The sequence below is a fragment of the Micromonospora sp. RB23 genome, from assembly GCF_053585025.1.
This window is the reverse complement of record NZ_CM132111.1, coordinates 4,098,242-4,155,383: the sequence shown is the minus strand read 5'-3', so window position 1 is coordinate 4,155,383 and position 57,142 is coordinate 4,098,242. Positions and strand designations below refer to the sequence as shown.

51 protein-coding genes (1 of these 51 only partly in view) are annotated in these 57,142 nt (G+C 71.3%); 21 read left to right on the top strand and 30 right to left on the bottom strand.

Translation table 11 applies throughout. From position 1 onward, the window contains the following. From ACTFTM_RS19180 to ACTFTM_RS19170, 3 genes are all read left to right on the top strand, one after another. Positions 1–736 carry the 3' portion of a LacI family DNA-binding transcriptional regulator gene (locus tag ACTFTM_RS19180; protein ID WP_449566674.1) on the top strand. Its footprint begins 245 nt before the window's first position, so 736 of the gene's 981 nt are visible here — the last part of the coding sequence; its start codon lies off the left edge, out of view; it ends in the stop codon at positions 734–736. Positions 737–899: 163 nt separating this feature from the next. Then, positions 900–3,440, top strand: coding sequence for a GmrSD restriction endonuclease domain-containing protein (locus tag ACTFTM_RS19175; protein ID WP_449561848.1), 2,541 nt, complete (start codon positions 900–902; stop codon positions 3,438–3,440). A 150-nt stretch (positions 3,441–3,590) separates the two neighbouring features. Further along, a complete protein-coding gene (locus ACTFTM_RS19170) occupies positions 3,591–4,412 on the top strand; it encodes a hypothetical protein (RefSeq protein WP_449561847.1) in 822 nt (273 codons plus the stop codon). Positions 4,413–4,463: 51 nt separating this feature from the next. Here the strand turns inward: ACTFTM_RS19170 and ACTFTM_RS19165 are convergent, their stop codons facing one another. From ACTFTM_RS19165 to ACTFTM_RS19140, 6 genes are all read right to left on the bottom strand, one after another. Then, positions 4,464–5,018: a Uma2 family endonuclease gene (locus tag ACTFTM_RS19165; RefSeq protein WP_449561846.1), complete on the bottom strand. Its 555-nt coding sequence runs from the start codon at positions 5,016–5,018 to the stop codon at positions 4,464–4,466. A gap of 119 nt (positions 5,019–5,137) precedes the next feature. Further along, positions 5,138–5,743 (bottom strand): response regulator, encoded by a 606-nt coding sequence (locus ACTFTM_RS19160; protein ID WP_449566673.1) that lies wholly within the window; start codon positions 5,741–5,743, stop codon positions 5,138–5,140. After that, a complete protein-coding gene (locus ACTFTM_RS19155; protein WP_449561845.1) occupies positions 5,740–6,906 on the bottom strand; it encodes a sensor histidine kinase in 1,167 nt (388 codons plus the stop codon). Before ACTFTM_RS19155 ends, ACTFTM_RS19160 begins: the two co-directional genes overlap by 4 nt. Further along, positions 6,903–7,634, bottom strand: coding sequence for an ABC transporter permease (locus tag ACTFTM_RS19150; protein ID WP_449561844.1), 732 nt, complete (start codon positions 7,632–7,634; stop codon positions 6,903–6,905). The genes ACTFTM_RS19155 and ACTFTM_RS19150 overlap by 4 nt, the downstream gene beginning before the upstream one ends. A gap of 1 nt (position 7,635) precedes the next feature. Beyond that, positions 7,636–8,550, bottom strand: coding sequence for an ABC transporter ATP-binding protein (locus ACTFTM_RS19145; RefSeq protein ID WP_449561843.1), 915 nt, complete (start codon positions 8,548–8,550; stop codon positions 7,636–7,638). 93 nt (positions 8,551–8,643) lie between these two features. Further along, positions 8,644–9,375, bottom strand: a complete 732-nt coding sequence (locus tag ACTFTM_RS19140) for an SDR family NAD(P)-dependent oxidoreductase (protein WP_449561842.1) — start codon at positions 9,373–9,375, stop codon at positions 8,644–8,646. A gap of 56 nt (positions 9,376–9,431) precedes the next feature. On the opposite strand from ACTFTM_RS19140, the gene ACTFTM_RS19135 reads away from it, so the two are divergent. Together ACTFTM_RS19135 and ACTFTM_RS19130 are read left to right on the top strand one after the other, a co-directional pair. Continuing rightward, on the top strand, positions 9,432–9,863 hold the full coding sequence (locus ACTFTM_RS19135; protein ID WP_449561841.1) for a MarR family winged helix-turn-helix transcriptional regulator: 432 nt from the start codon (positions 9,432–9,434) through the stop codon (positions 9,861–9,863). A 90-nt stretch (positions 9,864–9,953) separates the two neighbouring features. Beyond that, the gene (locus tag ACTFTM_RS19130; RefSeq protein ID WP_449561840.1) at positions 9,954–10,754 is read left to right on the top strand and encodes an SAM-dependent methyltransferase; all 801 of its coding nucleotides are present in this window, start codon (positions 9,954–9,956) and stop codon (positions 10,752–10,754) included. A gap of 42 nt (positions 10,755–10,796) precedes the next feature. Here the strand turns inward: ACTFTM_RS19130 and ACTFTM_RS19125 are convergent, their stop codons facing one another. From ACTFTM_RS19125 to ACTFTM_RS19110, 4 genes are read right to left on the bottom strand one after another with little or no spacing between them, the layout of a single operon-like run. After that, positions 10,797–11,261, bottom strand: coding sequence for a hypothetical protein (locus ACTFTM_RS19125; RefSeq protein ID WP_449561839.1), 465 nt, complete (start codon positions 11,259–11,261; stop codon positions 10,797–10,799). Further along, positions 11,258–12,349, bottom strand: a complete 1,092-nt coding sequence (locus ACTFTM_RS19120; RefSeq protein WP_449561838.1) for a hypothetical protein — start codon at positions 12,347–12,349, stop codon at positions 11,258–11,260. The genes ACTFTM_RS19125 and ACTFTM_RS19120 overlap by 4 nt, the downstream gene beginning before the upstream one ends. Before the next feature lie 12 nt (positions 12,350–12,361). Then, positions 12,362–12,658 carry a WXG100 family type VII secretion target gene (locus tag ACTFTM_RS19115; protein WP_449561837.1) on the bottom strand — a complete coding sequence of 99 codons (297 nt, stop codon included), beginning with the start codon at positions 12,656–12,658 and terminating at the stop codon, positions 12,362–12,364. Further along, entirely contained in the window at positions 12,651–12,962 is a 312-nt protein-coding gene (locus tag ACTFTM_RS19110) for a hypothetical protein (RefSeq protein WP_449561836.1), read from the bottom strand. Before ACTFTM_RS19110 ends, ACTFTM_RS19115 begins: the two co-directional genes overlap by 8 nt. 171 nt (positions 12,963–13,133) lie before the next feature. Between ACTFTM_RS19110 and ACTFTM_RS19105 the strand changes: the two genes are divergently transcribed. Together ACTFTM_RS19105 and ACTFTM_RS19100 are read left to right on the top strand one after the other, a co-directional pair. Continuing rightward, positions 13,134–15,680, top strand: a complete 2,547-nt coding sequence (locus ACTFTM_RS19105) for a WD40 repeat domain-containing serine/threonine protein kinase (protein ID WP_449561835.1) — start codon at positions 13,134–13,136, stop codon at positions 15,678–15,680. 22 nt (positions 15,681–15,702) lie between these two features. Next, the gene (locus ACTFTM_RS19100) at positions 15,703–19,956 is read left to right on the top strand and encodes an FtsK/SpoIIIE domain-containing protein (RefSeq protein WP_449561834.1); all 4,254 of its coding nucleotides are present in this window, start codon (positions 15,703–15,705) and stop codon (positions 19,954–19,956) included. A 16-nt stretch (positions 19,957–19,972) separates the two neighbouring features. Here ACTFTM_RS19100 and ACTFTM_RS19095 read toward each other — a convergent pair whose 3' ends face one another. After that, positions 19,973–20,107, bottom strand: coding sequence for a hypothetical protein (locus ACTFTM_RS19095; protein ID WP_449561833.1), 135 nt, complete (start codon positions 20,105–20,107; stop codon positions 19,973–19,975). A 158-nt stretch (positions 20,108–20,265) separates the two neighbouring features. Between ACTFTM_RS19095 and ACTFTM_RS19090 the strand changes: the two genes are divergently transcribed. Further along, positions 20,266–20,856, top strand: a complete 591-nt coding sequence (locus ACTFTM_RS19090; protein ID WP_449561832.1) for a DUF5753 domain-containing protein — start codon at positions 20,266–20,268, stop codon at positions 20,854–20,856. Further along, on the top strand, positions 20,847–21,038 hold the full coding sequence (locus ACTFTM_RS19085) for a DUF397 domain-containing protein (protein WP_449561831.1): 192 nt from the start codon (positions 20,847–20,849) through the stop codon (positions 21,036–21,038). The genes ACTFTM_RS19090 and ACTFTM_RS19085 overlap by 10 nt, the downstream gene beginning before the upstream one ends. Before the next feature lie 213 nt (positions 21,039–21,251). Here ACTFTM_RS19085 and ACTFTM_RS19080 read toward each other — a convergent pair whose 3' ends face one another. Both ACTFTM_RS19080 and ACTFTM_RS19075 read right to left on the bottom strand, forming a co-directional pair. Continuing rightward, positions 21,252–21,566: a hypothetical protein gene (locus ACTFTM_RS19080; protein ID WP_449561830.1), complete on the bottom strand. Its 315-nt coding sequence runs from the start codon at positions 21,564–21,566 to the stop codon at positions 21,252–21,254. Between the two features lie 54 nt (positions 21,567–21,620). Further along, positions 21,621–24,422 (bottom strand): M14 family zinc carboxypeptidase, encoded by a 2,802-nt coding sequence (locus ACTFTM_RS19075; protein ID WP_449561829.1) that lies wholly within the window; start codon positions 24,420–24,422, stop codon positions 21,621–21,623. A 168-nt stretch (positions 24,423–24,590) separates the two neighbouring features. Between ACTFTM_RS19075 and ACTFTM_RS19070 the strand changes: the two genes are divergently transcribed. Further along, positions 24,591–24,962: an effector-associated constant component EACC1 gene (locus tag ACTFTM_RS19070; RefSeq protein ID WP_449561828.1), complete on the top strand. Its 372-nt coding sequence runs from the start codon at positions 24,591–24,593 to the stop codon at positions 24,960–24,962. 45 nt (positions 24,963–25,007) lie between these two features. On the opposite strand, the gene ACTFTM_RS19065 is transcribed toward ACTFTM_RS19070, so the two are convergent. The 3 genes from ACTFTM_RS19065 to ACTFTM_RS19055 form a co-directional block, all read right to left on the bottom strand. After that, a complete protein-coding gene (locus tag ACTFTM_RS19065) occupies positions 25,008–26,333 on the bottom strand; it encodes a glycoside hydrolase family 18 protein (RefSeq protein ID WP_449561827.1) in 1,326 nt (441 codons plus the stop codon). 148 nt (positions 26,334–26,481) lie between these two features. Then, positions 26,482–26,901: a PPOX class F420-dependent oxidoreductase gene (locus ACTFTM_RS19060; RefSeq protein WP_449561826.1), complete on the bottom strand. Its 420-nt coding sequence runs from the start codon at positions 26,899–26,901 to the stop codon at positions 26,482–26,484. A gap of 296 nt (positions 26,902–27,197) precedes the next feature. After that, entirely contained in the window at positions 27,198–27,608 is a 411-nt protein-coding gene (locus ACTFTM_RS19055; RefSeq protein ID WP_449561825.1) for a VOC family protein, read from the bottom strand. 120 nt (positions 27,609–27,728) lie between these two features. Between ACTFTM_RS19055 and ACTFTM_RS19050 the strand changes: the two genes are divergently transcribed. The 5 genes from ACTFTM_RS19050 (at position 27,729) to ACTFTM_RS19030 (ending at position 33,494) form a co-directional block, all read left to right on the top strand. Then, the gene (locus tag ACTFTM_RS19050; protein ID WP_449561824.1) at positions 27,729–28,622 is read left to right on the top strand and encodes an NAD-dependent epimerase/dehydratase family protein; all 894 of its coding nucleotides are present in this window, start codon (positions 27,729–27,731) and stop codon (positions 28,620–28,622) included. 48 nt (positions 28,623–28,670) lie between these two features. Continuing rightward, on the top strand, positions 28,671–30,086 hold the full coding sequence (locus ACTFTM_RS19045) for a hypothetical protein (protein WP_449561823.1): 1,416 nt from the start codon (positions 28,671–28,673) through the stop codon (positions 30,084–30,086). A gap of 73 nt (positions 30,087–30,159) precedes the next feature. Continuing rightward, positions 30,160–31,359: a low temperature requirement protein A gene (locus ACTFTM_RS19040; protein ID WP_449561822.1), complete on the top strand. Its 1,200-nt coding sequence runs from the start codon at positions 30,160–30,162 to the stop codon at positions 31,357–31,359. A 157-nt stretch (positions 31,360–31,516) separates the two neighbouring features. Further along, positions 31,517–32,422 (top strand): acetyltransferase, encoded by a 906-nt coding sequence (locus tag ACTFTM_RS19035; protein ID WP_449561821.1) that lies wholly within the window; start codon positions 31,517–31,519, stop codon positions 32,420–32,422. Positions 32,423–32,501: 79 nt separating this feature from the next. After that, complete coding sequence (locus ACTFTM_RS19030) at positions 32,502–33,494, top strand: alpha/beta hydrolase (RefSeq protein WP_449561820.1); 993 nt, start codon at positions 32,502–32,504, stop codon at positions 33,492–33,494. A gap of 60 nt (positions 33,495–33,554) precedes the next feature. Here ACTFTM_RS19030 and ACTFTM_RS19025 read toward each other — a convergent pair whose 3' ends face one another. Then, a complete protein-coding gene (locus ACTFTM_RS19025; protein WP_449561819.1) occupies positions 33,555–34,658 on the bottom strand; it encodes an aldo/keto reductase in 1,104 nt (367 codons plus the stop codon). A gap of 108 nt (positions 34,659–34,766) precedes the next feature. On the opposite strand from ACTFTM_RS19025, the gene ACTFTM_RS19020 reads away from it, so the two are divergent. Both ACTFTM_RS19020 and ACTFTM_RS19015 read left to right on the top strand, forming a co-directional pair. After that, positions 34,767–35,396 carry a TetR/AcrR family transcriptional regulator gene (locus ACTFTM_RS19020; protein WP_449561818.1) on the top strand — a complete coding sequence of 210 codons (630 nt, stop codon included), beginning with the start codon at positions 34,767–34,769 and terminating at the stop codon, positions 35,394–35,396. After that, positions 35,393–36,130, top strand: coding sequence for an alpha/beta fold hydrolase (locus ACTFTM_RS19015; RefSeq protein WP_449561817.1), 738 nt, complete (start codon positions 35,393–35,395; stop codon positions 36,128–36,130). The genes ACTFTM_RS19020 and ACTFTM_RS19015 overlap by 4 nt, the downstream gene beginning before the upstream one ends. 22 nt (positions 36,131–36,152) lie before the next feature. Here ACTFTM_RS19015 and ACTFTM_RS19010 read toward each other — a convergent pair whose 3' ends face one another. The 3 genes from ACTFTM_RS19010 to ACTFTM_RS19000 form a co-directional block, all read right to left on the bottom strand. Continuing rightward, positions 36,153–36,752: a DUF305 domain-containing protein gene (locus ACTFTM_RS19010; RefSeq protein ID WP_449561816.1), complete on the bottom strand. Its 600-nt coding sequence runs from the start codon at positions 36,750–36,752 to the stop codon at positions 36,153–36,155. 72 nt (positions 36,753–36,824) lie between these two features. Continuing rightward, positions 36,825–37,712 carry a DUF1996 domain-containing protein gene (locus ACTFTM_RS19005; RefSeq protein WP_449561815.1) on the bottom strand — a complete coding sequence of 296 codons (888 nt, stop codon included), beginning with the start codon at positions 37,710–37,712 and terminating at the stop codon, positions 36,825–36,827. 295 nt (positions 37,713–38,007) lie between these two features. Beyond that, positions 38,008–38,769, bottom strand: coding sequence for an SDR family oxidoreductase (locus tag ACTFTM_RS19000; protein WP_449561814.1), 762 nt, complete (start codon positions 38,767–38,769; stop codon positions 38,008–38,010). A gap of 177 nt (positions 38,770–38,946) precedes the next feature. Between ACTFTM_RS19000 and ACTFTM_RS18995 the strand changes: the two genes are divergently transcribed. After that, positions 38,947–39,828, top strand: coding sequence for a helix-turn-helix transcriptional regulator (locus ACTFTM_RS18995; RefSeq protein ID WP_449561813.1), 882 nt, complete (start codon positions 38,947–38,949; stop codon positions 39,826–39,828). 9 nt (positions 39,829–39,837) lie between these two features. Here the strand turns inward: ACTFTM_RS18995 and ACTFTM_RS18990 are convergent, their stop codons facing one another. After that, positions 39,838–41,721 (bottom strand): Xaa-Pro dipeptidyl-peptidase, encoded by a 1,884-nt coding sequence (locus tag ACTFTM_RS18990; RefSeq protein ID WP_449561812.1) that lies wholly within the window; start codon positions 41,719–41,721, stop codon positions 39,838–39,840. A gap of 318 nt (positions 41,722–42,039) precedes the next feature. On the opposite strand from ACTFTM_RS18990, the gene ACTFTM_RS18985 reads away from it, so the two are divergent. Continuing rightward, the gene (locus ACTFTM_RS18985; protein ID WP_449561811.1) at positions 42,040–45,390 is read left to right on the top strand and encodes a S8 family peptidase; all 3,351 of its coding nucleotides are present in this window, start codon (positions 42,040–42,042) and stop codon (positions 45,388–45,390) included. A 49-nt stretch (positions 45,391–45,439) separates the two neighbouring features. Here the strand turns inward: ACTFTM_RS18985 and ACTFTM_RS18980 are convergent, their stop codons facing one another. Then, complete coding sequence (locus ACTFTM_RS18980; protein WP_449561810.1) at positions 45,440–45,925, bottom strand: DUF2231 domain-containing protein; 486 nt, start codon at positions 45,923–45,925, stop codon at positions 45,440–45,442. A 99-nt stretch (positions 45,926–46,024) separates the two neighbouring features. Next, positions 46,025–47,038, bottom strand: a complete 1,014-nt coding sequence (locus ACTFTM_RS18975; protein WP_449561809.1) for an SEC-C metal-binding domain-containing protein — start codon at positions 47,036–47,038, stop codon at positions 46,025–46,027. 117 nt (positions 47,039–47,155) lie between these two features. Here ACTFTM_RS18975 and ACTFTM_RS18970 point away from each other — a divergent pair, with 117 nt between their 5' ends. Next, complete coding sequence (locus ACTFTM_RS18970) at positions 47,156–49,225, top strand: phosphocholine-specific phospholipase C (protein WP_449561808.1); 2,070 nt, start codon at positions 47,156–47,158, stop codon at positions 49,223–49,225. 105 nt (positions 49,226–49,330) lie between these two features. On the opposite strand, the gene ACTFTM_RS18965 is transcribed toward ACTFTM_RS18970, so the two are convergent. The 7 genes from ACTFTM_RS18965 to ACTFTM_RS18935 form a co-directional block, all read right to left on the bottom strand. After that, positions 49,331–50,566, bottom strand: a complete 1,236-nt coding sequence (locus tag ACTFTM_RS18965; protein WP_449561807.1) for a HEAT repeat domain-containing protein — start codon at positions 50,564–50,566, stop codon at positions 49,331–49,333. Between the two features lie 47 nt (positions 50,567–50,613). Continuing rightward, positions 50,614–51,450 (bottom strand): aldo/keto reductase, encoded by an 837-nt coding sequence (locus ACTFTM_RS18960; RefSeq protein ID WP_449561806.1) that lies wholly within the window; start codon positions 51,448–51,450, stop codon positions 50,614–50,616. Positions 51,451–51,516: 66 nt separating this feature from the next. Then, entirely contained in the window at positions 51,517–52,011 is a 495-nt protein-coding gene (locus ACTFTM_RS18955; protein WP_449561805.1) for a DUF2231 domain-containing protein, read from the bottom strand. A gap of 92 nt (positions 52,012–52,103) precedes the next feature. Beyond that, the gene (locus tag ACTFTM_RS18950; protein ID WP_449561804.1) at positions 52,104–53,294 is read right to left on the bottom strand and encodes a sensor histidine kinase; all 1,191 of its coding nucleotides are present in this window, start codon (positions 53,292–53,294) and stop codon (positions 52,104–52,106) included. 4 nt (positions 53,295–53,298) lie between these two features. Beyond that, a complete protein-coding gene (locus ACTFTM_RS18945) occupies positions 53,299–53,967 on the bottom strand; it encodes a response regulator transcription factor (RefSeq protein ID WP_449561803.1) in 669 nt (222 codons plus the stop codon). A 47-nt stretch (positions 53,968–54,014) separates the two neighbouring features. Beyond that, a complete protein-coding gene (locus ACTFTM_RS18940) occupies positions 54,015–55,817 on the bottom strand; it encodes a glycoside hydrolase family 15 protein (protein WP_449561802.1) in 1,803 nt (600 codons plus the stop codon). A gap of 27 nt (positions 55,818–55,844) precedes the next feature. After that, positions 55,845–56,321 (bottom strand): hypothetical protein, encoded by a 477-nt coding sequence (locus tag ACTFTM_RS18935; RefSeq protein WP_449561801.1) that lies wholly within the window; start codon positions 56,319–56,321, stop codon positions 55,845–55,847. 327 nt (positions 56,322–56,648) lie between these two features. Here ACTFTM_RS18935 and ACTFTM_RS18930 point away from each other — a divergent pair, with 327 nt between their 5' ends. Then, positions 56,649–57,119, top strand: a complete 471-nt coding sequence (locus ACTFTM_RS18930; RefSeq protein WP_449561800.1) for a hypothetical protein — start codon at positions 56,649–56,651, stop codon at positions 57,117–57,119. The last annotated feature ends 23 nt before the right edge of the window (positions 57,120–57,142 follow it).

Genomic DNA, 57,142 nt, shown 5'->3' with positions numbered 1-57,142 from the left:
CGGCACCGTCGTCTCCGCCATCCACTGGCGCATCTCCTCGGCCAAGCAGTGGCTCGACAACATGCGTACCCGCTCCACCGAGGGCGTCATCTTCGTGACCTCGATGGTGAACCCTCCACTACAGGCGGAGCTGCGCCGACTGCACCTGCCCGTCGTCATCATCGACCCCGCCGGCGTCGACCCGCAGGAGTCACCCACCATCGGCGCGACCAACTGGGCGGGCAGCCTCAGCGCCAACCAGTACCTGATCGGCCTCGGTCACCGCCGCATCGGCTTCATCGCCGGCCCGCCACACCTGATGTGCAGCCGGGCCCGGATGGACGGCTACCGCGCGGCCCTGGGCGCCGCCGGCATCGCCGTCGACGACGCCCTCATCCGGCCCGGCAACTTCTACCACGAGTCCGGCTTCACCTCGGGCACGCAACTGTTGGCCCTGCCCGACCCGCCCACCGCCATCTTCGCCTCCAGCGACCAGATGGCCCTCGGCGTCTACGAGGCCGTCCGCAAACGCGGTCTGCGGGTGCCCGATGACATCAGCGTGATCGGCTTCGACGACCTGCCCGAGGTCCGCTGGTGCTCCCCGCCGCTGACCACCGTCCGTCAACCCCTCGCGGAGATGGGCATGCTGGCCGCCCGGACGGTACTGCGGCTCGCCGGTGGCGAGAAGACCGAGAGCCCCCGCATCGAACTCGCCACCGAACTCGTCGTCCGCGACAGCGCCCGACCACCGCACTGACCGCTGCCTTTCGCGACAGTCACTCGCTGTTCGGGTCGCGCTGGGAGCGATGAGCGGCGCGGCTGGCTTCCGTCGCGGAGTCGCCTATCTGACGAAAACGCGGCACAGCTTCGCGTACCTGCTTGGGTAGCCGAGTCACGTCCATGTCCCGACAGGAGCACAGATGGTTGCGGCACACGAAACGACGCTGCGGGAGTTGCTCGAAGGCGCGAAGCAGTATCGGGTGCCGCTGTACCAACGGACGTACTCATGGACGAATGCTCAGCTGGGGCGCCTCTGGGAGGACATTCGCAAGCTGGCCGAGGAACGCGGCGACGACCCGAGCCTCACGCACTTCATTGGCTCACTCGTGCTCGCGCCTAGTCCCACCCACGGTCCCTCGGTCTCCGAGTTCCTGGTTGTGGACGGGCAGCAGCGTCTTACGACGTTGTCCATCCTGCTGTGCGCTATTCGGGACCACCGGGCCACCTATGAAGATCCGGACCATCGAGACCGGATCAACCAGGAATACCTCATCAACAAGTACAAGCCGACCCATCGGCTCAAGCTCGTGCCCACGCAGGCCGACCGCGCCTCCTATGAGGCGTGTCTGGAGGCGACGCCGCAGGCGGGCGGCAGCGATCAGGTGGGCGCGGCGTACCGATTCTTCGCAGCGCAGCTCGCAGCCGTCGACGACCCGGATGACCCGATGGACATCGAACGTATCGAGGACGCTGTCATCTCGGGGATGGCGCTGGTGTCAGTCGTGGCGCAGGCAGGCGACAATGTCTATCGGATCTTCGAGTCCCTGAACAACACGGGCCTCAAGCTCACGCAAGCCGACCTGCTGCGCAACTACCTGTTCATGCGGCTGCCCAGCCGTGGCGAAGCCGTCTACGACTCTTTGTGGCTCCCGTTGCAGAAGCACCTGAGTTCCGGGGAACTCGAGCAGTTGTTCTGGCTTGACCTCGTACACAGTAATCCCGACATCAAGCAGACCGACACCTACACCGGTCAACAGGCGCGGCTCAACGGCCTGCACACCGAGGCGGAGATCGAGGCCGAGGTCCGCCGCTTCTGCCGTCTCGGGGCTCTGTTGCGGGTCATTCTGCATCCCGAGGAGGAGAGCGAGCCGGAGGTCCGACAGCGTCTCGCCCGTCTCAACGCCTGGGACACGACGACGGTGCTGCCGTTGCTCCTGCACTTGCTGGATCGTCGCAAGCAGGGCACCGCGACGTCGCAGCAGATCGCCTCGGCGATGTTGTACGTCGAGAGTTACTTCATTCGCCGTCTGTTAATCGGCCGAGCCACCGCCAGCATCAACCGCATTCTGCTCCGCATCGTCACGGACATGCGGGCTGACCTGCCGGTGGACGAGGCGGTGCGGGCATACCTGTCCGTTGGTCGTAAGTATTTCGCCACCGATGCCAGCCTGCGAGAGGCCGTGCGCTCGATCCCGTTCTACCTCAACGGCCGGGCGACGCAGCGCAAGCTGGTGCTCCAGTGGCTGGAGGAATCGTACGGGAGCAAGGAGCCCGTGGCGCCGGCGTCGCTGACCATCGAGCATGTGCTGCCGCAAAGCCCCACGGCCGAGTGGCGGCAGGCGCTGGGTGAGGATCTGCAGGGTGAGGAGAGTTTTGCCGAGGTGCACGAGGCACTGGTGCACACGCTCGGGAATCTCACCTTGACCGGTTACAACGCAGAGCTGAGCAATAGCTCATTCCTGGTCAAGCGCGCCCAACTCGGCAAGAGCGGAATCTCGCTCAACCGGGAGATCGCCGACCAAAAGCGGTGGGGTCGCCCGGAGATCCTCGCCCGGGCGGATGCCCTTGCCGAACGGATCATCGCTCACTGGCCGGGCCCCACCGAGGAGGCGCGCAACCGGTCCGATGTCCCCTGGGATGTCATGAACAAGGCGCTCGCCGCGCTGCCCGCAGGCTCCTGGACAGCGTACGGTGATCTCGCCGCTCTGATCGGAAGTCATCCGGTCTCTGTCGGTGGCCGCCTCGCCAACCATCCCGCACCGAACGCACATCGGGTGCTCCAGGCCGAGGGCGTCGTGGCGCCGAACTTCCGCTGGCTGGACCCTGCCCGTACCGAAGACCCCCACTCCTTGCTCCGGGCAGAAGGGGTCGAGTTCGACAAGTACGGTCGGGCGAGCCAGGCTCAGCGGATCGGTGTCGATGAACTGGCGCAGCTCGCCGGCATGCCGCAGCATGATGGTTCCGATCAACTCCTCCGGCCGCGCTCTCGCCGTAACAGTCCACTGGATGATCGATTCCTGGAACAGCTGACCGATCTTCAGGACGCGCAGGTCGCGCACGGCACGGTTGCTGTGCTCGAAGCATGGGTCGGCATGGGCGGGATGCTGCTGTACGGCGCGGGCGGTGAGACCTCCTGTTTCCTCCTCGCGCGCGCAAAGGATCATCAACTGGGCAACATTTGGCCGGGAACCGTATACCCGAGCGGAAAGTTCGAAGTGGTCTTCCAGCACCTGAGTACTCGGCCACCCTTCGATGACATCGCGCTTCGGCGACAGTTCCGTCAGCGGTTGAACGGGTTGACGGGCGTGCAGATCGCCGAGGCCAAGCTTGCTCTCCGCCCCGGGTTCCCTCTGGACGTTCTCGCCGATGTCGCCGCTCGGCATGAGCTAATACAGCATCTGGCGTGGTTCTATCAGCTGGCGACGGGGACGAGCGACGCCACGATCGAGCCGGCCGATTGACCGGCACGTGGCATGAGAACCGCCCCGATGACGCAGAGCTGCGTGAACTGCGGCGAAGCAGTGCGCGGCAGGCCCAACTCCCGTCACCGTGGCCCTGACATCGCCTGGTTCGTCCACTGCCCCCCGTGCGCGGCTCAGGTCGCGGATCAGATGGAGCCTCTGAACATTCTTCCGGCCGCAAGCGGCGTCGACGTTCACCGCTGTCTGCGCTGCGGCAACCATCGGATCTGTCGTGGGAGATGGCGGACCCGCTGCCACATCTGCCTCGACGAGCGCTCGTTGGGGTTGGCGATCAGCGTTGGCCAAGGGCTGCTGTCTCGCCTCCCGGATGAGCCCGAACTGGCGCACAAGCTCCGCCAGTTCGCAGGTCTGGCCACCGTCGATGTTGTTACGCCACGAATCGCCGCCGAGTTCCAGGCCGCTGTCGCGCTCGCTGCCGATCTCGACCGCCGCAGCCGTGTCGGCTGGACCGATGTCAGCGGTGATGTCTATGGCCTGCCCTGGTATGGGCGACGCGAGCAGTACACATCGCACGGGACGTGGGGGGTGCACATACGCTGCGGATCATGGCATCGGCTCACGGATCACCGCAGCAGGTGCAGGGTCTGCCCGCCAGAGGCCGGTGACCGCACGTTCATCGCGCTTAGAGACACTCCCTATCTGCTCTATCTCGTTCGGCATCGCGGGCTGCTCAAGTTCGGTGTGGGCGGGGTGCCTCGGGTGCGGGAACACCTCCGGGCGGGCGCGGAGCTGGTGGAGGTCCTCGAAGCCCGGCACGCTGACGTCATCGACGCGGAGGTGATCCTCAAGCGACGAAAGCGTGAGGCCGCCGTGCCGTTGCGAGTGTGGCGGAAGTGGCGCATGCCATCCAGTTTCGGCAAGGGCACCGAGGTGGTCTATGCCGCAGCGCGAATCCGGTTGGCGGACGTCCTGCCGAATGGCGTCGACGTCCGTGACCGGTTCGTGTGCTGACTATGGCTGCGTGAGGCGAGACGATCACGGCCGCCTGAGGCTGGCCCGGGCTCAGCCCAGGTCGTGCTCCTCCGGCGAGGTGTTCACGACCCAGGCGAGCGGCATGGTCGCCCGAGCCACGTACTGCCCACCGTCAAGGTGGTGCATCGTGACGGTCTGGGTCGAGTCTTGATCGACCACCCAGTACTGCGGGATGCATGCGGCAGCGTACTCGTTGCGCTTGGTAACCGTGTCGATACCTTCGGAGCCCGGCGACACGATCTCCACCACGAGGAGTACGTCCGCGACCGGGAGCCAGACGGCATCTGTCTGCGCCTTGCTCCACACGACCAGATCAGGGATGCGCCCGCCGGTTCCGCCGTCCCGACCGGGGATGCGCAGCCCGACGGCTTGGGCAATGCGCTCCGCCGGCACCCCGCCCTGCGCGAGCCAGAGCATGAGCCGGGTCGCGATGATTGCGTGGGCATATCCCGGCGGCGGCATGATCGAGACCACTCCCTCGGGGCTGATTTCATACCGGTGGTTCTCGTCAGCGGCCATCATCGCGGTGAGGTCGTCGAGCGTGACGACAGAGGGCATGAACCTGCCAACCGCCTCTGAGCTCATGAACGCATCCTACCGGTTTGTCGGGTGATCCCCTGCTAGACGCAGCCCGAGCAGGAGCTATTGGCCCTGGTGTCTCCGTCGAATAGGTCGCGCCCACCAGGTCCTGAAGATGGTCGCGCTCAGAGCCAGCCGTTGGCGCGGGCGGTGCGGGCCGCCTCGATGCGATTGCGGGTGGCGGTCTTGCCGATGGCCGCGGACAGATAGTTGCGTACGGTGCTCTCGGACAGGTGCAGCGCGGCGGCCATGTCGGCGACGGTGGCGCCGTCCACGGCGGCGGCGAGCACGTCCCGTTCCCGGTCGGTGAGCGGGTTCGGGCCGGCCGCGAGGGCGGCGGCGGCCAGCGTCGGGTCGATCACCCGTTCACCCGCCAGCACCCGTCGGACGGCCACCGCCAGCTCCTGCACCGGCCCGTCCTTGACCAGGAAGCCGTGTGCGCCGGCCTCCATGGCCCTGCGCAGGTAGCCGGGGCGACCGAAGGTGGTCAGAATCAGCACCCGGCAGGACGGCAACTTCTCGCGCAGCGCGGCGGCCGTGTCGAGGCCGCTGCCGTCGGGCATCTCGATGTCCAGCAGCGCCACGTCGGGGCGTACCCGAAGAGCCTCGCGCGTGGCCTGCGCCCCGCTCGCGGCCTCGGCCACGACCTCGATGTCGGGTTCGAGGTTCAACAGCAGTGCCAGCGCGCCGCGCATCATGCCCTGGTCCTCGGCGAGCAGGAGCCGGATCACGGCGCCCACCGTCCGGAGGGGACGTGGGGGAGTCGGGCGGTGAGCAGCAGCCCGCCGTCGCGCGCCGGGCCGACGTCCAGCGTGCCGCCGGCCTGTGTCAACCGCTCGGTGAGGCCGCGCAGGCCGTTGCCATGCCGCGGCCGGCCACCCACCCCGTCGTCGCGGATGGTCAGCACCGCCTCGTCGGTGTCGGCGGTGACCGCGATGTCGCACCGCGACGCCCGGCTGTGCCGCACCACGTTCGTCACCCCCTCCCGCAGGACCCAGCCGAACGCATCGTCGGCTTCCACACCGAGCGGACGGTCGACACCCCGCACGCTGACGGCTATCCCCACGTCGGCCAGGATCGTACGGACGTTGTCGAGTTCCCGGGCGAAGCTGCGTTCCCGGTAGCCGGTGACCGCCTCGCGCACCTCGGCGAGCGCGGTACGACCGATCCGCTCGATGTCCGTCGCCTCCGCGACGACCTGCTGCGGATCGGTCGGTGCGAGCCGACGCACCACCTCGGCCTTGACCACCACCAGTGACAGCGTATGACCCAGCAGGTCGTGCAGGTCCCGCGCGAAACGCAGCCGTTCCTGCTCCACCGCCGTGCGGGCCAGCTCCCGCTGGGTACGCCGCAGCTCCTCCACCAGTCTGGCCGTGCGGGCGAACGCCAACGTCAGCGTGCCCCCGAGCACGGTGATCAGCGCCATCTGGGCGGTGTCGGCGGCCGGTAGCCGATGCGCCGCACCGATCACCACGATGGCGGCGACCGATCCGCCAACCCACCCGAACCCCCAGGTCGGGCGTACGAAGGCGACCGCGCCGGCCGTGGCGACGTACAGGAACAGGACCAGCCAGCCCTCCGGTCCGCCGGCGTACGCGGCGGCGAGCCCGATCCCGAGCAGCGCGAACACCACGAGCCCGCCGTGGTGCACGGCCGGTCGGACGGTCAGGTCGGCCACGGGTACGGCCACCAGGGCGAGGTAGAACAGCGCGAAGACGACCAACCCCACCGCCGCCGGCGGGGCGGGACGCACCTGCCCGTGTGCGATCGCGGCGGCCGGCGTCAGCAGCAGCCAGAGCCAGAGGGTGTGCGCGGCGACCAGCACGAACCCTTGCCGCCTCCGGCGGGGACCAGCCGTACCGGACGACATGGTGGACACCGTATCGGGGGTCACCGGCGAACGGTGGACCGCCGGTACGCCCACGCCGCCAGGGCCGTGAACGCCAGCGTCCACCCGGCGAGCACGGCGACCCCGGACGGGGTGGGCGTCAGCCCGGCGGCCGAGCGCCAACCGAGTTCCGCGAACCGGTACGTCGGCAGAGCGTGTGCCAGGTGGCGCAGCACGGCGGGGAAGTACGCCACGGGCACCAGCAGGCCGCCCAGCACCGACAGGCCGAGGAAGGCGAGGAAGTTGACCGGCTGGGCGAGCTGCGGGGTGAGACCGTACCCGATGGCGAGCCCGAGCAGCGCGAACGGCACCGTGCCGACCCACATCAGCAGCAGCAGCGCGACCCACCGGCCGGCCGCCAGCTCGACGTGGTGCTGGATCCGTCCGGCGCAGCCGACGGCGAGCACGGACGGCACCCCGCTGAGCGTGCAGACCAGGGCTTTCGCGGTCACCGCCCGCCAGGCGGGCAGGGGAGTGACGCGGAGCTGGCGCAGCCAGCCCGATGCCCGCTCCTGGGAGACGGCGGCCCCCACCGAGAGCACTCCCGCCACCGCGCCGTAGCCGGCCAGGCCGACCATGAGGGCCACCGCCGCGTCGACGCCCTCCACCCGGTCGCCGTCCGGACCAACCGCCGAGAAGATGAGGTACGTGACCACTGGCGCGAGGACGGTGAACAGCAGCAGCCGCGGGTCACGGGCCAGTCGGCGCAGTTCGAATCGCAGGTACGCGCGCATGTCAGTGCTCCGTCGGTGTCGCGGTGCGGGTCGTTGGTGTCGCGGTGAGGGTGAGGAAGGCGGCGTCCAGGGCGGCGGTGGTGACCTCCAGGCCCTGGAAGCCGCGCGTGCCGGCCAGGGCGAGGACGGTGGCGTCGGCGTCGTCGGTGGTGAGCGCGACCCGGTCGCCCCGGACCTGCACCGAGCGGACCCCGGGGAGCGCGTCGAGGCCGTCGAGCGGCCCGCCGGCGAGGTCGAAGGAGACGGTACGGCCGCCGGCTAGCGCGCGGATGCGCGCGGGCGGCCCGTCGGCCACGACCCGCCCCGCGGCGAGCACCACGACCCGGTCGGCGAACTCGTCCGCCTCGTGCAGGTGGTGGGTGCTGAACAGGACGGTGTGCCCGTCGGCGGTGTACCGGTCGATGGCCGCCCAGAACGCCTGCCGGGCGGCGACGTCCAGCGCGGCGGTGGGTTCGTCGAGGACCAGCAGGTCCGGATCGCCGGCCAGCGCGAACGCGAACCGGGCGCGCTGTGCCTCGCCGCCGGAGAGTTTGTCGAGGCGGCGGCCGGCGCGCTCGGTCAGCCCGGCCAGCGCCAGCACCTGCCCGGTGGCCATCGCTCGCGGGTAGAGCGCCCGGGCGAGGTCGACGACCTCGCGGACGGTCGCGCTGGACGCCCAGCCGGCGTCCTGGAGCATCGCGCCCACCTGTCCGGCCCGGACCGCATCGGCCGGCGGCCGACCGAACACGGTGGCGGTGCCGCTGTCCGGCCGATCCAGACCCAACATGATCGAGATCGTGGTGGTCTTACCGGCGCCGTTGGGCCCGAGCAGGGCGACGGAGCTGCCCCGCGCGATCGTCAGGTCGAGCCCGTCGACGGCTCGGACCGGACCGAACCGCCGGGTGAGGCCGCTGAGGCGTACGGCTGTGTCATCCATGCCTGTCACGCTAGGCAGGCGTGGGTGGCGCGGGCAGAGTCACCGGTACGCGGTCGGCCAGGACATTTGTCCCGCACGCGCATCGGTGCATGGTCACCAGGCCAGCTCGACCTCGTCCTCGAACACGACACCGGTGGGGCCATCCGCTCCGAGAGTGGCCAGGCGGACCGCGACGGCGGCGCCCTCATCGGGCGTCCGGGTACCGCGGAAGTTGTTGAAGTCGGTGGCGACATGGCCCGGAGCCGCACCGTTGATCTTCAGCGTGGTGCCGGCGAACTCGCGCGCGTAGTGGACGGTGAGCGCGTTCAGGGCGGTCTTCGAGCTGGAGTAGACCATCGACGGTTGGCCGACCCACGCACCCGGCTCGCCGATCGAGCCGCGCTTGCTGGTCACGTTGACCACTCGGGGAGCCTCGGCCCTGATCAGCAGAGGTAGGAAGGCGTGCATCATGCGTACGACGCCGAAGACGTTGACCTGGTAGACGTTCTTGAAGTCCTCCACGGTCTCCTCGCTCGGCCTGGGCAGGTGGTCGATGTCGCGGAACGTCAGGGTGTTGACGCCGGCGTTGTTGACCAGCACGTCCAGGTGTCCGAACTCCTGGGCGACCCCATCGGCCACCGCGTCGACCTGCCCCTGGTCGGTCACGTCGAGGTGCACGGGACGTACGTCTCCGTCGAGGCTGGCGGCGGCGGCACGGCCGGCGTCGAGGCTGCGAGCGCCGAGCAGCACGGTGAAACCCCTCGTGGCGAGGCCTCGGACGATGGCGTTACCGATCCCCTTGTTGCCGCCGGTCACCAGAGCCAACGGGCTGGTATGTGTTGTCATGACAACAGCGTGCCACGGGAGGTGTTGTTGTATCAACACGGAGGTAGCATGTAACCGTGGGCAAGCTCCTGAGCGCGGACGAGATGCGGGTCTGGCACGCCTGGAAGGCCGCGTCCGACAGGGTGCGAGCACACGTCGCCGAACAGGTCGACGGCGTCACCGGTCTCTCGGACCCGGACTTCGGCATCCTGACGCGGCTGATCGACCTCGGTGACGGGCAACTACGGCAGAACGAGCTGGCCACCTCCATGAAGTGGCATCGGAGCCGTCTGTCACACCAACTGACACGCATGGAACAGCGCGGCCTGGTGACGCGGTCGGGAGTTCCCGGAGGCATGATGGTGACCATCACGGACCTCGGCTCCGAGCGCGCGGTCGCCGCCCGGCCCGTGCACGCAGATGCCGTACGTGCCTCTCTGCTCTCTCGTATCCCTGCGGCGCACGAGGCCGCGTTCCTCTCGATCCTCGAGTCGTTGGCAGAGGGTTGACGGCGGGTCGGATACGTACTACCCGGGGCAGGATGACCGGCCATGGTGGACGCTATGCTGCTGGCTCGGCAGGGGGAGAGGTGGTCGGCCATGACGCAGTCCGAGCCCGGGGTGAACCTCCAGACCGACCGGCCGAACGCGGCGCGGATGTTCGACTACTACCTCGGCGGCAAGGACAACTTCGCCGCCGACCGGGCCGCCGCCGAGATGGTGTTGCAGGTCGCGCCGTGGATGCCCGAGGCCGCCCGGCAGGGCCGCGACCTGATCGCCCGCACCGTCCGCCACCTCGTGGAGGAGAAGGGCGTCCGGCAGATCCTGGACCTCGGCTCCGGGCTTCCCACGCGTGACAACGTGCACGAGATCGCCCACCGCATCGACCCGGGCGTACGCGTCGTCTACGTCGACAACGACCCGGTCGTCTGCGCTCACGGGCGTGCCCTGCTCGCGGACGCGACGACGGTGTCGGTGGTCCAGGCCGACCTGTGTCGACCCGCCGAGGTGCTCGGTCACCCGGAGGTCGCCGCCGCCATCGACTTCGACAGCCCGGTCGCGGTCCTCATGATGTTCGTGCTGCACCTGGTGCCCGACGAGCAGGCCCCGCAGCGCATCGTGGCGGCCTACCGCGACGCGCTCGCGCCCGGCAGCCACCTTGCGCTGTCGCACGCCAGCACCGACGCGCACCCCGACCTGATGGCCCGGATCTCCGCGATCTACGCCCGCGCGAACAGCCCGTTCGTGCCGCGCGGCCACGCGGACGTCACCCGGTTCTTCGGCGACTTCGTCCTCGAGTCGCCCGGTCTGGTCAACATGTGGCCGTACCCCGAGCCGCCGGCCACCGTCGACGCCGAGGTGGCCCGCACCGGCTACAGCGGCGTGGCCCGCAAGCCGTAGCGCTGCGGGCGGCCGGACCGCCCCGTCGTCCACTCCCGATCATCAGTCGTCGGTCCAGTCCGGCATCGGCACGACGGGAAGCTGGGGCTCACCACTGATCGGTTCGAGAGCCTGCACGATCCGCAGGTCGCCCGTGGCGGCGGCGTCCTCGTCGGTGAGCACCAGTCCATTGCTGCCGTCCGTGCTGACCAGCCGCCAGATGTCCGGGTGGATGCTCCCGTCGTCGACGACGGCCCGGACCCCGAAGGCGCGGGCCAGTGCGATCGCCACGTCCAGTTCCCCCTGGCCGGTGGCGTCGGCCAGATCGGTGTCACCGGTCAGGGTCCAGCCGAACCGCTCGCCGGACTCGGGCGGGGTGAACATGGCGACGGGCCGAGGGTCGTCCGGCGAGCGGTCGGCTGTCCGGCCGACATAGACCGCCTCGGGCGCGATGCCGTAGCTCTTCATAAGGAACGTGCGCAGAGCCGCGGCGGGAATCTCCTGCTCGAACTGGATCTGGTAGATCATCGTGAATCACCCCGGTACATCCTGTGCTGGCGGAAGACCTCAAGCGCCCGATCCCGATCGGCCTGCGTTATGTACGGGTCCCGGGCCAGCCGGGCATTGGCCGCGTCGAGGTCGCCCTCGAACTCGATGTACGTCTGCAACGCCTTGTACTCCTGGCGTTTTAACGCCTCGAGACCGGGGCCCGACTCGGGGACGACTCTTCCACCCTTGTAGAAGTAGGTGCGTCCGTTCACGAGGTAACGCTGCCGGCCGGCGTCCCAGCGCGCCCGCCCGTTGTTGATATCGTCGATGTCCCGGGCGACATCCGTGCCCGGCAGGACGACGGTGTTGGCCCCCTTCGCACGGCTTCCGGGTTGGATGCTGTTCAGGTTGTGCCGCGGGTGTGGAGTTTTCAGCGGTGTCTTGCCGGCCGGCCCGGGGATGCTCTTCGACGGCGTGGTCGGATCTGCCGCACCTGCCGCCGGGTCGCGCACCGTGGCCGCCGCGGACAGCGTCGCGGCGCGGATCGCGGCGGCGCAGCTCGCGGCGGCCGACTGGTACAGCTCCTTCGCCTGCAAAGCGGAGGACCGCGCCTGCTCACGTTCGGCCTCGCACAGCCGCGCGGCCTGACCGATGCGCAGCACCATCGAGAAGACCGGCTCGCGTTCCCCCGCCGCGTACGTCTCGTTGAGCCCGCGCCAGACACCCGGACCGTAGGTGCGCCGACCGGTCAGACCGGTGAACTGACCGAGCAGGTTGCGGTACTGGCTGTCGGCGGCCATTCCGAGACGCAGCGCGGCCCGGGACTGTGCCTGGGCGCGCGCCAGCTCCTCGGCGAAGACGGCCAGCGCCTGCGCGCCGGCGAGGTAGGCGTCGGCCAGCGCTTTCGCCTGGTCGGGCAGCTCTGCGAGCTCGCGGTGCACGGTCGCGGCGAAGTCGCCCCGCAGGGCCAGCGCTCCGCTGTTCGCCGCGATGGAACGCAGCCGGGCCTGTTGGCCACCGGCCGTCGTGGACCGACGTCGGAGGTCGGCCGCCATCGCCTGGATCGAGGCCGGGTCGCCGGGGGTCGGATCACCGTCGTAGAGGTCGAGGACCTGCCAGTCGTCCATGTCGGCCGGTGCTCAGCCGTTGATGCCCCCGGCCAGCCGGGCGTCCAGCTCCTGGTGCTCGCGGACGACCCCCACCAGGAACGACGACATGCCCTCCAGGCCACTGATCATGTTCTGGGCACCGGTGGTCCACTGCTGGTAGGAGTCCTGGAAGCGACCCGACGCCAGTTGGGTACGGAACTCACTGTTGACCAGCTGGTCGATCATCGCCTTCAGCGCGGTCAGCTTCTGGGTCATCTCCTCCTGCCCGCTGGCCAGGTTCCGGGCCGCCGACTGGAGACCCTCGTAGCCGACGCTGACGTCACTCATGAGTCTTCTCCTTCGCAGGTTGGTCGGTCGGCAACCGACTGCCGAGCGAGTTGTCGAGCTGGGCGTGGCCCGTGACCACGCCGTCGAGCCGGGTCGCCGTCGCCGCCACGGCGGTCATCAGGCCGCTCTCGTGCCGGGTCGCCGTCGTCGTGAACTCCCGCAGGGCGACGTCGACGTCCGGTGAACCGGTCGGCGCGAGGCGCGGGATCTGCTGCCCGGTCGACTCCAGCTCCGAACGTACCTGCGTCAACTGTCGGGCGGCGTCGACGACCGCGTTCCGATCGAAACCGAACCCTGTCGCCATCGCCCGTGACCCCCTCCGGAAGCCGGATCTCCGTCGATCGGAGCTGGCCTCGCCGGCCGTTGCCGACTGGTTCCACCGGCCGGACGCGTCTGCTGTGGACGGACACCGGGCCGTGATCGGGCGGAGTATCGTACGCGCCGACTGTAGTGCTCGATGGCAAGGAGCGCGAGGGTGCCAGATCCCCAGCCGGCGCAGCGGCTCGTCGCAGGCCGCTACCGGTTGGAGAGCGTGCTCGGCCGAGGTGGCATGGGTGTGGTCTGGCGCGCGACCGACGAGCTGATCGGGCGCGTCGTCGCGGTCAAGGAGGTCCGCGCACCGGCCGGCCTGACCGGCGAGGATCGCCTGTTGTTCGGCGAGCGGGCGCTGCGGGAGGCCCGTACCGCCGGGCAGATCAACCACCCGGCGGTGGTGGCGATCCACGACCTCGTGCCGGCCAGCGGCGACGACGAGGCCGCCTACATCGTGACGGAGCTGGTGGACGCCCCCACGCTGGCCGACCTCCTCGACCAGGAGGGGCCGTTGCCGCCGGCCCGGGCCACCGCGATCGCCGTACGCATGCTGGACGCGTTGGACGCCGCGCACTCGGTCGGTGTCGTGCACCGCGACGTCAAACCCAGCAACATCATCGTACTTCCCGGCGACGGGGTGAAGTTGCTCGACTTCGGCATCGCCCAGGCGGCGGGGGACGCCCGCCTGACCCGCCACGGGATGATGGGCTCGACCGGGTACCTCGCACCCGAGCTGTTCCACGGCAGTGATCCCACGCCGGCGGCCGATCTCTGGTCGGCGGGGGTGACCCTCGCCCAGGCCGTCACCGGTGAGTTGCCGTTCGAGCGCACGTCCACCGCGGCCACCCTGCACGCCATCCTGTACGACGACATCCCGGCCATGACGTGTGGGGAGCCGCTGGCGGCGGTGATCTCCGGCCTGCTCACCCGGGATGTCACGCACCGGCTCACCGTCCAGCAGGCCCGCGACCTGCTCGCCGTCGGGGTCGGTGCCGCAGCGACGGGCCGCCGGGACGACACCGCCGCGGCGGCCCCCGAACCCGACCCTCCCGCTCCCGACGACGTCGACCCCGACGCCGACCCGATCGAGGAGACCTGGGAGCGGCAGGCCACGACCGTGCAACCGGACGGGCCCACCGCACCGCGCCAGCGGCAGAGCGCGGGGACACCACCACCGGCGACCGGAGCGCAGGCCACCGCGTTCCCGGTCGAGATACCCGAGAAGACCGTGCAGACCCTCGTGCTGGCTCGGCTGGTCATGGTGGTTCTCGCGATCTGGGCGGCTGTCCTGTTCGTCGAGTTGGTGACGGCCAGCGCCTTTCCCGAATGGATGCCGATCCCCGTCGCCGTCACCGTGCTGGGGTTGGCCGGTTGGACGCTGGTCGAGGCGGTCGTCGACCCGTGGCACGGCGCGCTGCGGTTCGGTCCGGACTCCCTCCGCTTCCAGGGATCGCGCGGATCACCTCCGGACCTGCCCTACACGCATGTCGCGGGCATCGCGGTGTGGCCCGGCGCCGGGTCGCCCACCGGCACCTCCCGGCTCGGCATCGAGCTGTCGGCCCGTGCGCCGACGCCCGGGCCGTCGCACGGGCGGGTGTTCCAGGCGCCGCAGGAGCGCAGCGGCCGGGGGCGCACGTGGATCGTCGGGGACATCGGCGTAGGCCCGCGGACGTTGGCAGCCCGACTGGGCGCTCTCGTCCCAGATCACGTACGGATCGAGCAGTCCGGGGAGGTGCCGGCCTGGTCGGCTCGGGCGTTCCAACCGCTCGGCCCCCGCCGGGCCGGGGTGCTGCTGCGGTTCGTGCTGTTCGCCGGCCTGATCCTGGGCGGCCATCTCCTCGTGCACCAGCGGAACTCGACGATGGTGACGCTGGGTGACACCGACATCAGTGCGGTGGCGTTCAGCCCGGACGGTGCGACGCTCGCCAGCGCCGACGCCGGAACGTTCGCGATCACCTTCTGGGATGTGGCGACGAGGAAGACGGCAGCTGTCGTCCCGGGGCACCGCGAGGAGGTCGAGGTGCTCGCCTTCAGCCCCGACGGCAGAACCCTCGCCACCGGCGGGCGTGACGGCGTCGTCAAGCTCTGGGACGTCGCCAGCCACCAGGTCCGGACGACGCTGGTTTTCGGCGAGTACGACCGGGTCACCCGATTGCTGTTCGCTCCGGGTGGGGACAGCATCGCGGCCGTCGGTTCCAACCGGGTCAAGCTGTGGCCGGTGGCCTCGCCCACCAAGCCGATCGACCTGTCGGCGGGGGATATGAAGGTCGAGACGATCCGCTTCACTCCGGACGGACGTGTTCTCGTGGGCCTCGACTGGCAGGGCGGGGTACGCGCCTGGGAGGTGGCCAGCGGCCGTAGCGGCGCCCGGATCAACGGACCCGTCGCGCCGTGGTTGGAGATCAGGTCCGACGGGGAGACGCTGGTCCGTGCCACCGGCTCCAGCGCCGTCGTGGCGACCCTCGACGGTGGATCGGGCCCTCCCGGCGCGGCCGCCTTCGGGCCCGGCGACCTCGTCGTGACGGCCGAGCAGGGCGAGGTGCGGATCTGGCACACCACCACCGCCCGGACGGCGTACCGGTACAAGCAGGGCTTCCTGGACTCCGACCCCCTGCCGTCCGATGCGGTGGCGATGGCCCCGCACGGCGACGTCGTCGCCCTCGGCGGTGACGAAGGGCTGCGGCTGTGGACCTACGGACCGGCCCGGTGAGGGGGCCCCGATGATCCTGCGGATGACCGTACGGGACGCCGACACGGGGGCGACGTCCGACATCGAGGTCGACGCCGTACCGGCCACGAGCGTGCGATCCCTGCTGGCGGCGCTGCCCGTACCGGCGACGGGCCGCCGATGCTTCGCCGGGGCGGTCGCGCTGGACCCGGCCGCGCGCCTGGCGGACGTCCCGCTGCTGAACGGCTCGGTGCTCAGCGTGGGCGGCCCCGGACCGGCCGGCCATCTCGTCACCGAGGGCGCGGTGGGCGTACTCGATGTGGTTGCCGGCCCGGACTCCGGCCTGGCCGCCGCGCTGCGACCCGGAGCCCACGAGGTCGCCCGCCGATCGTCGGCGGCGCTGCCGCTGCGCGACGCGGACGTCTCGCGCCGCACGCACGCCGTGCTGGAGGTGTCGTCGGACGGCACGGCCACCCTCACGGACGGCGGATCGAGCAACGGGACGTTCGTCGACGGCGCCCGGATCACGCACACGAGCGTCGTGACACCGACGAGCGTGGTGCGGATCGGCGGGAACGAGCTGCGGTGGACGCCCCTGCCCGACGAGGCGCGGCGAGCGGTCCGGGCGCAGGACGGGCGCGTCGACTTCGACCGCGCCTTCGCCCGCGCACCGGTGATCCCCACCATCGAGGTGTCCATGCCGGTGCGGCCGATGGTCGCACGGCGGCCGGTGGTTGCCGGCATCCTGCTGGGCGGTGTGGGCTCGGTGGCGGTCGCCCTTTTCACCCACACGCCGATCCTGCTGCTCGGCGCGGCGGTCTCCGTCGGCGCTCTTCTGCTCAACCAGTCCGCGCAGGAGAAGCAGGACGCGGAGCGCCAGGCCGAGTTCGCCAGGGCGAAGAAGGCCGTCGAGGCCGCGATCGCCGCCCAGGTCGAGGCCGAGCAGCGGGTACGCCGGACGCTCGCGCCGGGCCCCGCCGAGATCGTCGACATCGCCGGCGGTGTGCGGTCCGGCCTGTGGACCCGGCGCGCCGGATCACCGCACGCGTTGGCGCTGCGGGTGGGCGTGGCCGACGAGCCGGCGTCGGTGACGGTACGCGGTGAGCCCTGGCCCGAGTTCCGCCCGCCGACGCTGTCGGCCGTACCGGTCACCGTGGACCTGGCCGCCGTCGGGGTGCTCGGCCTCGCCGGCCCGGACGGGACGGTGCACGACGTCCTACGGTGGCTGCTGCTGCAACTGGCCACCCTGCGCGCCCCCGACGACCTGCGGATGGTGCTGCTCAGTGCCGCGGGGACGGCCGACCTGAGCTGGGCGCGCTGGCTGCCGCACGTCGACGCGGGTGACGCGGTGCCGTACTCGTGCCGGATCGGCAACACCGCCGCCACCCGCGCCGAGCGGGTACGGGAGCTGCGTACCCTCGTCGCGTCCCGGCGTGCCGAGCGCGACCCGCAGCGGTCCGCGGACGTCGTCGTCATTCTCGACGGCGCGCTGGCGCTGCGCGACCTGCCCGGGATGGACGAGGTGCTGCGGGACGGGCCGACGGTCGGCGTGTACCTGATCTGCGCCGACCGGCACAGCATGAACGAGTGCCGAGGGTTGATCGAGACGGCGGGGGATTCGACCCGTCTCACCGCCAGCCCCGACGGTCAGACGGTGACGGTCGACGCCGACCGGGTCGACGCGACGACCGGCGAACGGTTGGCGCGGGCGTTGGCGCCGATGCGGGACCGGGCGACGATCGGGGCGGTCCAGAACGCCATCCCACGGGCGGTTCGCCTGCTGGACCTCCTCGGCCTCGGCACGCCCACCGCCGCCGACGTGCTGGCGCTGTGGGAGCGGGGTCGAGGTCCGCAGACCCGGGTGGTGCTCGGCGCGGACGGGACCGGGCCGGTGCCCGTCGACCTCGCCGACCAGGGCCCGCACACCATGCTGGGCGGCGCGACGGGCGCCGGCAAGAGCATCCTGCTGCAAACCCTTGTCACGTCGTTGCTGCTGGCCAACCGGCCGGATGAACTCAACCTGGTGCTCGTCGACTTCAAGGGCGGCAGCGCCTTTCTTCCGTTCGAGCGCTGCCCACACGTCGTCGCCCTCATCCGGTCCACCGGTGAGACCGCCGCCGACGTGTTCGACGACGCGGCGGCGGCCCGGGTCCTCGCCTCGATCCGGGCGGAGGTGAGCCGTCGCGAGTCCCTGCTGGCCCGCTACGACGGCGAGATCGACAGGTACTGGCAGAGGCGGCTGAGCGGCACGGCCCTGCCGCCGCTGCCGCGACTGGTGCTGATCTTCGACGAGTTCGGGCGTGTGCTGGACGCCTCTCCGGACTTCGTCAAGGAACTGGTGAACGTGGCTGCGAAGGGCCGGTCACTGGGCATGCACCTCGTCCTGGCCACCCAGTCGCTGCAGGGCAAGCTGTCGCCCGAGTTGAAGAACAACGTTTCCCTACGGATCAGCCTGCGACAGAACGAGGCCGCGGACAGCAGCGAGGTGCTCGGTGTGCCGGACGCCGCCAGCATCCCGGGTGCGCTGCGCGGACGCGGCATGATCCTGTGCACCACCGCCGAGAGCCGCGTCCCGCAACCGTTCCAGTCCGGCTATCTCGGCGACCCGCCGCCCGCGGGCGGGGCCGCCCCGGCTCTGGTCCGGGTCCTGAGCTGGACGGACCTTGGCACCCCACGACCCGTCACCACGTCGAGGACCGGTGGCGGACCCACCGATCAGGAGCTCACCATCGCGGCGATCGAGGCGGCGTCGGCGCTGACCGGGTTGGGGGCGCCCTTCCGGCCGGTGCTGCCACCGCTGCCGGCCACGCTGACCGTGGACGAGCTTCCGTCCCGGTGTACGGTCGCCGCGCCGCCGACGGCCGTACCGGTCGGCCTCGCCGACGACCCGGCACGCCAGGCGCAGCCGGCGGAGTTCCTCGACCTCACCGGGGTCGACCGGCTGCTCGTCGCCGGCGGTCCGCAGTCCGGCCGGACGACCTTCGCCCGGATGCTGATCACCGGCCTGGTCGGCCGGTTCCGACCCGACCAGGCGCACCTGTACGTGGTGGAACGGCACCCGGCGGGCCTGGCCGAGTACGCGGCGTTGCCACACTGCGGCGGCGTCTTCTCGCCCGCCGAACCCGACCGGATCCGTCGCCTGGTCACCTGGCTCGACGAGGAGATCCAGCGCCGCGCCGCCACCGTGCCCCCGCCGGACACCGCGCGACCGCACATCGTCGTCGTCATCGACGGTTGGGAGCACTTCGAGGACCACGGCGACCCGAGCTTCGTCGAGACGTCCCTGGTCGCCACCCTGCGCGGCGTCATCAGCGCGGGTACGCCGCTCGGGGTGCACGTCGTGGCGATCGGCGGCCAGGACATGCTCACCCACCGGCTGCCGACCCTCTACAACCGACGACTCCTCCTGCCGTTTCCGATGGAAGAGACCCGGCGGATGCAGCTGCTGACCGGCATGGCCAGCCCGCCCGTCCTGCCCGGACGAGCCATCGACGCCGGCAGCGGCCGGCACGTGCAGGTGTGCCTGCCCACCCGATCGGTCGCGGACCTCGCCGCCGGGACGGCCGCCACGCCCGCGCACCGGCTGCCCCGGCGGTTCCCCGCCCTACCGCCCCGCGTCGACCTCGCCGTGCTCGACACCCCCGCGGCCAACCAGGGTCGGCCCACGTGGATACCGCTGGGCATCGGTGGACCCGACACGGCCACCGTCGGCGTCGACCTGTTCGCGGCCGGGCCGCACCTGATGCTGATCTCCGGAACCGGAGGGACCGGCCGTACGACGGCAGCCGCCACGGTGGCGCACGCGCTACGGCGACGCGGCATCGCCGTACTCGCCGTCGCGCCGCCGCAGTCCCCGCTGCCGGGGCTGCTCTCCGACGACCCCGGGCTCCGCGTGGTAACCGGTGTCGCGATCAGGGACACCGACCTCCGCGAGGCCGTCGCGGCCTTCGCCGACGAGCCGTACGCGGTGGTCGTCGATGACGTCGACCGGATCAGCGTGCTGCCGACCGAACAGGGCTTCGCCAGCGCTCCGACGCTACTCGACGACATCGCCCATCCCTCGGCGCGCGGCCGGCGGGCCCTGATCGTCACTGCTGACGCGGCACCCCTGTTGACCGGTTTCCCCAGCCCGCTCACCCGCCTGGTCAACGCGGTCATGCTGGCCGGGGTCCGCCTCGTGCTGGCCCCGAACAACCGGACGACGGCGGTGGCCCACAACATCACCCTGGAAGCCGACCAGTACCTCACCGGCCCACCCGGGCGCGGCTACCTCTCCACCGGACGTACCCCGGTGTTGGTGCAGGTCGCCGTACCCTGACCCGCGCCGGGCTCGACTAGCGGGCGGAGGCCCAGGTGATGAAGCGGTCGGTCAGGTCGGTGGGTGGATTGTCCGGGTTGAGTGCGGCCAGTTGGGTGGCGGCCTCCGACTGAAGCGCCGTCAGGTGGGCCAACAGAGCCCGGCGATCCATCCGGTAGGTCGCGAGGAGGCGGAGCTTGGCCGCGGAGCACGGCCAGGCAATTCCGCAGGTGCCGCAGCGCCACGTCGGGCGGGTACGGGTCAGGTGCAGCAGGTCCGCTCGCCGCGTTCATCGTCGGGGAGATCCGTCGCGCCCGAGGAGCCGCCGGGATGACGCAGGAATCGTTCGGCCGAGGTGCCGGATTCAGCGCCTCACACGTCAGCGCCGTCGAGAGCGAGACGCGGGCGCTGACGATGGACTTCATCAAGGGCGCCGACCGCGCCCTCAAGAGCTATGCCCGCGCGGTCATCCGCTGCGATGACACGTTGAGCGATGACGAGGTCGAGAAGCGGCTGACGCACCGGATCGACCGCCAGGCGATCCTGACGAAGGCGAACGCCCCGCAGTTCATCGCCGTCATCGCCGAGGCGGTGCTCCGCCGCGCCGGCACGGAGTTCCGCGACACCATGGAGGGGCAGATCAAGCAGTTGACCACCCTGGCCGAGCGACCGAACGTCAGCATCCACCTGCTGCCGGACGAGGTCAGTATGCACGTCGGCCTGACCGGGCCGTTCAGCCTGGCGCGTCTACCCGATCACAAGTGGGTGGCACAGATGGAGAATCAGCTCGGCGGTGTGGTCATCGACCGTGACGAAGATGTGGATAATCTCATGTCGAGGTGGGAGATGGTTCGCAGCGAGGCGCTTCCCCGCCGGCAGTCGATAGAACTGATGAGGGATGTGGTGACGTCATGGACCTGACCGCCGCTGTGTGGCGTAAGTCCACTCGTAGCGGGTCTGGTGGCGGCAACTGCGTCGAGGTTGCGGACGATCTGCCGGGCATCGTCGGTGTGCGGGACTCCAAGGACTCCGACGGGCCGGCCCTGGTCTTCGGGCCGGCGTCGTGGCGGGCGTTCGTCACCGAGGTCGCCCGGCGGTCGTAGCCGGCGGACGGATGATCGCCCCTGCCCAGCAGGGCCGCACCATCGGACGAACGCTTTAGAGCTGATGTCGCGAAGGAATCGCCCGGCTCGCGCCCCTGATTCGTCGACGACATCAGCTCCACAGCGCCCGAACTCCACCACCGCCCCGCGCGTCGGCCCGGACGCCAAGGCGGCCCGACCTGCCAGCCTGCCCGGTGCCGACGAGGATTTCCGTCAGCCGTCGATGCTGCGGAAGGTGGTGTAGTTGCAGGAGTAGCCCAAGTAGTCCTCCGGACCGTTGGCCCCGCAGATCTCCATCCGGACCACGTCGTTGGCGTAGACCTGCACCGGGTCCCAGATCATCGAACGTCCGGAGCCGCCACCGTTGTACCTGGTGTCGATCAGGACACCGTTGCGGTAGACCCGGCCCAGGACTCCGTCGCCGTTGGCGCAGGTGTCCCGCACGATGGAGTAGTCGTCGTTCATGCCGCCGCCGGGTGCGCCCTCGCCGTAGTCGACGAAGTCGAGTCGACCGCCCTGACAGGACATTCTGTACGGCCGGGTCAATGGGGAGTTCGGTCGTGTGCCGAACACCGTGTTCGGTCAGGCGACCACCGACCGCAGCGGCACTCCGGAGGCGCGCAGCGCGCGTACCAGATCGTTCGTGAAGGGGTGTTCGTCGGCCTGGAGGCCCTGCGGGTTGGGGATCACGACGTACGCCGAGGTGCCCTTCGCGGTCGTGCGCGCGTCGGTGGTGAAGCGTTCGACGACGGCCCGCGCGCGCGGCAGGTCCGTCGCCGCGACCTCGATGGTGACTGGTCGCCAGCCGCCGCCCAGGTCCGCCGTCACCGGCGCGGCGGCGGCGCTGGCGCGCGCCGCGTCGGTGCCCGGCGTCCGTCGGGCGCCGGGCGCGTCCGGCGGGTAGAGCAGCGCGTTCGCCACCAGGTGCAGACCATTTTCGTTGTACGCCCGAAACAGCGGGTTGAACGCGAACAGCACCGCCCGACCGGCGCCGGTGGGTTCGTCGACGACGGCCGCCGTGCCCTTGAGAATGTCCGCGCCGACGGTGTAGCCGTTGGCCCAGAACGTGTCGCCGCTCGGGTAGGTGAGCACGTTCGTCCCGGTGCTGCTCGGGGTGAGGATCGGGTCGCTGTTGTTGAACTCGAAGTCCTCGGCGGGGCGACCCAGGGCGACCGGGTTGTCGGTGGCGACGTCGACCCGCAGGTGGGAGCCGATCACCAGGTAGTCGGCCGGTTTGGTCTTCTCCGTGGTGGAGGTGAGTCCGGCGGCGCGGGCGAGTCGGGTGCCCTCGTTGCGTAGCCCGACGTAGGTGTGGCCCTGGGCGATCCAGTCGCGCAGGTTGGCCTGGCCGGCGGCGGTCAGGCCCCCGGTGGCGTTGCTGCCGTCGGGGACCAGCAGCACGGTACGTCCGGTGAACGCCTCGGTGTTGTCGTTGATGTCGGCCGTGGTGACCGGCTTCAGGTCGAGTCCCCACCGCTTGCCGAGCACGTAGCGGGCCTCGCCGTGCGAGCCGGACGTGGTGGAGATGCCGGTGCCCTGGAACAGCCCGACGTCGGGCAGGTCGAGCGGGGTGCCGCTGGGCTGTCCGCCCGGGGTGAGGGTGACCCCGGCGGCCCTCGCCAGGTCGTCGACCGTACGGCTCAGGCTGCGCGCCGGGATCGCGACCCGGCCGGTGTCGAGGTCCCGCACGAGCGGCACACCCCGGCCGAGCAGAGCGAACGTGAACTCGGCGGCGGCGGCCGAGTCCAGGGGGTACGTGTAGGAGCCCCACGGCCAGGCCAGCCCGCTGCGGCCGCCGGTGATCCCCCGGACCAACTGGGCTTTCGGACGGACGTTGTCGCCTGTGTAGATGGTCGAGACGCCCATCAGCAGCGGGTTGCTCCAGGAGGACACGTCGTAGAAGTACGGGAACGGCACGTACGGGTCCTCGCCCATGATCGCCTGGATCCAGTGCTTCTGCGGCTGGTCCATCGGGATCCAGTACGCGCCCTTGGGCACCGTGACGTTCGTGGCGCTGCGGCCCCCGAAGACGCGCGCGGTGGGTACGCGGGTGGGCTTCTGCACCTCGTACACCTCGACGTCCATGCGGCGCAGCCGCTCGACGAGCCGGCGGACGTCGGCGAGTTGCCGGTCGGGCAGCAGGAAGTACGAGCGGATCGTGACGGCCGGCACCGGGAACTGGACCTCGTTGGTGGGCTGCACCACCTCGTTCGGCTCCAGCGTGCCGGCCCGGCCCTGGGCGAGCGCGTCGGTCCAGATGTCGAAGTAGCCGTCCAGCACCTCGCGCTTGTTGGCGGCGGCCCAGCCGAGCGTCGACCACTGGGTGTGGAACTGCTGCTGCACGCGGTCGGCGACGGCCGAGCTGCTGCCCTTCTCGTACGTCATGCCGGCCGCACCGAAGCCGGTGGTGGGCACGGTGTCGCCGTAGCCCATGAAGAACATGTCGTACGTGTCGTAGTTGAAGTAGCACTCGGTGGTGACGGTGTCGTCGCAGGCGCCGTTGTAGCCGAAGCCGGCCTTGTTGGCCTCGCCGATCCGGTTGATCCAGTCCACGGCCTCGCCGGCGATCTCGTGGTGGATCGGGTCGGCGTTGGGCGGGAAGAAGTACTGCCGGCCGCCCATCTCGTGCGCGTCGACGAACACCTGCGGCGGGTAGCGGCGCAGCAGTTCGAGCTTGCCGTCGGTCTCCTGCTGGGTGCGGGCGAACCAGTCCCGGTTCATGTCGAAGCCGAACTCGTTCTGCCGCCGGGTCGCGTCGCGTCCGTCCGGGTTCTGCGTCGGCACGATGACGGTGACCAGGTTGTCGTTGCGCCGGGCGACCTCGCAGGACAGGCCGGCGGCCAGCTCGTACAGCGTCTTGAGGGCCGCGTCGGTGCCGCTCTTCTCGCCGCCGTGCACGTTCGCGGTGATCCAGACGATGGCCGGGCTGTCCTTCGCCGTACGGGCGGCCGTCCGCGCGCTCGTGCGGCGGGGATCACGCAGGCCGCGTACGTCGTCGGCGATCGTGCGCAGCGCGGACGGCCGCACGTGGCGCTCGTTGGACACCACCGCGTACGGCAGGGGTTGCCCGAGCACGCTGGTGGCCAGCACTCCGGTGACGACCCGGTCGGAGGCGCGGTCGACGGCCCCGAGGTACGTGCGGACCTCGTCGTTGGTGACGACCCGCTCCTGGCCGGTGCCGAGGGGGAAGCCGAGCGTCGCCTCGGGGCTCGGCACGCCGGCCAGCCGGGCGGTCGGGTCGCTGCTGCAGGTCGACGGTGGGGCGGCGCTCGCCGCTGGCGTGCCGCCGAGCAGGGGAGTCGTGCCGAGCAGGAGCGTGATCGCGGCGACGCCCGCGAGCCGCCTCGGAGGGACCGTCCAGAACGGACGCGACGATGGGGCCATGTCTCGGGTTCCCTTCTTGGGGGAAAGCCTCGCAGTGGCCGGAGCCTATGGATCCGCCGAGGCGGCGGTCAAGCTCTGATCGACTTCCGTAAGTGCGTGGGATGCCCCGCGCGGATCCGGCTGGCAGGATGGTGACGTGACTCAGCGTCGTCCTGGAGGGAGCAGACCGTGCCGGAGGCGATAACGCTCGCGGTTCGTCCAGATCTTCCGTCTGCCGACGCCCAGCGTTCGCTGGCGTCCTGGCTGCGCGCCGACGACCGGCTGCGCGCCGGCGTGGCCCCCGCGCCACCCGAGGGCGCGTCCGGGGGCGGCCCGGACGTGCTGCGGGTGGCGGTCGAGGACGCCGGTGTCGCCATGGTGCTCGTCCAGGCGGTCGCCGGGTGGCTCACCCACCGCCGCGACGACGTGTCGGTGGGGTTCAGTCGGGGTGACGGCTGGTCGGCCGAGCTGGACGTGCCCCGCGCGCGGGACATGACCGAGGTGACCGCGCTCATCGAGGCCACCGTGCGGGCGGTGACGCCGCAGGAGCGACGCCCGTGACCACGTGCCGCGTGGGCACTGTGTGATCACGGGCGTCGGATGCGCCTACCAGGTGGTCAGGCCGAGGCCGATCGTTCTGGTCAGGGTGGCGTTGTCGTCGTCACCGTCGAGTGACCAGATCATCGCCCCGCCCAGTCCGGTCCGTCGGATGTAGAGCGTCTTCTGCAACACGACGGCCGGGTCGTCGTACGTCCAGAGGGTCGTACCGTCGAACAGCCAGGCGTGCCCGGCGCGCAGGTCGCGGTGCACGGTGTAGCCCTTGCCGGCGAGGGTTTTGAGGTTCTTGTAGTCCTCGTACCCGGCCTCGAAGGTCGCCGGCGCGGGCCCGGCGGCCGGCTGGAAGAGGCCGTTGCCGCCGCCGGTGACGCCGGTCCAGCCGCGACCGTAGTAGGGGATGCCCAGGACCAGCTTGTGCCGTGGCGCGCCACGGGCGATCCACCCGTCGACGGCCACCTCGACGGAGAAGTCCGGGTTGTCGGGCGAGCCCGCCGGCACCCGCAGCGCGGACTGCTGGTTGGCCCGCGCGTCCCAGCCGCCGTGGAAGTCGTATCCCTGCACGGTGGCGAAGTCCAGGTACGTGAAGATCTTGCGGCCCTCGTAGCCAGCGTCCATGGCGGCCGGGTTGGCGGGCAGGAAGGCCGTCAGCGGGTGGTGCGTCCGGGTGGTGCGACCGTACGCGTCGAGCTGCCGGCGGAACTCGGCGAGCAGCTTAGTGAAGTTCTCCCGGTCCTCGGGGCGGATGACGTTGCCGGGCTCACCGTCCCAGTTCGGCCACTCCCAGTCGAGGTCGACGCCGTCGAAGACACCGGCGCCGGCACCCGGAGCGCCCGGGAGGTTGCCCTTGAGGTACAGGTCGATGCAGGAGGCGACGAACGCCTTGCGGGAGGCGTCGGTGCGGGCGGCGTTGGAGAAGTACGTCGACCAGCTCCACCCGCCCAGCGAGATCAGCACCTTGAGCTGGGGGTGCTTGGCCTTCAGTTTGGCGAGCTGGTGGAAGTTGCCGTTGAGTGCCTGACCGGGGGCGTCGGCGACGCCGTCGACGCTCTCCTCGGCGGGCACCGGTCGCTGGTAGTCGGCCCAGGCGTCGCCCTCGCCCGGCCCGCCGTCGAGGTAGCAGCGGCCGTCCTCGCTGATGTTGCCGAAGGCGTAGTTGACGTGGGTCAGGCGGCTCGCCGCACCGGACGTGTCGAGCTTCTTGACCGGGAAGGCCCGACCGTAGATGCCCCACTGGGTGAAGTAGCCGACCCGGTGGTAGCCGGGCTGACGGTCGGGCGTGACGGTCGCGCTCGCGGCGGCGGGCGGGGCGGCGGTGATCAGCAGGGTCGCCAGGGCGACGACGGCGGTGAGGCGGCGGTGGCGCAATTGACGCATCGGCACTCCCACGAGGGATCAAACAGAATTAGTAAAGACACTTATCTGATTGATGAAGTTAAGCCGATCACGCTCTGCGGTCAAGAGCCGCCCGTCCGCCACCGCCGCCCGTCCGCCACCGCCGCCCGTCCGCCGCCGCCTGGCCGGGTCAGCCGATCTGGCTGTTGTCCTTCATCGAGCCCCACCCGTGCCACCGGTCGATCTCGATCAGGGCGCTGACCCGACCGCGATCACGCCGTGGGTAGGCATTGCCCGTGTAGTGCCGCGCCAGCCGGTCGATGTCGGTGAAGTCCTCGTCCGCGCGCAGCTCGGCGACGTGCCCGATGATGCTCACGTGGGTGTACCACCCGGCCTCGTCCAGCACGGTGAGGGAGACCCGGGGATCGTTGCGGACGTGCTCCAGGCGGCGACGACTCTCGTCCATGTTCACCAGGATCCGACCGTCGTCCCACAGGTACCAGGTCGCGGCGGACACCGGCTGACCACCATTGCGAAGCGTGGTCATGACAGCCGGGTTCGGCTTCTTGAGCATCTCGACCGCGGCCTCGGGAAGCGGTGGCTTGGACATGGGTCTCCTCCTCATGAGCGGGTACCCCTGCACGGTACGCACCCGGCCGGCGCACACAGGCCAGGACGCGGAACGCCGGATCACTCATCCGAGCCAGCTGCCGTCGCGCATGAGGAGGCGTCCCTTCAGCTCGTTCGCCTCCCGCCGTGGCTCCCCCCGTCGGTCCCGTGCTCCCGGAGCGGTTCGGTCGCCCCCGCCGCGACCAACGGCACGTCCGACACGTGCCGCAGTCGTGCGAGGTCGTTCAGGCGCTGCTCCTCGGCGCGTGCGCGCCCCCACATGGCGAGACACATGGCTCAGCGCAGTTCCTGGATGCGGACCATGTTCCCGGCGGGATCCCGGAAGGCGCAGTCCCGCACGCCGTACGGCTGGTCCGTCGGCTCCTGCACGACCTCGACGTCGCCGGACTGCACCGTGGCGAAGGTGCCGTCCAGGTCGTGGGTCGCCAGCAGGATCCACCCGTACGTGCCCTTGGCCATCATCTCGGCGATGGTGCGCCGCTCGTCCTCGGTGATGCCCGGGTCGGCGGCCGGCGGCGCCAGCAGGATGGAGGTGCCGGGCTGCTCGACGGGGCCGACGGTGATCCACCGCATCGTGCCCTTCCCGACGTCGCTGCGGACCTCGAAGCCGAGGACGTCACGGTAGAAGGCCACCGAGGCGTCCGGGTCGACGTGCGGGAGAACGGTCGTGTGAATGGTGATGTCCATGCTGGTCATGCTAGGGAGGGCCGCCAGTGGTGACTTCTCGATTCCTGATCGGTGCGGCGGGTGGCTCGCCGGTGCGCACCCGCGTGCGAGCCGCCGGGGCGGGCCGGCGAGGATGGGTCCATGACCGATCCCGTACTCCCCGGACGTGTCGTCGTCACCGGCGCCACCGGCAAGCTCGGCCGCGCCGTGGTCGCCCACCTGCGCGGTCTCGGCGTCGACGTGCTCGCCGTGGACCGTGCCGGCGGACGCGACCCCCGCGACGTCGACGGCGAGTTCCTCCTCGTCGACCTGACCGACTACGGCCAGGTGGTCGAGGCGCTCACCGGTGGCGCCGACGAGCACGCCGGTGGCATCGAGGCGGTCGTGCACCTGGCCGCCGTTCCGGCGCCCGGGCTGATGCCGAACGCGGTCACGTTCGCGAACAACTCCGCCGCGACGTACAACGTCTTCGCCGCCGCCCGTGCCGCCGGCATCAGGCGCGTGGTGTGGGCGTCCAGCGAGACGGTGCTCGGGCTGCCGTTCGACACCCCACCGCCGTACGCGCCGGTCGACGAGGAGTACGCGCCCCGGCCGGAGTCGACGTACTCGCTGAACAAGGCCCTCGAGGAGGAGATGGCCCGGCACTTCTGCCGCTGGGACCCGGAGCTGGTCATGGTGGGCCTGCGGTTCTCCAACGTGATGGACGTCGAGGACTACCTGCCGTTCCCGTCGTTCGACGCGGACCCGCGGGCGCGGCGGTGGAACCTCTGGGGCTACATCGACTCCCGCGACGGCGCGCAGGCCGTCGAGCGGGCGCTCGCGTACGACCGGCCCGGCGCGGACGTCTTCATCATCGCCAACGCCGACACCGTCATGACCCGCTCCAGCGCCAGCCTGATGGCCGAGGTCTATCCGGGCGTCGAGATCCGCAAGGAGTTGGGCGAGCACGAGACCCTGCTCAGCATCGACAAGGCGCGGCGGGTGCTGGGCTACGAGCCCCGGCACTCGTGGCGGGACCACGTCGACCAGTTGTAGTCCGCGTCGGCGCGTAACCGGGTTGTGCCGTACACCCAGAATGTATGCGTGACCCTCGATATCGATCACGTGTACGTGCCGATCAAGTTCGACCTCGGCGGCACGCTGCAGGACGTGGAGCCGGCGCTCCCGCTGCTGGCCAGCCTGGGGGCCACCTCGGTGCACGCCGTCCAGCACGAGGAGACCCGGGCCTACAACATCTCGTACCTGGCCACCCACCCGCCGGTGTTGCAGATCTCCCTCGGCACGTCGCCGGTGCGCATCGGCCGTACGACGTGGGCCACCAGCACCCAGATCGTGATCTACCCGGCGCTCGGCGTGATCTCGGTGGACCTGCGGTTCGCCGCACCGGAGCCCGGGGTCAGCACCGAGGACATCTGCCGGTTCTACGACGATCTCGTGCGCGAGAACACCCTCGACTACTTCCGGCACCTGCGCGACCTGGACACCTTCTCGCCGAACCTGGCCGGGCACCTCGCCATGATCGAGGCCGAGCCCCGGGAACACGGTGGGCTGACGGTGTCCGCCCACGTCCAGGCGGTCCGCGCGATCCTGCGTGAGTCGGCCGGCTTCGAGCCCCGGGAACGCCGCTATCCGTTCCAGAACATGCGTCAGTTCTTCGTCCTGCGCGGTCCCGAGCGGGCCGAGAACGACCCGCTCGTGGAGTCGCTGCTGCGGCTCTCGGCGCTGCCGGTCACCTCGGGCCCGGCCGCCGACCACGAGCTGCTGCGCCTGCCCGGCCTGCTGGTCCGCACCACCGGCTGGTCCACCGTGGCGGTCCTGCACGACGGGGTGGACGCAGCGTCGCCGGCGGCCCGCCTGGTGCAGGACATGTACGGCCAGATCCACGCCCAGTGGTTCTTCTGCCAACTGTGGGTGGGGGTGGACCCGAACGACCGCGACGAACTCGTCGGGCCGGGACACTCGCTCGGCGCCCGCATCACCCAACTGGCACGGGTCCAACTGCAACTGAGCCGAGGCCTGGCCGAGGTCGGCAACGTGGACCTCATGTACCGCGATCCGATGCGCATCGCGGTGGCCACGTTCCTCATCGACGGGCTGCGGGTTCCCCGGCACCTACAGGCCGCGCGGCAGCGCCTCGAACTGCTGCGCAGCAATCTGAGCCAGCTCTTCGGGTTGCAGACGGCGCTGTTCCAGCAACGCCTCCAGTGGCTTTTCTCGGTCACCGCGGTCGCCGGCGTCGCGGCGCTGCTGCCGGAGATGCTCCAGGTCGACAGCATGGGCTGGCGGATCGTGACCATCGCCCTGTTCGGGGCGTTGGCGTTGTTCTGCTGGCTGCTGATCCGCCTGCTCGGCCGCGCGGGCCTGCGCACGGACCGGCGGGTCCGGCGGCCCCGGACGAGGCGGCGGAGCGCCGGGGCGAGGTGGTGGCGGCGCTGGGGCCGCGGGGGCGGCCGGACGCGAGCCGGCGTCGGCGACCGCCCTCCGGGCGATCCGGCATAACCACCCGGGCCTACCGACAGACCGGGATAAAGTCCCCTCAACGGGTACGAGGCGCGACCGAGGGGGTGCGGCCATGCAGTCGCGCACCTGGATGCGCGGGCTGGCCGACAGCACGAGCCCGCGTTCGGCGACCGTCCTGGAACTGTTGTTCGACATCGTCTACGTCTTCGCGCTCGCCCGCCTCGCCGGCCGGGTCGCGGACGACCTGACCATCGTCCGGCACACGCTGTTGTCCGAGGCGGGACAGACGCTGCTGTTCTTCACGGCGATGTGGATGATCTGGTCGCTGAACGCGCTGCTGGCCAGCACGTACGACCCCCGCCGGGTCGATCTCCAGGTCGTCCTGCTCGCCACCATGTTCGGCACGCTCGTTCTGGCGGTGTCGCTGCCGCAGGCCTTCGGTCAGCGCGGAGTGATCTTCGCCTGCACGTACGTCGTCGTCCAGCTCGGCAGACCGCTGTACCTGGTGTTCGCGCTGCGGGGTCATCCGGCGCAGATGTTTTCGTACCGGGTGCTCGTCTGGCACTCGATCTCTGGCGTGCTCTGGATCAGTGGCGGCGTCGACGGTGGCCTCGGTCGTGGCGTCTTCTGGTCGTTCGCGCTCGGCGTCGAGCTGATCGGCGCGGCCGCCAACTGGCCCGTGCCGCGCATCGGCCGCGCGCCGATCGCCAGCCTGGTCTCGGTCTCCGAGGTGCACCTCGCGGAGCGGTACAACCAGTTCTTCATGATCGCGCTCGCCGAGGTGGTGCTCGAAGCCGGCGCCGCCGTGAGCTTCCCGGGCTTCTCGACCGAGCGGACCATCACCCTCGTGGCGGCCTTCGTCGCCACGGTCTCCTTCTGGCGGCTCTACTTCTACCACGTGGGGCCGGGTAAGAAGGCCAGCGGCAGCGCCGGCGGAGAAGGGCTCCAGCTCTCCCGGTGGGCGAGCTACAGTCTGCTGCTCATCGTCGGTGGCATCATCTGCACCGCCGTCGGGTTCGGGCAGGTCATCGAGGATCCGCACCCGCCCATCGACTGGGCTCTGGTGGTCATCATCTTCGGCGGCCCGGTGCTGTTCCTGATCGGGCGCAGCTATCTGGAGCGCCGCTACTCGACCGCCCCGCGCTGTCAGATGTTGTTTCTCGGCGCGCTGGCCATGGCGGTGGCGGCGCTGCCGAGCGTCCTGCTCCCGCCGGTCGCGGTGGCCGGCCTGGCCGCGCTGATCCTGGCCGTGATCGCCGTCCTCGACGGGCACGCCCACCAGCGGGGCGCGCAGACCAATCCGACACTGTGAACCGGGGCGTTGAGGGTCGACGCCGCCTCACGTATCGTGGCGGCACGCCGTCAAGCCGGAAGGAGGTCAGAACAATGTCCGATGTTCTGCGCCCCCTCCGCGCCCCGGCGTCCACGCGGATCTGACCCGGGGCGCTCGCTTCCCGGAGGGTCACCACATGACCGACGTGCTCATCCGCCCGCTCGTCGCGGGCGAGGAAAACCTGTTCGACTCCATGGTCGATCCGCTGCCCCAACTGCGGCAGATCCCGTACGCCGACGGCATCGCCGGCGGCGGCTACCGGCCCGAGACCACCTGGGTCGCCCTGCGCGACGGCCGGGTCGTCGGCCGGGCGGCCTGGCTCCTCCCACCCGGTGCGGTGGGCGCCGGATGGCTGGAGCGGTTCGACCTGGCCGCCGAACCGCAGGTGGGGGCCGCGCTGTTGCGCGCCGCCCACGAGGCGCTGGGCGGTCCCGGTCGCTACTACGCGGCGCTGCCGGCACACTGGCGGCGTCGACCCGAGGTGCTGGCCGTGGTCACCGCGCCGATGGAGGCGGCCCGGCTCGCCGGCCTGGTCGAGGCGGGTGAGCGGCTGCGCTGCTCGTGGACGGGTACGCCCCTGCCGGCCACGTCCGGTCGGTACACCTTCCGTCCACCCGTCGACGTGGCCGAGATCAACGCCCTGGTCGCCCGGATCGCCGAGCCGGACGTCCTGACCGGCGTGGAGATCGCGCGGGCCGTCGGCGGCGTCGACCTGGCGACCGATCCGCTGGGCTGGCTGGGGGAGTCGACCGACGACTGGCGCGTCGCTCTCGTGGACGGCCGGCCGGTGGGCCTGGTCGGGACGGCCGGCGACGCCTGCTACCCCCTCCTGGCGTACCTCGGCCTGCTCGACGACGCGGCGCGCGGGGAGCTGCTGGCCGAGGCGGTCCGGGTGCTGGCCGCCGGTGGCGCGCGGGAGGTCATCGCCGATGTGGACGCCCACCGCGTCGCGGTGCTCGCGGAGCTGGAACGGACCGGGTTCCGCCAACTGCGCGCGCGCGTGCTGTTCGCGCCGCCGGCCGCCTCGGGCGGGACTGCGTAGCCCCTGCGGGTGCGCCCCGGGTCACCAGGGCGCACCCCCGCGGCTGCCGCGCCGTCGCCTCCTGCCAGGATCTGTGCCCGTGCCCGAGATCATCACCCTCGTCGCCGTCGGCGCGACGGCGCTGGTCGCGGTGGCGATCGTCGGGGTCTACCTCTGGCCGCTGGGCCTGCGCGCGCTGCGCCTGGCGCCGCCGCCGCCGCTCGACTTCGCCGCCGCCACCACTGCCGCCGCGAGGATCACGGCGGCGGAGGCCGCCGATCCGCAGGTACGGCCGGAGTCGCGCAGCCGCCTGCTGAGTCACGGCTCGCGTACCGGCCGCGCCGTCCTGCTGCTGCACGGCTACACCCTCGCGCCGGAGCAGTACGACGCGTTGGCCGAGGTGTTCTTCGCAAGGGGCTACAACGTGTGGATACCGCGCGCCCCGCGCCACGGCACCGTGGACCGGCGGGCCCACCACCTGGTCGAGGCCGGCGAGCTGACGGCGTACGCCCAGCAGGCCGTGACGATCGCGGCCGGCCTGGGCGACGAGGTGGGCGTCGTGGGCATCTCCGGTGGCGCGGTGCTGGCCACCTGGCTCGCCCAGGTCCGTGGGGACGTGGTGCGGCGGCTGCTGGTGCTGTCGCCGTTCTTCGGCCCCCGGCAGGCGCCGGCGTTCGCGGTCCGGCCCCTCATCACGCTGTACGGGCGGCGCGTCCTGCGCGACCGGGTCACCGCGCGCGGCTACTCGCTCGCGGCGGTCACGCGGTACCTGACGATCGTGCGGTCGCTGCCGCGCCCGCCGCGACGGACCGGCCTCGTGAGCGCGGCCGTGGCGATCAGCCCGCTCGACACGGTGGTGCATCCCGACGCGGCGGTACGGGTGCCGGGCCGGATCGCGCGGGCCAACGGCATCGACCTGCGGGTGTACGCCCTGCCCGAGTCGCTGGGCGTCCGCCACAACACCCTCGACCTGACCGGGCTCGGCGACGGGGCCGCCGACGTGTTGCGGCGCTACGTCGACCTCTACGAGGGCGACCCGGCGCCGACGTCCTCAGCCGCCGACACCGCTGCCGTCGGCCGCCAGGGGCTGTGACGCACGCCAGGGTGCGGCGGTGCGCCGCGAAGAAGCAGCGGCACACCGCCTCAACAAGCGCTACCGCGCCGCGTCGGCAGCGGCGTTGACGACCCGCGGCGCGTAGCCGGCCGGCTTGTCGCCGATGGACAGGCCCGGGCTCACCACCCAGGACTGGTACTGCGGGGTGAACATCACGTAGGGCGCCCCGAGTTGCGGCGCGCTGGCCTCGTCCAGCGTGCGGCGGGCGTCGGCCGGGATCTCGAAGTCGAGCGCCTCGAAGTTGCTGCTGACCTGCTGCGCGCTGCTCGCCCCGATGATCACCGAGGCGACGGCGGGCTGGGTGGCGACCCAGTTGATCGCGACCTGGGCCATGGTGCGGCCCAGATCGGCGGCGACGCTCTCCAGGGCGTCGATGACCTGCCACTCGCTGGCGCTGACCGCGCGACCGCCGGTGTCGGGGTTGGTCAACCGGCCGGTCCCGCTCAGGCCGTCGCCGCTGCGCCGGTACTTGCCGCTGAGCAGGCCGCTGGCGATCGGGCTCCACGCGGTGAGGCCCATGCCCAGGGTCTGGGCCATCGCCGGGTACTCCGCCTCGATGCCTCGGCTGACCAGTGAGTACGGGAGTTGCAGGTTGATCATCGGGGCCAGCCCGTGCGCCTCGGCGTAGCTCTGCGCCCGTGCCGCGTACCAGGCCGGCACGTCGGACAGGCCGGCGTACCGGATCTTGCCGGACCGCACCAGGTCGTCGAGGGTGTGCACGACCTCCTCGACCGGGGTGATCCGGTCCCAGGTGTGCAGCAGGTACAGGTCGATGTAGTCGGTGCCCAGCCGGCCCAGCGACGCCTCCACGGCCCGGATGATGTGCTTGCGGCCGTTGCCGCTCGCGTTCGGGTCGCTCGGGTCGACGGTGTTGGTGAACTTGCTGGTCAGCACGAGCCGTTCGCGGACGCCGGCCCGGTCGATCAGGCGGCCGAGGATCCTCTCGCTCTCCCCGGCGGTGTAGAAGTCGGCCGTGTCGATAAAGTTTCCGCCCGACTCCAGGTACTGGCGGAAGATCGGCTCCGACTCCTCTTCGGTCTTGCCGTACGCGGCGTGGAACCCGTCGACGCCGAAGTTCATCGTGCCCAGCGACAGCCGGCTCACCCGCAGGCCGGACCGTCCGAGCAGGTAGTACTGGTTCATGGTCGCGTCCTCCCGGTCGCTGTGCCGGCCCGGAGCGGACCGTGCGTGGACGACCTTGGCTCGCCAAAATTGGACCTGCAAGTCCAGAAAGCGGGCTAGGGTGGGGCCATGACTCGCGCGTTGACCCGCAAGGGCGAGGCGACCCGTGCGCGGATCGTCGCCGGCGCCGCCGCCGAGATCCGTGAGCGCGGCGTCGACGAGGTACGCCTCGAAGACGTGATGGCCCACACGGGCACCAGCAAGGGCCAGCTCTTCCACTACTTCCCGGACGGCAAGGAGGAGCTGCTGCTCGCGGTGGCCCAGCACGAGGCCGACCAGGTGCTCACCGACCAGGAGCCGATGCTCAGCAACCTGACCTCCTGGTCGGCCTGGCAGGCGTGGCGGGACCGGCTCATCGAGCGTTACCGCGCCCAGGGCGTGAAGTGTCCGCTCAACGGCCTGCTCGGCCAGACCGGCCGCCGCGCGCCGGGCGCACAGGCGATCGTGACCGGGCTCATGTGGCGCTGGCAGGACAAGATCACCGAAGGTGTCCGGCACATGCAGTCGACCGGGGACATCGCCCCCGAGGTCGACGCCGAGCGCGCCGCCGCGGCACTCCTGGCCGGCATCCAGGGCGGCGTACTGCTGCTCCTCTCCACCGGGAAGACCGACCACCTGGAGGCCGCCCTGGACCTGACCATCGAACGCCTGCGGGCGGACCGCCGAGAAGAACGGAACCCGGAAGAGGTACGGCAGTGAACGACGACGACAACCGACCGCCGCTGGTCCTGATCCACGGCCTGACCTACGACAAGCGGCAGTGGGGTCCGGTCCGGCGCGAGCTGGCGGCGATCGACCCGCAGCGGCAGGTCCTCGCGCTCGACCTGCCCGGTCACGGCGACGCGCCCCGGCGGGACTCCTACCGGATGGCCGAGGTCGCCGACGTCGTGCACGCCCAGGTGACCGAGGCGGGTCTCGCCGCGCCCGTCGTGGTGGGGCACTCGGTGGGCGCGGTGGTCGCCACGACCTACGCGGCCCGCCATCCGGTGCGGGGTGTGGTGAACCTGGACCAGATCCTGCTGCCCGGTCCGTTCGGCGCCGCCGTACGCGAGGCCGAGCCGACGCTGCGCGGCCCGCAGTGGCGGCAGGTGTGGGACCGCATGCTGGCCGGCATGGGCATCGAGTCGTTGCCGGCCCAGGCGCGGGCGATCGTCACCACCGCGACCGATCCCCGGCCGGATCTGCTGCTGGGCTACTGGGGTGAGATCCTGCACTCGTCCGACGAGGGCATCGTCGTTCAGCGGTCCGGTGACCTGCGGTCGATCGCCGAGCGGGGAGTCCGCTACCGCTGGGTGACCTCGTCCGAGCCGCCGGCTCGCTATCTGTCCTGGCTGACCGGGGTCCTGCCGGACGTCGAGGTCACCGTGCTGCCCGGCAGCCACTTCCCGCACCTGGCGGAACCGGCGACGATTGCCCGGCTGCTGGTGAGCTGACCGGCGCGTCCGGCCCGGCCCGTCAGGTCGGCCGGGGCGTTCCCGGTGGTCGGTCGAGCTGGTCGAGGCGGGCCAGATCGCCGTCGCCGGTTCGGATCACGGCTGCGGCCAGCGCCGTGGTGTCCGGGTGGACGCCGGCCCGCTGCTCGGCGGCGGCGATCTTGACCGCCTGCGCGAGGTGGGCCCGCAGGTGCGCGGCGAGCAGCCGCTGGAACGCCGTCCCGGTGGCCGACCGGAGCGCGGCCAGCTCGTCGGCGGTGATCATGCCCGGCATGTCGTGACCCTCGTGCGGGTTGGTCGTCGGGGCTCCGGCCTCGCCGAGCAGGTCGCGGGAGCGGGCCAGGTCGGCCCGGCTGCTCTCCTGGACCTGCGCGGCCAGCCGTCGCCAGGTCGGGTCGGTGGTGTGGGCCGGCACCAGGTCCAGCACCGGGAGCAGCCGCTGTGCCATCGCCGCCGTCAGTTGCAGCCAGGCGATGTCGGTGGGGCTGAACGCGCCGGTCGACGGGGTGGCGGCGGCCGGCGGGGAGGCCGGTGGCGCGGCGTCGTCGGTGGCGCCCGACGGTCCGTCGGCGCAGGCGGTGACGAGCGTTGCCGTGATCAGCAGCGCGACGTGAACCCGCATGCCTCCTCCTTCCGGCGTGGCCTCGGCGTGCAGAGGGGCGGCCCGGCAGGACCGGGCCGCCCCTAGGACGGATCAGATCGGTCGGCCGTCGTGGCCGCACTTGATGACCGGGCGGATGCAGTCCTGGACCCGGCGGGCCATCTCCGCGGTCGGCCAGGCGTTGAAGAAGTCGCCGTGCATGGTGTAGCCCGGTCCGGAGGCGAGCCGGAAGTGCGACGGGTCGCCGTTGACCGGGTACCGCAGCACCTGCCGCAACTTCGGCACGTGCACCGGGTGGGTGCTCGGGCAGGCCTGGTTCACCGGGTACGCCAGGTGGCTCTTGTGGTCCGCCGAGTCCAGGTCGCGGCCGTTCCAGCACTGCGGGAAGTCCAGGTACGACTCCAGCATGGTGCCGGCCGGACAGTTGACGAAGTCCTTCGACGGCGGCACCTGACCGGCGTGCAGGCAGGACCAGCGGGCGATGCTGTCGTTCGGGCCGGTGGCCTTCGCGTTGCCGGCGACGAGCCGCAGGCCCTGCGGGATGGGCTGGGTGTTGGCGACGACGTCGGCGCGCACACCCTCACCGAGGTAGTAGAACGTGGCGATGGCCGGTTCCACCGCGACGTTGTCGCGGTAGAGGGTCGGCACCCAGTACGACGAGACGTCCACCGCCGGGTTGCAGGTGGTGGTGGATTTCACCAGGTCGGGCAGGGTGGTCGTGGCGTTGGTCGCGTTGCTGCCGAAGAAGCTGTGCATGTGTGAGGCCCCGGGCAGTCCGGGGAAGACGATCGGGTCGTCCGGCAGCCGGTGGCTGTACGTGCAGTCGGCGGGGAACTCGGCGACCCGGATGACGTTGGCGACCGGGGCGGCGTCGGCCCGGTCGGTCGTCGAGACCAGGTACGTGCCGAGGAGGGTCAGCAGGGCGCCGATCGCCACGGTGAGGCGTAGCCGGCGGTGGGAGAGGGGTGCGGCCCTGTCCATCGTGACTCCTGTCGGGGGACGGGTCAGGGGCAACTCCGCTGCCGCCGCCGAAGACAGCGGAGTATGTCCTGGCCAGAATGGTGGTGGCCCGGTGGGGCCGGTGCGAGAGAGCGCTCTCAGCAGTCCCAGCCTTACCCTCATGTCGAAAGTTGTCAATACGTCCCGCAGTTGCTGGAAAAATGACGACCACAGCGGCCGGGCCCCGCCACGGGGCCCGGCCGGCTGCGGCGTGGACGGCCGGCGTGGGCTATCTTCCTAGGATGGCTTAGAGGGTGTGTCCGCCACCACCCGGGTGTCAGCGGTCGCGACCGGGAAGCGTCGCGAGGGCCTTCGAGCGCTGCGCGACGAGGTCGGCGTACGTGCCGTCGCGCTCGGCCCAGCGGTGCATGTGTACGCCCTGCACGAGGATCTCGTTCGGGGTGGGGTTCGCCGCGAGCAGCTGCATGACCTCGGTGGCGAAGTCGTCGAGCGGCAGCGCGCGCGGGTTCACCTTCTCCTGACCGGCGATCGCGACGGCCGGGGGGACGAGTTCCACGACGTCGACGCCGCTGCCGGCGAGCTGCGCGCGCAGCGCCTCGGAGTAGGCGTGCACCCCGGCCTTCGAGGCGGCGTAACTGGGCATGGGCGGGAACGGCAGGAAGGCGATGCCGGAGGTGACGGTGATGAAGGTGCCCGCACCCCGGCCGACCAGATGCCCGGTGAAGGCGTCGATGACCCGGATGGTGCCGACCAGGTTGGTGTCGATCGTCGTCTGCGCCGAGTCGAAGTGCGCGGGGTCGCGAAGGTCCTCCATCAGCATGACACCGGACATCGTCACCACCGTGTCCAGCTCGGGGTAACGGGAGAGCACGGCGTCCCGGGCGGATGCGACAGAGGCGCCGTCGGTGACGTCGATGCCGAACGTGCCGAAACCTTCCGCGGCGAGTTCCGCGAGGGCCTCGGGGCTGCGACCGCCGACCGCCACGGTGCTGCCCGCCGCGGCGAACCGCCGGGCCAACTCCCGCCCGATACCCGAGGTGCCGCCGACGATGAGAACTGTGCGGTTGGAGAGATCCACGAGATCTTCCCTTCGATCCAGAGGGCGTCGGCGCGTGAACTCGCGGGCGCGAACAGTGCTGCCGAACAGGGCGATCACAAGTCTCGACCGGGCCTGGGGGAGGTGGCAGGGCCCCCGTTTTCCCAGGTCCCACCAGGGCCCCCTCTGCGGCCCGCGCGCCGCACTACCGTGGTGACCATGGCGGAAGAGGAGTCGGGCGGCCACCGGCTGGGCAGCTACCTGCGGGCCCGGCGCGAACTGGTCTCGCCGTCGCAGGTGGGGCTCCCGACCGGCGGCAGGCGCCGCGTGCCCGGCCTGCGACGCGAGGAAGTCGCCCTGCTCGCCGGGATCAGCCCCGACTACTACCTGCGGCTGGAACGGGGCCGGGACAAGAACCCCTCACCGCAGGTCCTCGAATCGCTCGCGCGCGTCCTGCAACTCGACGACATCGAGCGGACGTACCTGCTCGACCTGGCGGCGGCGCGCCCGAGGGCGCCGCGCCGCAAGCGGTCCGAGCACGTACCGGCGCGGGTGTACGAGCTGCTTGCCCACCTTCAGATCCCCGCGTTCGTCGAAGGACGCGCCTTCGACGTGCTGGCCTCCAACCCGATGGCCGTGGCGCTCTCCCCGCGCCTGCGGCCCGGCGAGAACCGGCTGCGGTCGCTGCTGCTCGATCCCGAGGAACGAGCCTTCCACCAGGACTGGACGAAGGCCACCGCCAACTTCATCGCCGCCCTTCGCGCCACCATCGGGGACGACATCGACAATCCCCGGTTCGTCGAGCTGGTGGGCGAACTCGCGCTGTCCAGTGAGCGGTTCCGCGCCCTGTGGGCCCGCCACGACGTCCGCAGTCTCGACGGGGGCACGACGACGGTGCACCACCCCGTCGTCGGTGACCTACGCCTGCACCGGGACAAGCTCCCCATCGAAGACGTCATCCTCGTCGTCTACTACCCCGACAAGGACAGCGACAGCGACGAGAAACTGCGACTCCTCGCCGCGCTCGCACACACCGGAGCCGCCGACGACCAGACACGGGTGGGGCGGCCCGACGCGTCGTCGAACCGCCCCACCCGTTGACGGAGCCGGTCAGAAACCGAGTACGCCCCGCCCGCCGACCACGGGCAGTCGCAGCTCGCTGTCGTTCGGGGCCACACGCAGCTCGGTGCCGCCCAACGGCAACAGGGTGTACTCCTGGTCGCTGGAGAAGACGACCACGCCGATCCGGTGGCCCGCCGGGAAGACGTAGTCCTTCGGCTCCATGGTCCACCGGTAGTCGTACAACTTGCCCTGATTGACCGGCGCGGTGCGCGCGGCGCTGACGCGGTTCTGCGGGTCCATCCAGCCGCGCGTCACCACGACGGGCGCGACGGTCGATCCGGCGGGCCCGTAGTCGACCAGGTACGCGGTGAGGTTGGCGTCCGGCTTGTTGTCGATCGCCATCCGCAGCCGCATCTCGGGGCGGCCGGAGATGCGGACGCTCCGGGTCAGCGCGGGGGAGCGGTAGGCGAGTCGGTTGGCGCTGGCCGTGTCCGGCTCGGCCACCAGCGTGTCCGGGTGGATCGTCCGTCCCTCGTCGACGAAACTCTGCTCGACACGGGCCTTCGGCGGCTTGCCCGTGGTGAGCGCGCCTGGCGCGGTGGCGTCGGTGGCGGCGAACCGCAGCCCGACCTCGCGTGCGGCCGGGTCGGGCCAGTTGGCGTACGTGGTGTACGCCCGGTCCTCGCGCTGGAGCACCGCCGTCGGCTCGTCCATGATGCCGTTGCGTACGTTCCACAGCCAGTAGTCGAACCAGCGGTTCTCGGTCTGCTTGTACGTCCAGGTCTGCCCGCTGGGCAGGGTCACCGAGGCGCTGCTGCCCGGCCCGCCGTGCCCGCCCTGGTGCAGCCAGATCTTGCGCGGCACGTGGCGCTTGGCCAGCTCGTCCCACCAGCCGGCGAAGTGCTCGGTCTTGACGTTCCAGTCGTTGAGGCCGTGCACGACGAAGACGCTGGCCTGGACGTTGCGGGCGTCGAGGTAGTCGCGGTCGCGCCAGAACGGCGAGTAGTCGCCGGTGATGCGGTCCTGCTCCCTGGTGAGCTGCGCGAGCTCGTCGGCGCAGGGCCCCTCGGCGCGGGCCTGCCCGGCCGTGTACTGGGCCAGGATGTCGAGGTCCTCGCCCTGGAACGTGCCGGGCGCGACGACCAGGCCGTTGGCCCGGTAGTAGTCGTACCAACTGCTGATCGCCGAGACCGGCACGATGGTCTTCAGGCCCTTGACCCCGGTGGTGGCCACCTGGTTGGGCAGCGTCCCGTTGTAGGAGACGCCGGTCATGCCGACCGCGCCGGTGGTCCAGCCGGCGGTGACCGGGGCGCCGCTGGCGTCGTACGCCGTGGCCCGCCCGTTGAGCCAGTCGATGACGGCCTTGGTGCCGAGCGTCTCGGCCTGGTCGCCGCTGGTCGGGCAGCCGTCCGAGTCGCCGGTGCCGACGCTCTGGCCGAGCACCACCGCGTACCCGCGCGGCACGTAGTAGTCGTCCAGCGAGCCGGGCAGGTTGGCCTTGGCCTGGGCGCGCTGCGTGCCGGCGTCGAGCGCACGTCGGCCGGCACGGTCGGTCAGGCCGTTCTGCGGCAGGTCGTCGACAAGCACGCTCGGGTACGGCACGTCGCCCCAGGTGCCCTTGCGGTACGGGCTGTGCTCGAAGATGACCGGCACCTTGAAGCCCTCGGTGGCGGTCTCCCGGGGCCGGGAGATGTCGATGGCGACCCGGTCCGGGCGGCCGTCGTGGTCGGTGTCCACCGGGGTCTGGACGTACACCCGCTCCTCGATGGCGTCGGCGAGCGAGAACACCGGCTGGGTCATGCCGTCGGCGACGACGATGCCGGTGGGCGCAGGCGCTGCGGGCTGGGCTGCCGCGGGTGTCGGGGTCGCGCTCAGAACGAGTGCGCCGGACACGCCGACGCTCAGGAGTGCCAGATGACGGGGTCGACGCACGCGCGTCTCCCTTCGGTCGGGCTGGTTGCCGGGTCTCGGCAGGGGCCAGTCGCGAAGATCCATTCGTCGCCATGCTAGGTGCGGGTGGCGTCGGCGTCGATCCCTTCGGGTGGTCACCTCCGGCCGTTCCGCGGATCGGGATCGCGGCGGTAATCGAACCGACATCGAATTGGGTAGGCCGCCGACACATGGCGGAAAACGTTGTCTCGGCGGGAGAAAAAACCCTCGTCGCGGCCTCCCGAAGATCCGCCACACCGACCTATGATCTTGCAAATGTCGCCCAAGAGGCGCCATTTGTCCACATGAGACAGGAGCGACATGCTCAGGAAAACACGCTGGCTGCTGGCCGTCGCCGTGACGGCCACGGCGCTGACCGCCGTGCCCGGCGGCACCGCCACGGCCGGCCCCGGCGGTATCGCCAGCACCGACACACCCCGCACCTCCAGCGACGGCACGACGCACACCGTCACCCTGCTGACCGGCGACGTGGTGACCGTGCGGAGCACCGGCACCGGATGCCCGCAGGCCACCGTACGGCCCGTCGACGCCAACGCCGTGATCCGGCAGAGCTGCGGCCCGGACGGTCACCTGCACGTCGTCCCCGCCCGCGTCGAGTCCCAGATCGGTTCGGTCCTCGACCCCGACCTGTTCGACGTCACCGCGCTGATCGCCGACGGGTACGACGACGAGAACACCACCGAGCTGCCCGTCATCGTGCAGCCCGCCACCGCCTCCGCCCGGGTGGCCGCGCTCGCCGACGTGCAGGCGCTGTCCAGCATCGGTGCCGTGGCCGGACACGTACCCAAGAAGAGCCCCGCCACCGCCAAGCTCGCGACGAACTCGCTGCTGGCCGGGGCGAAGAAGGTCTGGCTCGACCGCAAGGTCCGCGCCACCGCCCTGCCCGCCGGCGCGAAGCCAGCCGGTCTGGACCGCAACCTCACCCAGATCGACGCCCCTGACGCCTGGAAGGCCGGCTACACCGGCAAGGGCGCCCGCGTCGCCGTGCTCGACACCGGCGCCGACTTCAGCCATCCAGACCTGGCCGGCCGCGTCGCCGAGCGGGCCGACTTCACCGCCGAGGGCGGTGACGCCGTCGACCACAACGGCCACGGTACGCACGTAGCCTCGACCATCGCGGGCACCGGCGCGGCCTCGCACGGTCAGCGTCGTGGCGTCGCGCCGGACGCCAAGCTCGTGATCGGCAAGGTGCTCGACGACCACGGCTCCGGCGAGGACTCGGGCATCATCCTCGGCATGGAGTGGGCGTCCACCCGCGCCGACGTGATCAACATGAGCCTCGGCGGCAGCCAGGCCGACGACGGCAGCGACCCGCTCTCGCTCGCCGTCGACGCCCTGAGCAGGCAGACCGGCACGCTGTTCGTCATCGCGGCCGGCAACAGCGGCGCGCAGATCTCCTCGCCCGGATCGGCCGCCACCGCGCTCACCGTCGGGGCCGTCGACCGCGACGACAAGCTCGCCGACTTCTCCAGCCGCGGACCGCTGATCAACAACCACGTGGCCAAGCCGGAGCTGGTCGCGCCCGGCGTCGACATCGTCGCGGCCCGCGCGGCCGGCACCAACCTCCAGGACCCGATCGACGAGTACTACGAGTCGCTCAGCGGCACCTCGATGGCGACGCCGCACGTCGCCGGCGCCGCCGCGCTGCTCGCCCAGCGGCACCCCGACTGGACCGGCGAGAAGATCAAGGCCGCCCTGGTCGGCGCGTCGGACCCGCTGACCGGCATCGACCCGTACGCCATCGGAGCCGGCCGCCTCAACGCGGCCCGTGCCCTCGGCGGCCCGACCAGCGACCAGCCGGTGGTCAACCTCGGCACGTTCGCGTACCCGCAGTCCGGCACCAGCGCGACCACGCTGAGCTGGACCGGCGCGACCACCCCGGCCACGACGGTCCTCGACCTGGACGTGGCGATCGTCAACCACGACGGCCAGAGCGTGCCGCGCGGCGCGGCGGCGCTGTCGACGAGCCGGGTGACCCTCAAGCGGGGCGCTACGGGGACGGCGACCCTGCGGATCAACCGCGCGGCGCTGGCCAGCCGACCGGGCCTCTACCTGGCCACCGTCACCGCCCGCGCCGGCCGCCACGTGGTCGCCACCACGCCGGTGAGCTTCTACGTCGAGCCGCCCAGCTACGACCTGACGATCCACACCAAGCCGATGCCCGGCCTGCGGGACGGCGCGGACACCTGGATCAACCTCATGGTCGCCAACCTCACCGACCCCCTGCTGTTCTGGGGCGGGGGCGGCGGCACGCCCGGGGAGACCTTCACCCTGCGGGTGCCGGCCGGCCGGTACTCGGTGCTCGGCGCGTCCGTCGCCTACTACGTCGACAGCGACGTGCAGGAGAGCACCCTCACCGCGGCGGGTGACCTGGACGTGCGCGGACCGCGGACCGTGACCCTCGACCCGGCGCAGGCCCGGCCGGTCACGGCGACCGTCGACGGGGCGGCCACCAGGACCACCCGGACCGACCTCACCACCTTCCAGACCGCGGTGAACGGCCTGCCGTGGTGGCACCAGATCAGCGGATTCGGGGTGGCGACGGCGATCCGCAGCGTGGCGATCCCGAAGCCCACCATCGGATCGCGGCGCACCTGGGCGGCCGTCAACATGGACTCGCCGGCCGGCACCGCGAAGCCGTACCGCTACAACATCGTGCACGAGTACGTCCACGGCGTGCCGGCCGACCCGTCGTTCCGGGTGACCCGGGCGGAGCAGGCCCGGCTGGCCCGCATCGACGAGCGGTTCCACCAGACCGACTCGCCGGAGATGTACACCCTGCTGGTCCGCACGGGCTCCACCCCTGACGGGGTGCCGGTGACCCAGACCTACGAGGGGCCCATGCCGGCGAGCCGGACGTCGTACCTGTCGCCGGAGATCGTCTGGGCCGACGAGGGCGTCTACGGCGGCCTGCCGGCCCTGGAGGCGCCGCGCCAGTACCTGCCGGGCAGTCAGCAGTCCAAGGTCTGGGCGCGGCAGCCACTGCACTCCGACTGGTACGACGACCCGGCCGGCGACGGCTGGAGCTGCGCCAGCCCGCCGTCACGGACCCGGGGCAACCTGCACCTGGACATGGTGACGCTGACCGACCAGCACCAGCGCGCCGACTGCCTCCAGGGCGAGGCGATCGGCGTGCAGCGCACCCTGTCGCTGTACCGCAACGGCAAACTGCTGGAGCAGAAGCAGGGCCCGATCGGCGACTTCACGGTGCCGCAGGCGATGGCCGACTACCGGCTGACCTTCGACGTCGACACCAGCCTCATCCTGCCGATCTCCACGAAGGTCACCACGTCCTGGACGTTCCGGTCCGCCGGGCCGGACGGGACCGGCAGGGTGCCGTTGCCGCTGCTCGCGGTCGACTACACGCTGCCGATGGACCACGACAACCACCCGGTCGGCGGAACCGCTGAGCTGGCCGTCCGGCAGGCGCACGGCGTCAAGGCGCAGAAGGTGACGTCGATGCAGGTGTGGACGTCGACCGACGACGGCGTCACCTGGACGTCGGCCCGGGTCACCGCAAGCGGTGACACCTACCGGTTCGACCTGCCGAAGGTCGCCTCCGGGCAGGCCGTCTCGCTGCGGGTCAAGGCCGCCGGCAACGGCGGGAGCGGTATCGAGCAGACCGTCATCCGGGCGTACCACGCCGGCTGACGGGCGACGTGGTGTCGGCTCGGCTGCGGCCGGGCCGACACCACCGCCGTCACTGACCCTCCCAGACCGCCTTCGCGCCCGAGTCGCCGGTACGGACCACGTAGTACACGGCGACGGCGGCGGCCACCACCGACAGCACCTGCAACGTCACGGTCACCGCCCGATTGGCGGGTACGCCCTCGGCGGCGCGCGGCGGCACGAAGCGGACCAGGGCCAGCGCCACGATTCCCAGCGCGATCGACGCGTACAGGGTCAGGTCGCCGAAATCCTGGTGCGCCTCCAGCTTCGGGACGAACTCCGGGGTGACCCGGTTCGCCGAGCGCAACCGCTCGAAGAAGGCGTCCCCGGTGAGCTTCGCCAGCAGCGCGCAGACGGGCGCGCCGACCGCGAGCAGCGCCAGCACCCAGCGCGTGTGCGGGCGGATCGGCGCGACCAGCGCGTAGGCGATCGCCAGGAGCGCCAGCAGCGGCACGAACACGACCGCGGCGTGCAGCACGAGCGGGTGGGCGGGGATGCCCTGGAACTCTTCGAACATTCGGCGACTCCTCCGGCCATGGCGGATCTCGATGATCCGAGGCATGGAGGCTATCGGTACCGCACGGGCGTGCCCAGAGCGTGTGCGCTGATCCCCCGCTCAGCTCCGCGACCGCGGCAGGCAGTCCTTCTTGTACTTCAGGCCCGACCCGCACCAGCACGCGTCGTTGCGCTCGGGCGGCCAGGGAACCCGGGCGGCGGGCCGCGCCGACACCTCGGCCGCGTAGCCGGCCCGGATCGCCGCGTCGGTCGCAGCGCCGTCGCGTCGACCGGCGAACGCGTCCAGGCCGGCCGCGCTCGCCCGGTACACGCCCAGCCCGGTCCGGCCGGCGCCGGTCAGCCGTACCAGCTCCTTCTCCAGTCGCGCCCGGTGCGCGTCCCAGTCCGGCCCGTACACGTCGGTCAGCTCGGGGTGGCCGGCGAGCAGCTTGTCGAACTCGTCCCGGGGGAACAGCAGCAGGTCCGACGCGCCGCCCTGGCGCTCCGCGACCTGGCGGACGAGCTGGTTCTCCAGGCGGTCGGCCAGGTCGTCCTGCCGGTCGTGCGGCAGGTTGAGGTTGCGGCGTACCCGGTGGCGCTGTTGCAGCAGCAGGAACAGCACGCCGGGCGCGTCCGGCGGACCGACCTCCGGGTCTGCGGTGGTGTCGCGCTCGCCGAGCAGCGTGTCGACGGCCTCGCTCAGCCACGTCTCGGCGGTCGACGACCGACCGACGGCGTCCAGCGCCGCGCTCAGGTAGGCGGGCACGTCGGGCTGCGTGAGCAGCAGCGGCCGCAGCGCGGTCAGCTCGGCCATCGCCTCGTCGTCCCGGCCGCCGGCCTGGAACATCACCCGGGCCCGCAGCGCGCGTGCCACGCCCGCCCGGGGGTCGTCCACCGAGGGGTACGCCGCCAGCGCCTGGTCCGCGTACCGTAGGGCGGCCTCGGTCCGGGTCCGGATCCGGGCGATCTCGGCGGCCAGGGTGAGGGCGTCCCCGGCGTCGTCCGGATCCTGGAGCCGGCCCTGCTCGACCGCCTCGGCGATCTCGGCCGCGACACCGAGCGGGTCGGCCGCCCCGAGCGCCGTGCGTCGCAGTTCGGCGAGGTCAGCCTTGGTGAGTACGTCTCTCGTCGGCACGATCTCACGGTACGTCGGAGGGCTCCCGTCCGGCCCAATTATGGTCATCTGCCGTCAACCCGCCCTCGATAGCGTCCGGTCGCCAGTTTCTCGAACAGATTTCACAAAGGCGGAGTAATGGGCACGGTGGATCGGCGTACGTTCCTCAAGGCGATGGGAGTTCCCGCGATCGGCGCGGCGCTCCCGCTGGATCTCAGCAAGGCGCTCGCCATCCCGGCGAACAACCGGACCGGCTCCATCATGGATGTCGAGCACGTGATCATCCTGATGCAGGAGAACCGGTCCTTCGACCACTACTTCGGCACCATGCGCGGCGTACGCGGCTTCGGCGACCCGCATCCGGCGACCCTGCCGTCGGGCAAGGACGTGTGGCACCAGCCCGACGGCGCGGACGAGCTGCTGCCGTTCCGTCCCGAGGTCCAGAACCTCGGCCAGACCTTCCTGCCGGACCCGCCGCACGGCTGGAACGACGGGCACGCCGCCTGGAACGGCGGCCGGTTCGACGGGTGGGTGCCGAACAAGGGTGTCACGTCGATGACGTACCACACCCGGCAGGACCTGCCCTACCACTACGCGCTCGCGGACGCGTTCACCGTCTGCGACAGCTACCACTGCTCGCTGATGGGGCCGACGGACCCGAACCGCTACCACATGTGGAGCGGCTGGGTCGGCAACGACGGCAAGGGCGGCGGCCCGGTCATCACCAACGCCGAGGCCGGCTACGACTGGTCGACGTACCCGGAGCGGCTGGAGCGCAACGGGATCTCCTGGAAGATCTACCAGGACGTCGGCACCGGCCTGAACGCCGCCGGCTCCTGGGGTTGGACGAACGACCCGTACATCGGCAACTACGGGGACAACTCGCTGCTCTACTTCCACCAGTACCAGAACGCGCAGCCCGGCACGCCCCTGGCGGACCGCGCGAAGACCGGCACCGAGATCCGCACCCAGGGCCGCGACCCCGAGGCGCTGCTGGCCGACTTCCGGGCCGACGTCGAGGCGGGACGCCTGCCGCAGGTCTCCTGGATCACCGCGCCCGAGGCGTACACCGAGCACCCGAACTGGGGGCCGGCGTTCGGCGCCTGGTACATCTCGCAGGTCATCGACATCCTCGCGTCGCACCCCGAGGTGTGGAGCAAGATGGCGCTCTTCATCACGTACGACGAGGAGGGTGGCTTCTTCGACCACGTGGTGCCGCCGACGCCTCCGCAGACGCGCGAGCACGGACAGTCCACCGTGCCGACCACCAACGAGATCTTCCCCGGCGACGCCGACCACCCGGCGGGCCCGTACGGCCTCGGCGTCCGCGTACCCATGGTCATCGTGTCGCCATGGACGCGTGGCGGCTACGTCAACTCGCAGGTCTTCGACCACACGTCGCTGATCAAGTTCCTGGAGACGCGGTTCGGGCACGGCCGGCCGGACCTGGTCGAGAAGAACATCACCCCGTGGCGGCGTGCCGTCGTCGGTGACCTGACCACGGCCTTCGACTTCCGGCACCCGAACCGGTCGCGCGACCTGACGCTGCCGGACACCGACGACTTCAAGCCCGACGACCTGGTCCGGCACCCCGACGAGATGCCGGTGCCGCCGGCCGACCAGCGGCTGCCGAAGCAGGAGCGCGGCGTACGCCCGGCGCGGGCGATCCCGTACGCCCTGCACGCCGACGGACGCCGGGGCGACGGCGAGTTCCGGATCGAGTTCCGCAACACCGGCGGCGCGGGAGCGGTCTTCCAGGTCCGCGAGGCCGGCAGCACGGCCGCGCCGCGCAGCTACACCGTCGAGCCGGGCAAGCGCCTGGCCGACACCTGGAAGAACCCCTCCGGGTACGACCTGTCGGTGCACGGACCGAACGGCTTCTTCCGCCGGTTCGCCAGCGGCCGGTCGGATCTCGACATCACGCCGTCGGTCGACGAGCGCGGCGACAAGCTCGAACTCACGCTCACCAACCGTGGGCCGAAGCGGGTCGAGGTGACCGTCCGGGACGGCTACCACTCCCGGCCGGTCACGCTGTCACTGCGCCCCGGTCACACCGAGCGCGCCACCTGGCCGCTGGCCCGCACGCACGGCTGGTACGACCTGACGGTCGTCGCAGCGGGCGACCCCGGCTTCGCGTACCGCTGCGCGGGTCACGTCGAGAACGGCAAGGACAGCATCAGCGACCCGGCCCTCGGCGGGCTCGTCTGACCCCTTGCCCCCGCCGATCTTGCACTTTCGGTTGTCGATATGGCGGTGACGCCCCAGATGTCGGCACCGAAAGTGCAAGATCGGCGCAGTGGGGGGCGGGTTTTGTTACGAGGTTCGAGTTAGGTAGGCGCGCATCTCCTCGCGGGTTCCCGGGAGGCCGTAGGCGCTGACCAACTCGATGATGTTGCCGAAGTTCTGGCCGTCGATCAGCCAGGGCTCGGTCGACCGGGTCAGCGTCTCGGCGAGTTGGCGCTGCCGGGGAGTCAGGGCGTCCACCGGCGTTTGCGCCGCCGGCGGGCCGTCCGGGAACGCGAGCGGCAGCGCCGCGCCCAACGTCGTCAACGACCGGTCGCCGCTGACAGTCGGCAACCGGTCGAGCAGCGCGTCGAACGCGCGGGCGGCGTGCTGCGGACCGAGCTGTCGCAGGGCGAGCGCCGCGTAGCCGCCGAGATCGCCACCGAGGAACGGCACCCACTCACCCTCCACCGGCTCGGCCGGGACCTCGCCGGATGCCGCCGACGCCCAGCCCAACAACTCCGCGACGGTCGCCGGGTCGGCCGCCGCGCCGAGGACCCGAGTCCGACCGATCGCGGCGGCCCAACGGACCAGCGGGCGCGCATCGGTCAACCACCGGACGTCCGGCGCGGCGCCGAGCAGCCCCGAGGACACCAGCATGGTGGCCACCTCACCGGGCGTCGCCGCGACGTCCATGGCGGGGTCGAGCGCGCGGGCCAGCGCGGGCACGCTGCCGTCGGCCTCCTCCGGAAACCAGGCGAGGAGGTACGCCGCGACCAGGCGCACATCCGGATCGGAGTGACCCAGCAGGGCGCGGAACACGGGAACCCCGGCGCGTACCGCGTCGTAGGTCGCCAGCGCGACGTACGCCCACAGCCGGCCCTGATCCGCCTCGGACAGCGACTCGACGTAGAGGTACTCGACGTACTCCTTCTGGGTCTCGTCGCCGCCGGTCCACGGCGGCGGCTTGGCCGCGAGCAGCGCGCGCCCGCCCTCGGCGGCCCGGCGGTACTCGGCCACCGGGAAGCCGTCCGGTAGGACACCCTCGTCGTACCCGACGGCCAGGGCGCTCAACAGCCCGAGTACCGCCGCCGGGTCCGGGGTGGCCGCATCGGTGAGCATCTCCAGCAGGAACGGCACCGCGTAGGCGCTCGCCTCGAACCGGGTGCCCTGGTGGAAGACGTTCCCGTAGAGCTCACCCAGGGCCTCGTCCCGAACGGTCGCGTCGGGCGAGAGCAGAGCGCGCAGTTGGCCGGGCACGTCGTCGGCCGCCCCGTAGGCGTGGCCCAGCCGCGCCCAGTCAATGTCGTCAAGTCCGTCGAGCACGCCGACATGCTCTCCCGTGGCGGTGACAGTCCGGTGTGCCGGGTCGGTCAGAACTCCTCGTACACCGCGGGGTCCTGATCCGACAGCCGCCCGTCCGGGCGGCCCAGCGCGGTGATGGCCTCGACCTGCGCGTCGGTGAGCGCGATGTCGAAGACAGCCAGGTTCTCGGCCTGCCGCTGCGGCGACGCGGCCTTGGGCAGCGGAATCACCTGGCGGGCCACGTGCCAGGCCAGGATCGTCTGCGCGGTGCTGACGCCGTGCGCGGCCGCGATCTCGGCGATGACCGGGTGCTGCCGCAGGTCGTTGCCGTGCCCGAGCGGACTCCAGCCCTGCACCAGGATCCCGTGCTCCCGGTGGTAGTCCAGCGCCTCCCGCTGCGGGAAGTACGGGTGCACCTCGATCTGGTTCACCAACGGGGCGACCCCGGTCTCGGCCACCAGCCGGTCGATGTGCTCGGGCAGGAAGTTGGAGAGCCCGATGTGCCGCACCAGACCCCGCTCGCGCGCCTCGATGAGGGCCCGCCACGCCTGCACGTACCTGTCGACCTTCGGGTTCGGCCAGTGGATCAGGTACAGGTCGATCCGGTCGAGGCCGGTGCGGAACACGCTCTCCTCGATGGTGGTCAGCGCCTCGTCGTAGTCGTGGTGCCGCCCCGGCAGCTTCGAGGTGACGATGAGGTCGTCCCGGACGCCGCCCGCCTCCCGCACGGCCCGACCGACCGCGCCCTCGTTCTCGTAGTTCACCGCCGAGTCGAGCAGCCGGTAACCCGCCCGGATCGCGTGCCCGATCGCGTCGACGCCCGCCGAGCCGTTCAGCTGGTACGTGCCGAGCCCGATCGCCGGCAGGGTCGTGCCGTCGGCGGCGCTCAGGTGCGGAATCGTCATGATCGGGACCCTACTCGCCCGAGCGGCGCGTCACCGTCGGCTGGGTAGCCCAGGCACCGGCGAATCTCAGTCGTCGTCGCCGTGCCCGGCGGACGCGGCCGGGGTGTTGCCCCAGACCGCCTTCGCCCCGGAGTCACCCACCCGGTAGACCTGCACCAGGTTCGCGGCCGCCACGACCACGGCCAGCGCGGCGACCACCACGGTGACCTTCCCCGCGGTGCCGGCCCGGTTCCCCGCGGGGCGCGACGTACGGCGGTGCAGCCAGACCAGCGCCACGGCGGCGACGAGCAGCGGTATCGCGAACCAGATCAACGTGTCTCCGAGCTGGGCGTGCACCCCCGGGTCACCGACCCGGTGCTCCAGGTCCTCACCGGTGGAGGAGGCGAGCGGCACGGCGACCGTGGCCAGCGCGGCGATCACGACGACGAGCGCGCCGTAGCGGCCGCGCCACGACGGTTTGACGGCCAGCGCGGCGACGCCGATCGCGGCCAGCGGCAGCAGGACCACCACGACGTGCACCACGAGAGGGTGCAGCGGCAGGCCATTGACGGTGTCAGGCACAGGATCTCCTCGGCGCTCGGGATGTCACTGCGCGCGACGTTATTGCCGAATTCTTGCGAATTCCTTGCGGCATCGAATTCCCACCCGACGGGTCAGGCCGTGGGTAGCAGCAGCGTGAATGTGGCGCCGCGGCCATGGGCGCCGGTCACCTCGAGCGAGCCCCGGTGCGCCTGTGCCACCTGCTGCGCCAGCGCGAGGCCCAACCCGAACCGGCGACCCGTGCCGGCTGTGCCATGCGCGAACCGTTCGAAGAGCCGATCCGCGTCGGCCGGGTCGAGGCCGACCCCGTCGTCGACGACCTCGGCAGCGATGCACCCCGATCGGTGACGCACCCGCACCCGCACGTGCCCACCCGCGCTCACGTGTCCCAGAGCGTTGTCCACCAGAGCGGTCAGGGCCCGCCGCAGGGCCACGTGGGCGCCCCGCACCGGTGCCGTCGCCTCGACCTCGACGCGCAGCTCGACGTCCCGCTCCCGCGCGTACGCTGACATGCTCGCCACCACCTCGCGGGCCACCTCGGCCATGTCGACGACGGTGTCCGGGGGCGGTTTCTGCTCGGCCGCAGCCGACACCAGCAGATCGTCGACGACCTCGCCGAGCGCCCGGGTGTCCGCGACAAGCTGGTCGAGCTGGTCGGCGAGCTGCTCCACCGGTTGGGCCCGGGCTCGGCGGGCGATCATCTGTGCCCGGGTGTGCAGCACGGTGAGCGGGGTGCGCAGCTCGTGCGAGGCGTCGGCGACGAAGCGGCGTTGCAGGGTCAGCGCGGTGGCCAGGGGAGCCACGGCTCGGCGGGCGAGAAGAGCAGCGGCCGCCAACGCTCCGGCCAGACCGGCCAGTTCGGCGACGAGCAGCGCGACGCCGAGCTGCCCCTGCCGCTCGCGCAGTGGCGCGAGGTCGGCGGCGACCGCCCAGCGGCTGCCATCGGACCGATGAGCGACCAGCACACGGACCGGGTGGTCGTCGCCCGCGTCGGCGTCGAATCTCCCCGGCTGCCGCCGCAGCGCGTCGTCGAGAACGCGCACCAGTTCCGGCGACGCGCTCGGAGTCACCTCGACCGCGTCGGTCCCGGCCGTCCGTTGGGCAAGGACCTGGCCAGGCGGTGGGTCGTCCACGTCCTCGGCCATGGCGAGTACCTGACCCAGCTCGGAATTCAGTGCCCGGGACTCCTGACGGCTGGTGAGGACGAACATCAACGCGCCGACCAGCAGCAGCACGACGCCGATCGCCCCCGCGGTCTGGGCCACGCTGCGTCGACGCGCACGGGTCAGCCGGGCCTCGTTCACGCTGTCAGCCCGTACCCATGCGGTAGCCGAGCCCGTGCACCGTACGGATCGCGCCCCGACCGAGCTTGCGGCGCAGGTGATGGACGCAGGCGTCGACGCTGCCGGGGGCGTCGGCATGGGTGAAGGCGGTGCTCAGCAGCTCCGCCCGGGTGAAGACCTTCAGCGGCCGGCCGGCGAGTGCACGCAGCACGGCGAACTCGCGGGCGGACAACGGGATTTCCTGACCGTCGTCGAACACCCGCCGGTTACCCACGTCCAACCAGCGCCGTGGACCCAGTGGCAGTCGGCTCGCCACGTCCTGATGGCGGCGGCGCAGTGCGCGCAGCCGAGCCAGCAGCTCCGGTACCTCGAAGGGCTTGACTAGGTAGTCCTCCGCGCCGGCGTCGAGCCCTTCCACCCGGTCGTCGAGGGCGCCCCGGGCGGTGAGCATCAGCACCGGGGCGGCCACACCGCGTCCGCGCAGCGCGGTGACCAGGCCCAGGCCGTCCAGCACCGGCAACCCCCGGTCGATGACCATGAGCTGGTAGTCGCGGGCCAACGCCTGGTGCAGGCCGCTCTGCCCGTCGGCGGCCAGATCGACCTCGTACCCCTCGTCGGTGAGTAGGTCGGCGAGCAGCGCGGTCAGCGCACGGTCGTCCTCGACCAGCAGCAGGCGGGGGCGGGCACTTTCCACCGGCCCAGTATCACGGGCTGCGGGTGCGCTGGCCGCGCAACTCCCCCTCAGACAGGCCCGGGATCACCAGCGGGGGCGTCGCGGATGGCGAGCGCGGCCTGGACGAGCGCGGCATGGGTCAGCGTCTGCGGGTAGTTACCGAGGTGGACGCCCGTCGCCGGGTCCACCTCCTCGGCGTACAGGCCGAGAGGGCTCGCGTGGTCGACCATGGCCTCGAACAGCTCGACGGCCTCGCGGCGACGCCCGGTGCGGGCCAGGGCCTGAACGAGCCAGAACGAGCAGGGCAGGAACGCGCCCTCGCCGCCGGGGAGGCCGTCCCGCCCGGGCGGGTAGCGGTAGAGCAGTGGACCGCCGGCGGACAGCCGGTCCCGGATGGCGTCGATGGTGCCGCGTACCCGGGGTGACCCGGTCCGGTCCATGCCGAGCAGCGGCAGGACGAGCAGAGCCGCGTCGAGATCCGGGGAGCCGTAGCTGCGGACGTAGCTGGCCGCCGCCGGGTCGAAGCCGCGCGTCCGGACCTCGGCGGCGATGGCGTCCCGGGATCGCTGCCAGCGTCGACGTTGACGGTCCGCCACGGGATGCGACTCGGCGATGGCCAGGGCACGGTCCAGCGCCAGCCAGCCCATGAGCTTCGAATGAACGTGTTGGGCGGGCTCCCGCACCTCCCAGATGCCGGCATCGGGCTCGCGCCAACACCGGGCGACCACGTCGGCGAAACCGCGCACCGCCCGCCACGTCTCGTCGTACAGCCGGTGTCCGGCCTGGGCGAACGCCCAGGCGGCGTCGATCACCCAGCCGTAGCCGTCGAGCTGGTGTTGACTGGCCGCGGCGTTGCCAACGCGCACGGGACGGCTGTCGAGGTAGCCGGGCCAACCGGGAAGTTCCCGCTCGGGTGGTACGTGCCGGCCGTGCAGGGTGAGCAGCGCCGGCAGGCGCGGCCGTTGCAGCCGGCTGGCGTGCAACAGCCAGGCGAGGAAGCCCTGGGCCTCGTCGGCCTTGCCGACGCTGAGGAAGGCGCTGACGCCGATGCTGGCGTCACGGGGCCAGACGTACCGGTAGTCCCAGTTGCGTTCCCCGCCGGGGTCCTCGGGCAGGGACGTGGTGGGCGCGGCCACCGGCGCTCCCGAGGGGGAGTAGGTGAGCAGCCGCATCGTGAGCAGGCTCCGTACGACGTGCTCCCGGAAGGGCACCCGATCGTCGATCTCCGCCGTCCAGGCGCGCCAGCGGGCCTCGTCCTCGACGAGCAGGTCCCAGGCGGCCGTGGGCTCGACGTGGATCACCGGTTCGCGGTAGGCCACGGCCAGCACGAGGGTGACCGGACGACCCGGCCGGACCGTGACCGGAGTGGGTCGGCCCGGTTCGACCCTGAACGCGGGCGTGCTGTCCAGCACGACCGCCAGCGCGCCCCACTCACACACCAGGGTCTGCCGCCGGTGCTGGACCCGGGGCCGGCGGTGCCGTACGCCCAGGCGGGGGTCGAACTCCACCACCGCGTCGACCGGTGCCCGCTCGGCCGACAGCCGTCGCACGATCAGGGTCGTGGGCAGCAGGCGGCCGGTGACCTCGGCGACCATCGTCTCGGTGAGGCGGAGACGCCCGTCACCCACCGCCCACGTGGTCTCCAGGGTGGCGGTGTGCTGTCGGTACCGCCGTTCGAGGACCGTGGCCGGCCGCGCCGGGCCAACCCGGAACGTTCCGGCGTCCGGGCCTCCGACCAGCCTGCCGAACAGGGGCTCCCCGTCGAAGCGCGGTACGCAGAGCCAGTCCATCGCGCCGTCACTGGCGACCAGGGCGGCGGTACGCGTGTCGCCGAGCAGCCCGTAGTCGCTGATCGGCGGCTCACCGGTCACGACGACCGCTCCTCGACGAGCGGCGTGTCACCTGGCCTGCAGAAGTATCCCGAGAGCCACCCCGTAGACGACGTGGACGACCGCCGTGACCAGGGGAGTCTGGACGCCGTAGTTGAGGGCGAACAGGCCGGGCGGCTCCAGCACCGCCGTGCTGGCCGGTCCCGCCCGCTGCGATGCCATGCGCGGGTGGACACCGGGAAGCAGCGGCAGCAGCACCGTCAGGGCGATCCCGACGTGGACTATCCCGAGCAACGCTCCGATCCACCAGGTGGCGCGGTACAAGAGAGCGAACGTGCCCGCGTACACGAGGGCGAAACCCTGACCCGCGCACAGGTGCAGGAAGAACCCGACGACCCGGGCCCGGTCCGGATCGGCGGTGACGAAGGTCCCCAGCACCAGAGGCAGGTCGAGCCGGGTGAGGCCGGCAAGTTGAGCGGTGATCATCGCCGCGGTGAGCGCCGCGGTGGCGACCAACCCGAACAACGCCCATCCGGCCCAGTCCATCTCAGCAGTCGTCGACGCCGCAGGCGTGCTCGGTCATCGGTCCACCCTTCGGCTGAACAGCGCGCAATCCACGGCCCGGACACTCACCGGGCGTCCGGTTTATTACCATAAGCCCACCGGAGTTGTCGCGCTGACCTGCTCGCGCAGACGCCCCTTGAGGAGTTCGACCGCAGGCCCCCCCGAGTGCGGCGCCCTAAAGGAGTACGTTGCCGCTGGCGGTGGCATCGAGAAGGCAAGAGCCGCGATGGCCCGCAATCCGTTCCTGACCGAGGCCGCGCAGGAGCGGGCGCTGGATGTCCTCCGCCATCACAAGAGTTACCGGGGTAAGTGTTGCTCTACCAGATCTACTTCGAGAGGGAACTGCCTGAGGCTGCCCTTCGCCGCTTCCTCAGCGAGGAGTACCGAATCTCGCCCGACGGCGTCTACGTCGGCCGGATCGAGGATCGGGAAGTCGACGACCCGAGGCCGGTCGCCATGCTGAATCCTCCCGACGATGATGAGGGATTCGGGTGGATCCTGACCGGGGACACGGAACTCGCTGACGCTACCGGGCAGAGCGAGCGCGAGTTGGCGGCCTCTCTCGCCAAGACCTTCGGTGTACGGGCCTTGGTCGACGACGGAAGCATCCACCCTGGCTGGTGGCTGCTGGTCACCACCGACGGCAGCAGTGGTCGGGTGGTCACCGACGAGGACGCTGCGGCCGACGGCGACCTACGGATCGTGCACGCCCTCGAACCGATCAGCGGCGAGCCGCAACTCGCCGTCGTACTGCCGCCGGACTGGGCCCGTGACTGGTGACCGATAGGCGGGAACGGAGCCAC

Excerpts from the sequence above, each read along its gene's own strand:
- ACTFTM_RS19175 (WP_449561848.1), top strand. The coding sequence starts at position 900 with ATGGTTGCGGCACACGAAACGACGCTGCGGGAGTTGCTCGAAGGCGCG.
- ACTFTM_RS19170 (WP_449561847.1), top strand. The coding sequence starts at position 3,591 with ATGGAGCCTCTGAACATTCTTCCGGCCGCAAGCGGCGTCGACGTTCAC.
- ACTFTM_RS19165 (WP_449561846.1), bottom strand. The coding sequence starts at position 5,018 with ATGAGCTCAGAGGCGGTTGGCAGGTTCATGCCCTCTGTCGTCACGCTC.
- ACTFTM_RS19150 (WP_449561844.1), bottom strand. The coding sequence starts at position 7,634 with ATGCGCGCGTACCTGCGATTCGAACTGCGCCGACTGGCCCGTGACCCG.
- ACTFTM_RS19145 (WP_449561843.1), bottom strand. The coding sequence starts at position 8,550 with ATGGATGACACAGCCGTACGCCTCAGCGGCCTCACCCGGCGGTTCGGT.
- ACTFTM_RS19140 (WP_449561842.1), bottom strand. The coding sequence starts at position 9,375 with ATGACAACACATACCAGCCCGTTGGCTCTGGTGACCGGCGGCAACAAG.
- ACTFTM_RS19130 (WP_449561840.1), top strand. The coding sequence starts at position 9,954 with ATGACGCAGTCCGAGCCCGGGGTGAACCTCCAGACCGACCGGCCGAAC.
- ACTFTM_RS19125 (WP_449561839.1), bottom strand. The coding sequence starts at position 11,261 with ATGATCTACCAGATCCAGTTCGAGCAGGAGATTCCCGCCGCGGCTCTG.
- ACTFTM_RS19120 (WP_449561838.1), bottom strand. The coding sequence starts at position 12,349 with ATGGACGACTGGCAGGTCCTCGACCTCTACGACGGTGATCCGACCCCC.
- ACTFTM_RS19115 (WP_449561837.1), bottom strand. The coding sequence starts at position 12,658 with ATGAGTGACGTCAGCGTCGGCTACGAGGGTCTCCAGTCGGCGGCCCGG.
- ACTFTM_RS19110 (WP_449561836.1), bottom strand. The coding sequence starts at position 12,962 with ATGGCGACAGGGTTCGGTTTCGATCGGAACGCGGTCGTCGACGCCGCC.
- ACTFTM_RS19100 (WP_449561834.1), top strand. The coding sequence starts at position 15,703 with ATGACCGTACGGGACGCCGACACGGGGGCGACGTCCGACATCGAGGTC.
- ACTFTM_RS19095 (WP_449561833.1), bottom strand. The coding sequence starts at position 20,107 with ATGGATCGCCGGGCTCTGTTGGCCCACCTGACGGCGCTTCAGTCGGAG.
- ACTFTM_RS19090 (WP_449561832.1), top strand. The coding sequence starts at position 20,266 with ATGACGCAGGAATCGTTCGGCCGAGGTGCCGGATTCAGCGCCTCACAC.
- ACTFTM_RS19085 (WP_449561831.1), top strand. The coding sequence starts at position 20,847 with ATGGACCTGACCGCCGCTGTGTGGCGTAAGTCCACTCGTAGCGGGTCT.
- ACTFTM_RS19080 (WP_449561830.1), bottom strand. The coding sequence starts at position 21,566 with ATGTCCTGTCAGGGCGGTCGACTCGACTTCGTCGACTACGGCGAGGGC.
- ACTFTM_RS19075 (WP_449561829.1), bottom strand. The coding sequence starts at position 24,422 with ATGGCCCCATCGTCGCGTCCGTTCTGGACGGTCCCTCCGAGGCGGCTC.
- ACTFTM_RS19065 (WP_449561827.1), bottom strand. The coding sequence starts at position 26,333 with ATGCGTCAATTGCGCCACCGCCGCCTCACCGCCGTCGTCGCCCTGGCG.
- ACTFTM_RS19060 (WP_449561826.1), bottom strand. The coding sequence starts at position 26,901 with ATGTCCAAGCCACCGCTTCCCGAGGCCGCGGTCGAGATGCTCAAGAAG.
- ACTFTM_RS19055 (WP_449561825.1), bottom strand. The coding sequence starts at position 27,608 with ATGGACATCACCATTCACACGACCGTTCTCCCGCACGTCGACCCGGAC.
- ACTFTM_RS19050 (WP_449561824.1), top strand. The coding sequence starts at position 27,729 with ATGACCGATCCCGTACTCCCCGGACGTGTCGTCGTCACCGGCGCCACC.
- ACTFTM_RS19040 (WP_449561822.1), top strand. The coding sequence starts at position 30,160 with ATGCAGTCGCGCACCTGGATGCGCGGGCTGGCCGACAGCACGAGCCCG.
- ACTFTM_RS19035 (WP_449561821.1), top strand. The coding sequence starts at position 31,517 with ATGACCGACGTGCTCATCCGCCCGCTCGTCGCGGGCGAGGAAAACCTG.
- ACTFTM_RS19025 (WP_449561819.1), bottom strand. The coding sequence starts at position 34,658 with ATGAACCAGTACTACCTGCTCGGACGGTCCGGCCTGCGGGTGAGCCGG.
- ACTFTM_RS19020 (WP_449561818.1), top strand. The coding sequence starts at position 34,767 with ATGACTCGCGCGTTGACCCGCAAGGGCGAGGCGACCCGTGCGCGGATC.
- ACTFTM_RS19010 (WP_449561816.1), bottom strand. The coding sequence starts at position 36,752 with ATGCGGGTTCACGTCGCGCTGCTGATCACGGCAACGCTCGTCACCGCC.
- ACTFTM_RS19005 (WP_449561815.1), bottom strand. The coding sequence starts at position 37,712 with ATGGACAGGGCCGCACCCCTCTCCCACCGCCGGCTACGCCTCACCGTG.
- ACTFTM_RS18995 (WP_449561813.1), top strand. The coding sequence starts at position 38,947 with ATGGCGGAAGAGGAGTCGGGCGGCCACCGGCTGGGCAGCTACCTGCGG.
- ACTFTM_RS18985 (WP_449561811.1), top strand. The coding sequence starts at position 42,040 with ATGCTCAGGAAAACACGCTGGCTGCTGGCCGTCGCCGTGACGGCCACG.
- ACTFTM_RS18980 (WP_449561810.1), bottom strand. The coding sequence starts at position 45,925 with ATGTTCGAAGAGTTCCAGGGCATCCCCGCCCACCCGCTCGTGCTGCAC.
- ACTFTM_RS18970 (WP_449561808.1), top strand. The coding sequence starts at position 47,156 with ATGGGCACGGTGGATCGGCGTACGTTCCTCAAGGCGATGGGAGTTCCC.
- ACTFTM_RS18960 (WP_449561806.1), bottom strand. The coding sequence starts at position 51,450 with ATGACGATTCCGCACCTGAGCGCCGCCGACGGCACGACCCTGCCGGCG.
- ACTFTM_RS18935 (WP_449561801.1), bottom strand. The coding sequence starts at position 56,321 with ATGGACTGGGCCGGATGGGCGTTGTTCGGGTTGGTCGCCACCGCGGCG.